Annotated in this window: 47 protein-coding genes and 1 other annotated feature (2 of these 48 cut by a window edge); all 47 genes read right to left on the reverse strand. The window is 41.3% G+C overall.

What is annotated here, in order from left to right:
- Positions 1-628 carry the 5' portion of an ABC transporter ATP-binding protein gene (locus P5Y91_RS00285; RefSeq protein WP_277838679.1) on the reverse strand. It extends 299 nt beyond the left edge of the window, so the window shows 628 of its 927 coding nt (coding positions 1-628); the start codon lies at positions 626-628; the stop codon falls past the left edge of the window.
- A 330-nt stretch (positions 629-958) separates the two neighbouring features.
- Positions 959-1585, reverse strand: a complete 627-nt coding sequence (locus tag P5Y91_RS00290) for a putative bacteriocin export ABC transporter (RefSeq protein WP_277838680.1) — start codon at positions 1583-1585, stop codon at positions 959-961.
- A gap of 1 nt (position 1586) precedes the next feature.
- Positions 1587-3596, reverse strand: coding sequence for a DUF1430 domain-containing protein (locus P5Y91_RS00295; RefSeq protein ID WP_277838681.1), 2010 nt, complete (start codon positions 3594-3596; stop codon positions 1587-1589).
- A gap of 373 nt (positions 3597-3969) precedes the next feature.
- Entirely contained in the window at positions 3970-4959 is a 990-nt protein-coding gene (lplA, locus tag P5Y91_RS00300) for a lipoate--protein ligase (RefSeq protein ID WP_156676477.1), read from the reverse strand.
- A 228-nt stretch (positions 4960-5187) separates the two neighbouring features.
- Positions 5188-6894: a dihydrolipoyl dehydrogenase gene (lpdA, locus tag P5Y91_RS00305; RefSeq protein ID WP_118398358.1), complete on the reverse strand. Its 1707-nt coding sequence runs from the start codon at positions 6892-6894 to the stop codon at positions 5188-5190.
- A gap of 41 nt (positions 6895-6935) precedes the next feature.
- Positions 6936-7979 (reverse strand): dihydrolipoamide acetyltransferase, encoded by a 1044-nt coding sequence (locus P5Y91_RS00310; protein ID WP_049492858.1) that lies wholly within the window; start codon positions 7977-7979, stop codon positions 6936-6938.
- A gap of 220 nt (positions 7980-8199) precedes the next feature.
- Positions 8200-9192 (reverse strand): alpha-ketoacid dehydrogenase subunit beta, encoded by a 993-nt coding sequence (locus P5Y91_RS00315; RefSeq protein ID WP_003011072.1) that lies wholly within the window; start codon positions 9190-9192, stop codon positions 8200-8202.
- Positions 9193-9208: 16 nt separating this feature from the next.
- On the reverse strand, positions 9209-10177 hold the full coding sequence (locus P5Y91_RS00320) for a thiamine pyrophosphate-dependent dehydrogenase E1 component subunit alpha (RefSeq protein WP_003014979.1): 969 nt from the start codon (positions 10175-10177) through the stop codon (positions 9209-9211).
- A gap of 219 nt (positions 10178-10396) precedes the next feature.
- Positions 10397-11563 (reverse strand): ATP-grasp domain-containing protein, encoded by a 1167-nt coding sequence (locus tag P5Y91_RS00325; RefSeq protein WP_049492861.1) that lies wholly within the window; start codon positions 11561-11563, stop codon positions 10397-10399.
- 21 nt (positions 11564-11584) lie between these two features.
- Positions 11585-12325 carry an esterase family protein gene (locus tag P5Y91_RS00330; RefSeq protein ID WP_049492864.1) on the reverse strand — a complete coding sequence of 247 codons (741 nt, stop codon included), beginning with the start codon at positions 12323-12325 and terminating at the stop codon, positions 11585-11587.
- Between the two features lie 39 nt (positions 12326-12364).
- Positions 12365-13192 carry an alpha/beta hydrolase gene (locus P5Y91_RS00335; RefSeq protein ID WP_277838687.1) on the reverse strand — a complete coding sequence of 276 codons (828 nt, stop codon included), beginning with the start codon at positions 13190-13192 and terminating at the stop codon, positions 12365-12367.
- Between the two features lie 93 nt (positions 13193-13285).
- Complete coding sequence (gene trmFO, locus P5Y91_RS00340) at positions 13286-14620, reverse strand: methylenetetrahydrofolate--tRNA-(uracil(54)-C(5))-methyltransferase (FADH(2)-oxidizing) TrmFO (RefSeq protein WP_277838689.1); 1335 nt, start codon at positions 14618-14620, stop codon at positions 13286-13288.
- 158 nt (positions 14621-14778) lie between these two features.
- Positions 14779-15483 (reverse strand): DUF3307 domain-containing protein, encoded by a 705-nt coding sequence (locus tag P5Y91_RS00345; protein ID WP_155199614.1) that lies wholly within the window; start codon positions 15481-15483, stop codon positions 14779-14781.
- A complete protein-coding gene (locus P5Y91_RS00350; RefSeq protein WP_277838690.1) occupies positions 15467-16144 on the reverse strand; it encodes a SatD family protein in 678 nt (225 codons plus the stop codon). Before P5Y91_RS00350 ends, P5Y91_RS00345 begins: the two co-directional genes overlap by 17 nt.
- Before the next feature lie 106 nt (positions 16145-16250).
- Positions 16251-18332: a type I DNA topoisomerase gene (topA, locus tag P5Y91_RS00355; protein ID WP_277838691.1), complete on the reverse strand. Its 2082-nt coding sequence runs from the start codon at positions 18330-18332 to the stop codon at positions 16251-16253.
- A gap of 86 nt (positions 18333-18418) precedes the next feature.
- A complete protein-coding gene (dprA, locus tag P5Y91_RS00360) occupies positions 18419-19267 on the reverse strand; it encodes a DNA-processing protein DprA (protein WP_277838693.1) in 849 nt (282 codons plus the stop codon).
- A gap of 60 nt (positions 19268-19327) precedes the next feature.
- Positions 19328-20257: an ROK family protein gene (locus P5Y91_RS00365; protein WP_277838694.1), complete on the reverse strand. Its 930-nt coding sequence runs from the start codon at positions 20255-20257 to the stop codon at positions 19328-19330.
- A 3-nt stretch (positions 20258-20260) separates the two neighbouring features.
- A complete protein-coding gene (gene rnhB / locus P5Y91_RS00370; RefSeq protein WP_277838695.1) occupies positions 20261-21028 on the reverse strand; it encodes a ribonuclease HII in 768 nt (255 codons plus the stop codon).
- Positions 21015-21866, reverse strand: a complete 852-nt coding sequence (ylqF, locus tag P5Y91_RS00375; RefSeq protein WP_070594826.1) for a ribosome biogenesis GTPase YlqF — start codon at positions 21864-21866, stop codon at positions 21015-21017. The genes rnhB and ylqF overlap by 14 nt, the downstream gene beginning before the upstream one ends.
- A 112-nt stretch (positions 21867-21978) precedes the next feature.
- Positions 21979-23409 carry a zinc-ribbon domain-containing protein gene (locus P5Y91_RS00380; protein WP_070594827.1) on the reverse strand — a complete coding sequence of 477 codons (1431 nt, stop codon included), beginning with the start codon at positions 23407-23409 and terminating at the stop codon, positions 21979-21981.
- An 18-nt stretch (positions 23410-23427) separates the two neighbouring features.
- The gene (locus P5Y91_RS00385; protein WP_070594828.1) at positions 23428-24255 is read right to left on the reverse strand and encodes an ABC transporter permease; all 828 of its coding nucleotides are present in this window, start codon (positions 24253-24255) and stop codon (positions 23428-23430) included.
- Positions 24245-25585 (reverse strand): ATP-binding cassette domain-containing protein, encoded by a 1341-nt coding sequence (locus P5Y91_RS00390; RefSeq protein WP_070594829.1) that lies wholly within the window; start codon positions 25583-25585, stop codon positions 24245-24247. Before P5Y91_RS00390 ends, P5Y91_RS00385 begins: the two co-directional genes overlap by 11 nt.
- 101 nt (positions 25586-25686) lie before the next feature.
- Entirely contained in the window at positions 25687-26025 is a 339-nt protein-coding gene (locus P5Y91_RS00395) for an ATP cone domain-containing protein (RefSeq protein ID WP_070594830.1), read from the reverse strand.
- 71 nt (positions 26026-26096) lie between these two features.
- Complete coding sequence (gene dapA / locus P5Y91_RS00400) at positions 26097-27032, reverse strand: 4-hydroxy-tetrahydrodipicolinate synthase (protein ID WP_049483556.1); 936 nt, start codon at positions 27030-27032, stop codon at positions 26097-26099.
- Between the two features lie 139 nt (positions 27033-27171).
- Positions 27172-28248, reverse strand: coding sequence for an aspartate-semialdehyde dehydrogenase (locus P5Y91_RS00405; protein ID WP_070594831.1), 1077 nt, complete (start codon positions 28246-28248; stop codon positions 27172-27174).
- 144 nt (positions 28249-28392) lie between these two features.
- The gene (locus P5Y91_RS00410; RefSeq protein WP_070594832.1) at positions 28393-28944 is read right to left on the reverse strand and encodes a LemA family protein; all 552 of its coding nucleotides are present in this window, start codon (positions 28942-28944) and stop codon (positions 28393-28395) included.
- Positions 28941-29942, reverse strand: a complete 1002-nt coding sequence (locus P5Y91_RS00415) for a DUF3137 domain-containing protein (RefSeq protein ID WP_277838699.1) — start codon at positions 29940-29942, stop codon at positions 28941-28943. The genes P5Y91_RS00410 and P5Y91_RS00415 overlap by 4 nt, the downstream gene beginning before the upstream one ends.
- A 296-nt stretch (positions 29943-30238) precedes the next feature.
- Positions 30239-30898, reverse strand: coding sequence for a DNA alkylation repair protein (locus P5Y91_RS00420; RefSeq protein ID WP_277838700.1), 660 nt, complete (start codon positions 30896-30898; stop codon positions 30239-30241).
- A gap of 15 nt (positions 30899-30913) precedes the next feature.
- Positions 30914-32488, reverse strand: coding sequence for a cardiolipin synthase (cls, locus tag P5Y91_RS00425; RefSeq protein WP_277838701.1), 1575 nt, complete (start codon positions 32486-32488; stop codon positions 30914-30916).
- A 129-nt stretch (positions 32489-32617) separates the two neighbouring features.
- Positions 32618-33127: a GNAT family N-acetyltransferase gene (locus P5Y91_RS00430; protein WP_277838703.1), complete on the reverse strand. Its 510-nt coding sequence runs from the start codon at positions 33125-33127 to the stop codon at positions 32618-32620.
- A gap of 109 nt (positions 33128-33236) precedes the next feature.
- The gene (locus tag P5Y91_RS00435) at positions 33237-35264 is read right to left on the reverse strand and encodes a glycosyl hydrolase family 28-related protein (RefSeq protein ID WP_277838704.1); all 2028 of its coding nucleotides are present in this window, start codon (positions 35262-35264) and stop codon (positions 33237-33239) included.
- A 190-nt stretch (positions 35265-35454) separates the two neighbouring features.
- Positions 35455-37233 carry an ABC transporter ATP-binding protein gene (locus tag P5Y91_RS00440; RefSeq protein WP_155124870.1) on the reverse strand — a complete coding sequence of 593 codons (1779 nt, stop codon included), beginning with the start codon at positions 37231-37233 and terminating at the stop codon, positions 35455-35457.
- Positions 37234-37246: 13 nt separating this feature from the next.
- Positions 37247-38983, reverse strand: a complete 1737-nt coding sequence (locus tag P5Y91_RS00445; RefSeq protein ID WP_155124869.1) for an ABC transporter ATP-binding protein — start codon at positions 38981-38983, stop codon at positions 37247-37249.
- Between the two features lie 334 nt (positions 38984-39317).
- Positions 39318-39767 (reverse strand): hypothetical protein, encoded by a 450-nt coding sequence (locus P5Y91_RS00450; RefSeq protein ID WP_003007430.1) that lies wholly within the window; start codon positions 39765-39767, stop codon positions 39318-39320.
- A gap of 108 nt (positions 39768-39875) precedes the next feature.
- Positions 39876-40328 (reverse strand): hypothetical protein, encoded by a 453-nt coding sequence (locus P5Y91_RS00455; RefSeq protein WP_003007432.1) that lies wholly within the window; start codon positions 40326-40328, stop codon positions 39876-39878.
- Positions 40329-40478: 150 nt separating this feature from the next.
- Positions 40479-40922, reverse strand: coding sequence for a hypothetical protein (locus tag P5Y91_RS00460; RefSeq protein WP_003007434.1), 444 nt, complete (start codon positions 40920-40922; stop codon positions 40479-40481).
- Positions 40923-41083: 161 nt separating this feature from the next.
- Positions 41084-41452, reverse strand: a complete 369-nt coding sequence (gene rplL, locus P5Y91_RS00465; RefSeq protein WP_003001622.1) for a 50S ribosomal protein L7/L12 — start codon at positions 41450-41452, stop codon at positions 41084-41086.
- 75 nt (positions 41453-41527) lie between these two features.
- Complete coding sequence (gene rplJ / locus P5Y91_RS00470; RefSeq protein WP_003001722.1) at positions 41528-42028, reverse strand: 50S ribosomal protein L10; 501 nt, start codon at positions 42026-42028, stop codon at positions 41528-41530.
- Positions 42029-42066: 38 nt separating this feature from the next.
- Positions 42067-42201: a sequence feature (ribosomal protein L10 leader region), on the reverse strand.
- A 61-nt stretch (positions 42202-42262) separates the two neighbouring features.
- Positions 42263-43060 (reverse strand): formate/nitrite transporter family protein, encoded by a 798-nt coding sequence (locus P5Y91_RS00475; RefSeq protein ID WP_003007437.1) that lies wholly within the window; start codon positions 43058-43060, stop codon positions 42263-42265.
- 159 nt (positions 43061-43219) lie between these two features.
- Complete coding sequence (locus P5Y91_RS00480) at positions 43220-43924, reverse strand: glucosaminidase domain-containing protein (RefSeq protein WP_003007439.1); 705 nt, start codon at positions 43922-43924, stop codon at positions 43220-43222.
- Positions 43925-44073: 149 nt separating this feature from the next.
- Positions 44074-44676, reverse strand: a complete 603-nt coding sequence (gene yihA / locus P5Y91_RS00485; protein ID WP_003007440.1) for a ribosome biogenesis GTP-binding protein YihA/YsxC — start codon at positions 44674-44676, stop codon at positions 44074-44076.
- Positions 44677-44687: 11 nt separating this feature from the next.
- Positions 44688-45920 carry an ATP-dependent Clp protease ATP-binding subunit ClpX gene (gene clpX, locus P5Y91_RS00490; protein ID WP_045759487.1) on the reverse strand — a complete coding sequence of 411 codons (1233 nt, stop codon included), beginning with the start codon at positions 45918-45920 and terminating at the stop codon, positions 44688-44690.
- 208 nt (positions 45921-46128) lie between these two features.
- Positions 46129-46638 (reverse strand): dihydrofolate reductase, encoded by a 510-nt coding sequence (locus P5Y91_RS00495; RefSeq protein ID WP_049507821.1) that lies wholly within the window; start codon positions 46636-46638, stop codon positions 46129-46131.
- Positions 46639-46784: 146 nt separating this feature from the next.
- On the reverse strand, positions 46785-55337 hold the full coding sequence (locus P5Y91_RS00500) for a CshA/CshB family fibrillar adhesin-related protein (protein ID WP_277838706.1): 8553 nt from the start codon (positions 55335-55337) through the stop codon (positions 46785-46787).
- A 203-nt stretch (positions 55338-55540) separates the two neighbouring features.
- Entirely contained in the window at positions 55541-56380 is an 840-nt protein-coding gene (locus tag P5Y91_RS00505) for a thymidylate synthase (RefSeq protein WP_150906156.1), read from the reverse strand.
- 90 nt (positions 56381-56470) lie between these two features.
- The gene (locus tag P5Y91_RS00510; RefSeq protein WP_061590583.1) at positions 56471-57430 is read right to left on the reverse strand and encodes an ROK family glucokinase; all 960 of its coding nucleotides are present in this window, start codon (positions 57428-57430) and stop codon (positions 56471-56473) included.
- 86 nt (positions 57431-57516) lie between these two features.
- On the reverse strand, positions 57517-57671 hold the final stretch of the coding sequence (locus P5Y91_RS00515) for a hypothetical protein (RefSeq protein ID WP_024055631.1). Its footprint extends 364 nt past the window's final position; 155 of the gene's 519 nt are visible here — the last part of the coding sequence; its start codon lies off the right edge, out of view; the stop codon is at positions 57517-57519.

Below are 57671 nucleotides of genomic sequence, written 5' to 3' on the forward strand. Positions count from 1 at the left end.
TCCCTTGATTGATAATTGTAACTGTATCCACTAACTTACTTAATTCTTCCAATGAATGACTCGAAATTACAATCCCAACTCCTTTTTTAGACAATTCAATGAGCAAATCTCTAAACTCTTTTATTCCTATGGGATCTAATCCATTGAATGGTTCATCTAATAATAAGATAGTTGGCTGATGGATTAAGGCTTGAGCAAGTCCCAAACGTTGTTTCATACCTAACGAAAAACTGGATACTTTACAATCCACACTATTGTCTAAACCTACTAAATGCAGATAGTTTAAAAGATCTTCTTTTGATAAGTTTACTTCATTATAAAGACTAGAAATAAGCATTAAATTCTGTCTAGCTGTTAAAGATTCATAAAATGTAGGATATTCAATAATCGTACCAATAGTATTCAAATAGTCCTTTGATTTCCCTTCAATTAGTTTCCCATTGATTTTAATTTCACCAGATTCTTTTTTTACTAAACCTAAAATCGTCTTGAATATTGTAGTTTTCCCAGAACCATTTTGTCCAATGAGTCCCATTATTTCCCCACTCTGCAACTCAAATGACAAATCCTCAATGACTTTCTTTTTGTTATACGATTTATTTAGACCAATAATTTGTAATAGTGCCATTTCGTCTTCCTTTCTTTATTTTGAATCACTCAGCACTTCTGCTGTCATTGGTTCGGTATTCCGTACACTCCTTTGTTTTTACAATGACTGTTGTTGATGAAGAGAAAGTTACTTTACGAGAGATGGAAGAAATTATTTGGCTTTCTTTTTGTGTCTCTGTATAGCCAGATAAACAAAGAAAAGTCAGAAATACAATGAATAGATAAACTTTTTCATGTTTTTTCGCCTTAAAAATTTTGTTTGACCGAATCTTTCTTCATCAGCCTATACCTCATGAATAGCTAGCTATAAAAGATGATATAGAAGATCCTACCATTCTTCAGCCATGGATTAGTTGAGCTTTACCACTTCGTCAGCTTTCTCCCAAATCACTGGATTATGGGTTGCAATAATGATTATACGCTCTTGATTCTTTAACATTAAGAGCAAGTCCATGACCTCTTGTGAGGTTTCTGGATCCAGTGCTGCAGTTAGTTCATCTGCCAAAATTAAAGGTGGATCTTTTAAAATAACTTTAGCTAATGCGACACGTTGCGCCTCTCCCCCCGATAATTCATAAATCTTTTGATCCAAAGCAAGGTAAGCCAATCCTACTTTTTTGAGCACTTCTTCTTCTTGCTGCTTCTTCTCTTTTTTCGTTAATTTTTGCCCAATCAATCCCAAATCTAAATTTGTAGCGATAGTCTCGTTTTCAAGCAGGCCAAAGTTTTGAAAGAGATAACCTAATTCATGCTTAAAGAAGTGATGCTGTTTGATTTGTTTCAGTTCTTGCCCTTGATAGCTTATACTCCCTTTTTCATAAGGTTCTATCTTCGCCAAGATATTAAGCAAGGTTGTTTTACCACACCCACTATTTCCGATCAGAGCATAGACCTTACCTTCTGTAAATTGCAAGCTCAAATCTTGAAAGACCGTTCGTTGGCCAAATGATTTGGTTAAATGTTCTACGCTAATCATATTAGGCTCCTTTCAGTACAGTGGCTAACAAGTGGTCTTCTTTATGAGACCGGTACAGGAGAATGAACCAAGCATTAGTAATAAATAGCAAGAGAGTGACAAGAGCAATCCACCATTCCGAAGTGAGAATGAATACCAAGAGGCTTCCTAATAGCAAGAGGCTACTTTCTGAGAGCAAAATCATTTGGTGAATGTTTACAAATCCCAGACCTGCAATCTTCTTCAAGAAGATTTGTTTTCTAAACTCTTCAAAATATAGGAAATTCATAGTGTTAAAAAGAAGAACAGAGGTTGCTATACCAAAGACTCCTCCTGCAATCGCCATGAGATTTTCTATTTGTATGTTTTGGGCCATTTGCTGGTAAACGTCCACTGCATAGTCGTACTGACTAACACTTTTTTCAAGATTATACTTAGCGACTAGCTTCTTACTATTCTGAAGCCCATTAAAATAAAGGTAGGAATTTAGTTGGGTGAAATATGGATTCTCATAGCCTCCAAAACTTTCAGGTTGTATAACCACTAAAACAGGATCTGTAAAGAATTGCTTATAGCTGATTGGTGTGTTGTTGTAGATAAAGCGTTTTTGATGATTCGGAATATACGTTACCTGCGCCTTCATTGATAAGGTGATATTTCCTTGATCATCTCGAGGAGATAGATAATCTTCATATCGTTTGATCATCTCCTCTTCTCGACCTTTTAATTTTTCCGGAAGTAAGAGACCAAATTCTCCTGCTTGTAAGTGATTTAAGTGATCTTTTTCTTCAGGAGAAACTGGAACACCTTGGATTTCGAGGTAATTTGGAGTTACATAGAGAGTTCGTGCAAGAGGATCGTAATCTGTGATGGAAAACTCTTTACCTGTACTAGGATCCGTCATAACTCCTTTTGAACTAAAAGATACGAGATTATGATAAGCTAAAAGACCACCATTTTCGATGCCAGACTCGATGAGCTTAGACCATTTTGCACTGTTCTCAATTTGCGTCTCTTTGTTTGTTTTCTGTGAAAAATCCTCCCGACTTGTACTAATTTGGACCCAATTCGACTGTTTTAACCAAGCCTCACTTCCCTCTTGGTGAGTTTGCCAGACTGATCCATAAATACTGATTCGATGAATCGCAAGTCCAATTAATGCCACAGCGAGAAATTGACAAATAAAGAGGAAAACCAAAATGCGCTTTAATGGAACCTTTCCTTTTAAAAGGGGGACTAAATGAATCGTTTGAATACTATATGCAAAGAGGAAGGATAAGACAGCAGATAAAATCAGTAAAATCCCATTGTAAATAATACTACTTGAAATGATGATGGAATAGGAAAAAGGTGTCAATTGAAGACAATAAATCAGAAACGCACCCATTGTACTTGCCCCTATACATCCCAAAAGCAACTCTATACTATCAGCTTTTAAAGAATGTCCGAAAAGTTGCAAGCGTCTCATTCCTGAGATATATCGAATCCCAGCGCTTCTCATTTCAAGTGTTTTTTGTATAATCGTCAAAGCGCTAAAACTAATGATAAAAATGACTAAGGCAAGTGATTGTGAACCTGAACCAAAAAAGGCAATAAAGGTCTGCAGAGGATTTGGTTTCTCAATAAAAGTTTGTGAGAAACCAAGAGTATGAAGCGTTTGATCCAGCTTTTCAGTTTCCAATTCACCTGTTAATACATAATAATTCGTTAGCAGGCTTTCTTTGGCAGCCAGTTCTTTCTTCTCTCTTTTAATCCCAAGAGGAAGTTTTCCCTCTCCGTAGATATCATAGGTGAAAACAACCTGCCCCTTAGAGTCTGTTCTTTGTATCTGACTGGCAATTATACTATGATTTTCCTTTGCCAAGCGGTCTAAACTGGAAGATAACTCTTCATATGTGACGCTCTTTTCTTGTCTCTGCACACCTACTACCGGAAGACTGCTGTGGACAACCGTATTTGGAGAAATAAAGGCAATCCAAATCAAAAAGCTAGAGATGAAAAGGTTTGATAAAATAATAAAGACACGTTTCATATCATCACACTTTCTAAAGCAGAAAAGGAAAGTAATACCTAGCTAGTCAATCAATTTCGTTGTTTAAGAATTACTGAATTTTACAAATTACAGTTACATTCTTTGTAAGCGAATACACTTTTCCACCTTTACTATACTACAAAATCCTTAGTAAAACAATAATTTTTATGTGAAACTAGTTTCAAAAAAAGAGGCTGGGACAAAAGTCCTAGCCTCTCAATTGTCTTTGTATTGTCGAGCAAGACGCAGTGGTTGACTGGGCTCTACTACGCTGAATTCATCAGCTTTTACAGCCCTACTCAACTGTGCGGAGGTGGGACTACGAAATCGAATTCTAACGAATTACCGATTTCTGTCCCACTCTCTTATGACTTTATTCCACCACTGCTTCAGCAATTTCTTCTGCAGTGATTCCTGCGAAGTAACGACCTAGGTTAATGGTTTGTAGGGCTTTAAGAACGTCTTCGCGTTCGTATTTGACACCACGAAGGACATCTTCTACTGCCGCTACGTCTTCGATACCAAAGAAGTCACCGTAAATCTTGATATCTTGAATTTTTGATTCAATGACGTTTGCGAAGATTTCCACCTTACCGCTAGGGAATTTAGTGCCACGACGGACATTGTATTCAGGAGACTTTCCATAGTTCCAATCCCAGGTACCAAACTTGGTTTCCTTGATACGATTGATTTCAGCCAATTCTTCATCCGAGAAGACATATTCTGTCATCTCAGGGTATTCTTTCTTCATGTAGTCCAAAAGTAGATCCCGGAACTCTTCAACCGTGATTTTTTCTGGCAACTCATCGATAATATTAGTTACTCGAGCACGGACTGATTTAACCCCTTTTGATTCAAACTTATCTTTAGACACTTTAAGTGCATTAGCTAGGACTGACAAATCCACGTCAAAGAGAAGACAACCATGGTGCATGATCCGTCCATTGATATAGGCTTGGGCATTGCCACAGAATTTCTTACCGTCGATTTCCAAGTCGTTACGGCCTGTAAATTCAGCTTTAACACCAAGTTCAGCTAAAGTATTGATAACTGGAGTAGAGAAGCTCTTGAAGTCAAAGGCCTTGTTTTCATCTTCTTTTGAAATGATGGTATAGTTTAGGTTGTTCAAATCATGATAAACAGCTCCACCACCACTGATTCGACGGACTACTTCAATTCCATTTTCACGAACATAGTCACGGTTAATTTCCTCGATGGTATTTTGGTGACGACCTACAATGATAGATGGTTTGTTAATCCAAAGAAGGAAGATTTGATCCTCGTCCAAAAGGTGTTTAAAAGCATATTCCTCTAAAGCAATATTAAAAGCAGTGTCATTTGAATAATTAATAATGTATTTCATAGTAATTCCAAAAAATTCGTTTTATAAATCCTACTCATAGCAGAATGAGCATTAGACAAAATAGTTAAATTTCACTTAATTTTCTGAAGTAGTAAAAAGAAATGTAACGAGTTATCGTTACATTTCTCGGAAAAATTGAGACAAGTGGCTCAATTTTTAGGCATGGAACTCTATGAGAGGTCGCTGCCGTCCGTACTACTTAAAGAAAATTTAGTTGAAAGAATAATATTATTTCTTCTTAGGTGAGTGAACTGCCAATCCAAGTACGTCCGCAAAGGCTTCGTACATCACTTCTGAGAAGGTTGGGTGCCCATGGATGGTCTTGAGCATTTCTTCTACAGTGATTTCCATCTCAATGATAGTTGAAGCTTCGTTGATCAATTCAGCTGCTGCTGGACCAATGATGTGAACCCCAAGAACTTCACCATATTTCTTGTCTGCAATGACCTTAACAAAACCTTGAGCCGCATCTGATGCAATGGCACGTCCGTTTGCGGCAAAATTGAATTTACCGATTTGGACATCATATTTCTCACGAGCTTGTTCTTCTGTCAAACCAACAGCCGCAACTTCTGGAAGTGTGTAGATAGCTGCAGGAGTTAAGTTCAATTTGGCAACAGCGTGATTTCCTTTAAGGGCGTTTTCAGCCGCTACTTCACCCATACGGAAGGCAGCGTGAGCCAACATCTTCGTACCGTTGATATCACCTGGTGCATAGATACCTGGAACAGAAGTTTCCATGTATTCATTGACCTTGATACGACCACGATCCAATTCAAACTCGACTTCACCGATTCCTTCAAGATCTGGAACACGACCGATTGAAAGAAGGGCTTTATTGGCGATGATATCGTCTTTTCCTTCAACCTTGATACGAAGTTTGCCATCTTCTTCAATGATTTCTTGGAGTTTCGTATCGGTCAAGATTGTCATACCTTTACGTTCAAGGATTAAACGAAGGTTCTTAGATACTTCAGCATCCATAGCTGGAACGATACGGTCCATCATTTCGATAACTGTAACTTTTGAACCGAAGGTCATGAAGGCTTGACCAAGCTCGATACCGACAACCCCACCACCAATGATTACGAGACTTTCAGGTACTTCATTCATTTCAAGAATATCATCACTGGTCATGACAAGGGATGATTCCATACCTGGAACGTTAATCTTGCTGACTTTTGAACCACCAGCAAGGATGATCTTCTTCGTTTCAAGCAATTCAGAACCATTGACCAAGACATTCTTATCTTTCGTAATGGTACCGATCCCCTTGTGAACATCCACTCCGTAGCTGCGAAGAAGACCCGCAACACCACCGACGAGGGTATTTACGACCTTGTTCTTGGTTTCAAGAACCTTATCCATATCTACTGAGAAACTTGGATTTTCAATGATAATACCACGGTTGGCCGCATGTCCGATATTTTCGATAATTTCAGCGTTGTGGAGGTAAGTCTTAGTTGGGATACATCCGCGGTTCAAGCACGTTCCACCAAGTTCAGATTTCTCAACAAGAGCAACCTTACCACCTAATTGAGCTGCTTTAATAGCAGATACGTAACCAGCAGGACCACCACCAATCACTACGATATCATAAGCGTCATCGCTCTTATTGTCATCGTTTGAAGCACTTGCTGCAGCTGGTGCTGGGCTTGCTTCTGGTGCTACTGCTCCAGCTGTAGGGATATTTTCCCCTTCTTCACCAAGATAACCGATTACTTCTGTTACAGGAACAGTTTCTCCATCCCCTTTCAGGATAGCGATCAAGTAACCGTCTTCTTCCGCTTCCAACTCCATGCTGACTTTGTCTGTCATGATTTCAAGGAGAACTTCTCCTTCTTTTACAAATTCGCCGACTTTCTTATTCCACTGAACGATTTGTCCTTCGGTCATATCTACGCCGGCTTTTGGCATAATTACTTCTAAGGCCATTTTATTTCCCTCTTTTTCTTGTTTCTATTCTCTCTCGTTGATTAGACCAACATTGAAATCGGGTCTTCAATCAAGGCTTTCAAGTCTTTCATGAATTTGGCACCAGCCATTCCATCGACAACGCGGTGGTCAATGGTCAAGCCCAAGCTCATGATTGGACGAATGACAATTTCACCATTCACAACAACTGGTTTTTCAACCGTTGCGCTAACTCCAAGGATAGCAGAGTTTGGTTGGTTGATAATCGGTCCAAATGATTGAACGCCAAACATCCCCAAGTTACTGATGGTGAAGGTTGAGTTTTGCAATTCACTTGGAGCAAGTTTACCATCCAAGGTACGTCCGATAACATCCTTGAAGGATACAACTAACTCTGACAAGGTCATCTTTTCAGCATTGTAGACAACTGGAGTCATGAGTCCATTGTCCATCCCAACTGCCATTGCCAAATTGACATAGTTGTGAGTGATGATGGTTTTGCCATCTTCCGTCAATGACGCATTGATGTATGGGTGTTTCATCAAGGTCTTAACCACTGCTAGAGAAAGCAAATCTGTTACAGTGACTTTTTTGCCAGTTGCTTCCATGATTGGATCCAATACTTTCTTACGAAGGGCCAACATTTGAGACATATCAACGTCATAGTTCAAAGTAAAGGTTGGTGCTGTCAAGTAAGATTCCACCATCCGTTGAGCGATCACCTTGCGCATTGGTGTCATCGGAATCCGCTCGATCTCACCATAAGGTGTCACATTATCTGGAGCTTCCTCCACCTTCTCGATTTCAGCAGGTGACTTAATGGTCTCATTCTCAATATTTTCAGGAAGGAAAGCAAGAACGTCCTTCTTCATGATCTTACCACGATGACCAGTTCCTTGAATCTCTTGCCAAGCAATATTGTGTTCTAAAGCAATTCGTTTTGCAAGTGGTGAAATGCGAACCACATTTGTGTCTTTATAGGTTTCCACGTCTTCTTTGTGGACACGACCGTTTGCGCCTGAACCAGAAACATCATAGAGGTTGATCCCAAGATCATCCGCTAATTTTCTAGCCGCAGGAGTCGCTCTTAGCTTATCATCAGCCATGACCTCTCCTATTCTATTTATGATGCAAAGGGCGTTTAAAAGCGACCGAAAAATAGGAAATCAACGCAGACTTCGATGAAGTCAAGGAGATTTATCTTTTTTCCGAGCTTTTAGCCCGTGATCTAATCTAAGATATTAAGGACGCAGAGAACTTTGTACCTAAAAAGATACAAAGTTTCCTCGTCTAATTTAAATGACATTACATAATTTATGTTATGTATTATTCTTTGTTATATGTTTTACGAATGGCATCTTTGATGCTTTCAACTGTTGGAATCATTGCATTTTCAAGGTTTTGTGCGTAAGGCATTGGCACATCTTCCCCCGCACAACGGCGGATTGGTGCATCCAAGTAATCAAATGCTTCTGATTCAGAAATGATAGCTGAAATTTCACCGATATAGCCACTTGTTTTATGAGCATCATTGACAAGGACTACTTTTCCTGTCTTCTTGACAGAATTAATGATGATCTCTTTATCGAGTGGGACCAAGGTCCGTGGGTCTACTACTTCTACTGAGATGCCTTCTTCTGCCAATTCTTCAGCTGCTTGCATCACGCGACGAAGCATTTTCCCGTAGGTTACGACAGTGACGTCAGTTCCTTCGCGTTTGATTTCTCCGACACCAAGTGGAATCGTGTAGTCTGGATCAACTGGCACTTCCCCTTTTTGGTTGAATTCTGATTTGTATTCAAGAATGATAACGGGGTTGTTATCACGGATAGATGACTTGAGCAGTCCCTTCATATCCGCTGGCGTACCAGGAGCAACAACTTTCAAACCAGGAATATGAGTAAACCATGATTCCAATGATTGTGAGTGTTGAGCCGCAGAACCTACTCCGTTCCCAGCAGCACAGCGAATGGTCATCGGCACTTGACCTTTACCACCAAACATGTAACGAGTTTTAGCGGCTTGGTTGACGATAGCATCCATGGCAATAACAGAGAAATCCATGAAGGTCATATCAACGATTGGACGTAGCCCTGTCATAGCAGCACCAGCTGCTGCACCTGAAATTGCAGCCTCAGAAATAGGACAGTCACGTACACGTTCTGGTCCAAATTCTTCAAGCATCCCTACAGATGTACCAAAGTCTCCACCGAAAACTCCGACATCTTCCCCCATCAACAATACATTTTCGTCGCGACGCATTTCCTCAGACATAGCAAGGATAATGGTATCGCGGAAAGACATTAATTTAGTTTCCATAATTCTCTACTCCCCCTTAGTCTGCGTAAATATCTTCGAAAGCTGATTCGAGTGGAGGGAATGGGCTTTCTTCCGCAAATTTCACTGAAGCTTCAACTGCTTCTTTCACTTCTTCTTGGATCTGATCCAATTCTTCTGCGCTCGCAATCTCATTTTCAAGGAGATACTTGCGAAGGTTTTCGATTGGATCTTTCTTCTTCCACTCTTCTACTTCTTCACGGGTCCGGTATTTACCAGGGTCAGAAGATGAGTGACCAAGCCAACGATAGGTGACACTTTCAATCAAGACAGGTCCTTTACCAGAGCGGACGTGTTCAACAGCTTTTTGGAATCCTTCATAGACATCGATAACGTTATTTCCATCAGGAATAAACATTCCAGGAATGCCGTAAGCAGCACTACGTTCGTGGATATGCTGGATATTGGTCATTTTCTTGATGTCAGCAGAGATTCCATAACCGTTATTGATACAGTAGAAAATTACCGGAAGATTCCAAATAGAAGCCATATTCACCGCTTCGTGGAAAACACCTTCGTTGGTTGCTCCGTCCCCAAAGAAGCAGACGACAATCTTACCAGTCTTTTTCATTTGTTGAGTAAGGGCAGCCCCTACAGCAATCCCCATACCACCACCAACGATCCCGTTGGCACCAAGGTTACCAGCATCCAGGTCAGCGATATGCATAGAGCCTCCCTTCCCTTTACAAGTACCAGTATACTTGCCTAGGATTTCAGCCATCATGCCATTCAGGTCGATACCTTTAGCGATCGCTTGACCGTGACCACGGTGGTTAGATGTCAGCAAATCGTCATCATTTAAAGCCAGCATCGCTCCAACGTTTGCTGCTTCTTCCCCAACAGAAAAGTGCGTCATTCCTGGCACTTTCCCTTTTTTTACTAACTGTGCAATTTTTAAGTCCATGCGACGGATTTCTTCCATTTTACGGAACATTTCCAATAAGAGACTTTTATCTAATGTTGCCATTATTTCGCCTTTCTTAGCATTTATTCATTCTCTTTAATTCTAGCCAAAAATGAAAGCACTGTCAAAAATAATGCTCAAATGATTTCACAAACTTTATACCTTGGAGGGAGGTTTTATAAGCTTTTTCAACTTCAAACAAAACATTTCACAAACTTTTCTTTCATGGGATTGCATTAAATTATAAAAAACCGATAGGATCCTATCCTACCGGTCGTTATCTTATGATTGGCGTTGACCAAAGTCATGAATCATTTGTTCCATTACTTCACGACTAGGTGTTGTAAGCATATAGAGGAAATCTCCCTGAAGTTCCGCAAAGGCCGCTGGCATGTCTTTTTTCACACGGAATTGATCATGGTATTTAGCCAAAACTTCATCCTCTGAAAGGACATAGGCTGCATTGGCACGGCGAGAAGTCGCCAAGCAATAAAGGGGCTCAAACTCAGAAGCTGGGAAAGGCTCTCCTGCTACGATGGCAGCATAACCACGGTACAAATCAATGGAGTGAGCATAATTGTAGACATCGATCGTAAAGCCACCTGCTGGACGATTATTGTACTCGATTGCAATATAGTCATCCCCATCGCGGAAGAACTCGATATGGAAGAAACGTTCTTTCATGCCAAAGGCTTTGACAATCGCTTCCCCGTATTGACGCAATTTTGGATCCATCTCTTTGAGGACATAATAAGAGTTATCCATCTTGTAGAGCATCAAATCGAGTGGCGTATAAGCATAGTCAAAAGTCGTTGAGAAGACAATATTGCCATCACGATCGACCAGACCATCAAAGGTACAAATCTCGCTAGAAGTGACGAATTTCTCAAAGAAGTACTCCGTATGTCCATCCCAATCTGCTTTAAAATGGTCGACATCTTCTGGTGTTTCAAGTTTAAAGGTCGCTGCTGCACCTACTCCATTATCAGGCTTGGCAATCAATGGCAACCCAATCTTCTTCACGGCCTTATCAATGTCTTTTTCTGTTTTAACCACGGCACCAGGAACGACTGGGACTCCAGCCTTCTTGAAGAGTTTCTTCATTTCGGATTTGAACTTAGTTTTCTTCAGATCTTTTGGCTTAGCTCCGAAGACATTGAATTGCTCCCGAAGCGCCGCATCCAATTCCAACCAGTACTCATTATGGGACTCAATACGATCAATTGGTCCGTGTTTATAGAACAGAAAGGCTACCGCACGCTTCACTTCGTCCAGATTTTCCAAATTTTCAACTCGGAAATACTCTGTCAAACTATTGCGCAAAGGCTCATCTAACTGTTCGTACGGCTCTTGACCAATTCCCAAGACTGTGATTCCCTTGTTAGCTAGTTCAATGGTAAATTGTTGGAAATTTTGTGGATAATAAGGTGAAATAACAAGATAATTCATAGAGGTCTCCTCCCTTTTTACTTATAGATGCATTTGGCCTAGGAAATAAGGCATTTGTTTGCGCCACCATTCCCAATCGTGGGCTACATCATGTCCCCATTCAGCGAACCATGCAGGAATATTTTTGTGATCAAAGGCTTCTTTCAGTTTGTAGAAAGATGGAAGCCCATCTTGTTCCCAAGCCCCTAAACCAGTACAAACAACGATTTCCGCCTGACGGTAACGATCGATAAACCAGCCATCATTTTGGTTCCAAATATAATCAGATGGCGAGTTTTGATAAATGGCTTCATCGCCTCCAAAATCACCAACAAAGAAACGAGCGTCATAGACACCACTCAAGGCAATCACTTTATTAAAGACATCTGGATGTTGCAAGAAGAAATTAAGGGCGTGGTAAGCCCCCATAGAGCAACCCGTTGTCATCATCGGATCAAACCAGCCTGTTTTGTGTTTGATAAAAGGAATGGCTTCTTCAATCACATAGCGTTCATAAGCACGGTGCATTTCGGCACGATCATGAGGATTTTTCCAATCACAAAGCCAGCTTTCACTATCGACACTCGAAAGGGTGAAGAATTGAACCCGACCTTCTTCGATAAACTGAGCACAAGCATCAATCATACCAAAGTCATAGTACTCGTTATGGCTCCCACCTGATGAAGCAAAGACCACAACAGGAATACCAGCGTGTCCATAGCGGTTCAAATACATTTCACGGTTGAGTTGGCCACTCCAGTGGCTTAAATGTTCAATATTCATAAGTTTCCTCTTTCTCTATATTGATTTGTTCTGAGTCCATTAATCCCAATTTTCGGTCAAAAAGCGAAGGCACTCAGGTAAATGTTCGGCCCAAGCTTCTTCATGGTGAATAGCGCCGGATTGAATCCGAATGTCGATATTCTCTAAAGCCACCCCTTGTTGAATGACGTCGTGATAATAACGAAGGGATGAATCAATATAGGCTTGCTTGATATTTCCCGCCATCAGCGTTTTATCTGTATCATCCGCCTCTTCAGTACCTACATAGATGTAGATCCGTTGATCTGCATATAATTTTTTGCGTTCGATATAATGATTGAAGGCATCTTGGTGTAGCCAGTTAGCAGATGAAAAGACACCTAAACAACCAATTTGATCTTGGTACTCTAAGCCCAAGAATTGGGTAATATTCCCACCCAAGGAAGATCCAATCATGGCCGTATGTTCTCGATCAGCAAGAGTCCGGTATTCTTGGTCGATAAAAGGTTTCACCACCTCCATGACAAATTCGCCGTACTCAACTCCCTTGCCACCAAATTGCATGCCAGGAATATTGGATTCCTTGTACTTCCAGGCAGAGTATTCATTCATGCGTTGGAAACCATCATTATCGATCGCAACAACAATCATGCGACTAATATCTGGATTCCGCTTAATGGCTGGAATAACTTTCCAGGAATGACCCGCATAAGCTTCCTTGCTGTACAAAACGTTTTGCCCATCGTGGAAATAAACCACAGGGTAACGTCTATCTGTATCCGTTTCATAATTCTTAGGTAATAAGACTCGCACACGACGGAGTTTTCCGGTATAAGGCACTTTCAACTCGTGTGTCTTCATATCTAAATAAAAATAGGATTTGTTCATTGTCAGAAAACTCTCTATATTCTAAATTTTATTCATTATACCATTTTTAGAAGAAAAAGTCTGGATTTTCTCCAAACTTTTTTCTTTCTTGGGTTATTTTTCCATAAACTGAGCCAAATCTTGTAAAGAACGTTCGGCAATTTTCTCATAACGTTCCTTTTTATCCCGAATACGTGGGCCTTCTAGCTCCTTGATAATCCCGAAGTTGACATTCATGGGTTGGAAATGCTTGCTGTCAGCATGGGTGATATAGTGAGCCAGGCTTCCGATAGCTGTCGTTTCAGGGAAAATCGCTGCTTCTTCTCCTTTGAAAAGGCGAGCTGCATTGATTCCAGCTACCAAACCTGAGGCAGCTGATTCAACATAGCCTTCTACACCTGTCATTTGACCTGCAAAGAAGAGATTAGCTTGTTTCTTAGAACGGTAGGTTTGTTCAAGCAGATTTGGAGAATCCATGTAGGAATTGCGGTGCATGACACCATATCTCACAAATTCCGCGTTTTCCAAACCTGGGATCATTTGGAAGACCCGTTTTTGTTCGCCCCATTTAAGGTGAGTTTGGAAACCAACAATATTGTAGAGGCTGGCAGCCGCATTGTCTTGGCGCAACTGAACGACTGCGTAAGGTGTCTTAAACTCCCCATCACGTGGCCCTTTGTAATCATCTGGATACTCGAGCCCAACTGGCTTCATAGGGCCATAGAGCATGGTTTTGATGCCTCGTTTGGCCATGATTTCAATGGGCATACAACCTTCAAAATACTTTTCTTTTTCAAAAGAGTTGAGCGGGGCTTCTTCTGCATTGACCAAGGCCTCGTGGAAATCCATAAATTCTTGTTTGGTCATGGGGCAGTTGAGATAGGCTGCTTCTCCCTTGTCATAGCGTGACTTGAGATAGACCTTGTTCATATCAACGGTATTGACATCGATAATCGGAGCTGCTGCATCATAGAAATAGAAACCGTCGCCACCATTGAGAGCATGGATCTTTTCTGCCAAGGCATCACTGGTTAGAGGGCCTGTTGCGACCACTGTGATGGCATCTGTCGGCAATTCCGTAATTTCATCGCGAATCACTTCAATGAGCGGATGTTGGGACACCTTCTCCGTCACCCGGCTAGCAAACCCTTCCCGGTCCACTGCCAGCGCTCCACCAGCCGGCACGCGAGTCGCTTCCGCTGCTTCAAGGATGACAGAACCCAGACGGCGCATTTCTTCTTTGAGGAGCCCGACAGCATTGGTGAGAGAATCCCCACGAAGAGAGTTGGAACACACTAACTCAGCAAAGTTGTCTGTTTTATGTTGCGGAGTGGATTTGACCCCACGCATTTCGTAAAGCTTGACCGGAATACCCTGTTGGGCAATCTGGTAAGCTGCTTCCGAGCCAGCAAGACCCGCACCGATAACATTGATATAAGATTGAGACATGACACTAATACCTCTTTGGGTATCAAAACACCCTTCTGGACTGTTTGACACCCACAAATCTTTCTAATTTTCTACTTGGTTCATTATACCAAAAAGCCAAGTAAAAAGACAGGGAGGCTAATCTTTCCTGTCCAGACTTAAGTCTATAATTTGTTTCCTTATAAACACAACCAGGCTGCTAAGAGGGCAGAGAGGATACTGAATAAGGACCCAATCAAATAATACTCCGCAAAGGCAGGATTCTCCGAAATTTTATTATAGCGGGCGATAGATTTGGCTGTAAATACTAGGCCGATCGAAGCAAATTGCCCATAGAGGAGACAGACACCGATCACCAAACGCTCTAAAAAGCCAATCATGGAACCAGCCCCAGTGATCGTATCCATTTTCTTCTTGCTGGTGGGTTGATACTTGGCAAACAGAATTTTAAAGGCGATATTGCTTGGTTTCCCAACTAGGAGGACATAAAAGATTAGATTTAAAATGTCCAAGGGTAGATAGGTCGTGCCATTCTTCGCTCCCATAAGGACCAGACAAGTTAGGATACCAATATGCAAGACTTGATCCAATGCAAAAATCCAGGCTTTTGGTAATTTCAATCCCTTCTGCACGATCGGTTTCAAGAAATCTATTCCAGCATGTGTCAGTAAAATGACCAAGCAAATCCACCACAAGGCTAGATGAAAGAGCGAAACAATGAACAAAGGCAAAGCCACATATAGAATGTGAAGCCCGAGCACCTTCTTATCCTGATCCTTGCGATCCGCCATCTTTTGACTTTGAAAATAATAATCCGATAACAAATGACAAATCAACAAGAGGATCAAGTATGGATTCATTACGATACTAGACAATCCGCTCATGGGCCTCTCCTTTCTCTAAGTTTTGAATACAAGCTAGTGCTGCTGCTCGCCCCCGTAAATAAACACGAATACTGCTACTCTTTAATCGCTTGGACAGTGCACTAGGGTTGAGCTCTAGCGCTTGGGCCAATTCCTGTTGGCTAAAGCTTTCACTATAGACAGATCTCTTTAGCAGATTGAGCAGAATCTCTTCCTGACTCTCTCGCCAACCCGAACGTATGGCTTCTCCGGAAGCGATGAGCGCATTCACCACTAAGTCCTGGCTGTCATTACCGCTCAAAAAATAGATCTGGGTGTTACCATAATCATTTTTCTGATGGACCAGATTAATAGCTGCGCGTGCATTCCAATAGGCTGGTCCATCTGCACCGATACTTTGCAGGGGATCGATATCCGTTACAATCTCCCCGAGGCCAATGCCGAAACGAAGTTGAGTCGGTTTTAGTTCTGAACGCAAGGTATCGATAATTTGAAAAACGGGAGCCTCTACTTTCAAAAGGGCCTGAAACTCATCGCCCAAAGTTAAGGTAAAAGCCGATGCTAGGCAGTCTTTAAAAAGCTCATTGATCTTTTGAAGCGTTTTTTCTAACTGTTTTTGCAGGTCAAAACGTTCTTGTACGATTTTGGAATCAATCACATCTGCAATCAAAGCAAGATACATAAGCCCACCTCCTTGTGTCTATTATAACGAAAAAAACAAAAAATGTCTATTATAACAGACATTTATAAAAATTGCCGTTATAATAGACATTGAATCGTTTGAAAGCTTATTTCACTTTTTCTTCTTCGTAGTCGCCATTGCTACATACGACTTGTTTGCCGCCACCACGAACTTTTTTCTCAACTAAGTAGTGGCCACATTTTGGACAATCCCGACCGATCGGCTTATCCCAAGAGGTAAATTCACACTCTGGGTAGCGATTGCATCCATAGAAGATACGGTTGCGCTTGGTTTTGCGTTCGATGATTTGTCCCTGATGACAGTCAGGACACTCCACGCCGATTTCTTTGACAATGGCCTGGGTATGACGACAATCTGGGAAATTGCTACAAGCATAGAACTTTCCAAAACGTCCTAATTTAATCACCATCGGGCTTCCACAAACTTCACAATCAAAACCAGCTGGTTCGTCTTTAATTTGGATTTTTTCCATCTCTTCTTCAGCCTTTGCGACCTCTTTAGAAAATGGTTTGTAGAAAGCATCGATGACCTTTTGCCACTCTTCCTTTCCAAGTTCGACATCATCGAGTTTCCCTTCCATCTCCGCTGTGAAGGTCACGTTGACAATATCTGGGAAGAATTCAACGATCAGTTTATTGACGATCTCCCCTAATTCTGTTGGTTCAAAGCGTTTGGCTACCAGCTTCACATAATAACGTTTTTGAATGGTCTCAATCGTCGGTGCATAGGTTGAAGGACGGCCAACACCGTTCTCTTCCAAGGTCTTAATCAAAGTCGCTTCAGAATATCGAGCAGGTGGTTGGGTAAAGTGTTGCTCAGGCTTGCTATTGACTTGCTTAACAATATCGCCTTCTACCATATCCGGCAACATCTTGTTCTTATCTGAGTCGTTATAAATAGCCAAATAACCATCAAACTTCACCTGGCTCCCATTTGCCGTATACTGAACCCCATTTTGACCTAAACGGACATTCATGGTATCAAAGACAGCTGCTGTCATTTGACTAGCTACAAAGCGGTTCCAAATCAATGTGTAGAGTTTTAATTGATCTTTGTCCAAGTATTTAGCAATGCTTTCAGGTGTATTGAAGACGCTGGATGGACGGATCGCCTCGTGGGCATCTTGGGCACCAGAAGCATTCTTCACACGGCTTCCATGCTTGGAATATTTCTCACCAAAGCGATCCACGATAAAGTTAGCCGCCTCATTTTGCGCAACTGGACTGATCCGTGTAGAATCAGTACGCATATAGGTAATCAAACCTTGAACACCAGAACCAATATTGATTCCTTCATACAACTGCTGGGCGACCATCATGGTCTTACGTGTACGGAAGTTGATCTTATTGGCAGCATCCATCTGCATGGAAGAGGTGGTGTATGGAAGTGGCGCATTCCGACGACGTTCTTTCTTTTCAACTTTTTCAACGGTAAAATCTTTGCCATCTAAGTGTTCAAGAACAGCTTTCACCTCTTCATTGGTGTTGAGCTTCATCTTCTTGCCATCAATCCCATAGAAGCTAGCTTGGAATTGCTTGGTCCCTTTTTTAAAGACACCATCAATGGTCCAGTATTCTTCCGGCTTGAAATCATTAATCTCATTTTCACGATCAATGATTAACTTGAGGGCAACTGATTGCACGCGCCCTGCAGAAAGTCCTTTTTTAACCTTTTTCCAAAGAATAGGCGAAATGGAATACCCTACAATCCGGTCCAAGACCCGACGTGCTTGTTGGGCATCGACCAAGTCCATATCGATTTGGCGCGGTTCTTTAAAGGCATTTTTAACAGCATCCTTGGTGATTTCGTTAAAGACCACACGGTTTTTTTCTTTGGCATCCAAGTTCAAAATATGCGCTAAATGCCAAGAAATAGCTTCTCCCTCGCGGTCCGGGTCACTTGCGAGAAAGACTTGTTTGGCTTTTTTAGCTTCTTTTTTCAAATCATTGATCAAGGGACCTTTTCCGCGAATATTGATATACTCCGGTTCATAGTTATTGTCGAAGTCGATCGACATCGTAGATTTTTTCAGGTCCCGAATGTGGCCAACACTGGCCATGACTTTGTAGTTACGACCAAGGTATTTCTCGATTGTTTTGGCCTTCGCAGGAGACTCCACAATCACCAAATTTTTCTTGGTTGTACTGCTTTTCTTTTTTGTTACCACGTTTTATCCCTCTGTATTGTATAAATCTCATTGAGTTTAATACATTTTAAGAAAGATGTCAACTAGGAACTTCTCCTATAGGAAAATCACAATTTGTATTTCAATTCATCAAGAATGTCCTGGCCTGAGGTGACAAGTTTTGCGCCTTCTTGAATCAGGTGATGGCAGCCTGCAGATTTACCATCTAAAATATTTCCTGGAATAGCAAAAACGTCTCGGCCTTCTTCCATAGCACGCTCACAAGTAATCAAACTCCCTGAACGGAGTCGAGCCTCTGCTACAATCACTGCCTGACAGAGACCTGCAATGATGCGATTTCTCTCAGGAAAATGAAACTTAAGAGGGGCCTGCCCTGGTCCATACTCACTCAAGATCAGATGGTGTTCCCCCATATGTGCCTGCAGTCTTTGATTGCTCTTAGGATAAGAGACATCCAGTCCTGTTCCAATCACTCCGATGGTCTTGCCACCATTTCGTATACTGGCATAATGAGCTGTCGCATCAATTCCCTTAGCAAGTCCACTAACGATAACCAACTCATTCCCAAGTTCCTTAATAATCTTCTCTACAGAACGAACCCCTTCTCGCGTGGTCTCGCGAGCTCCAACAACTGCAATCTTCGGTCTGGTTAACAATTCCAAATCTCCCTGGTAAAAAAGGAGTACAGGAGGATTGTAAATCTGTAGCAATTCCTCAGGGTATTCAGGATCAAAAATGGATAGAGATGGGAACCGTTCAAACTCCTCGTGTAAATGGTCTTCATCTAGTTGTCGGTATTTGTCTACAAAATGAAGGATACTGCGACAGCGAGCGATCCTCGCTATCTCTTCTAAGCTTGGTAAGACTTGCTCTTTCCTACAGTAGTCCAAGATTCTCAAGACTTGCTCATTTGATAAACCGGCTTCTTTTAATTTAAAGATTTCAAATTTCTCCATGGTCACCTTCTACTTCCTCTCACTTATTTATTCGAAAAAGAAAAGAAAAAAGCTCTATTTCTAGAACTTTTTTTGATGTGTCGAAGAATAAAAGTAAGTTGCAGCACCAATCAAGTTGCTTTCATTGTGGAAGCGAGCCGCTTGTATGGGCAAGGCCTCAAATTGTTTATGCCCTTTTTGAGAGAGTAGGTCATGGTATTGTCGACTGATCTCATCGATCAATAGTGGTTGACTACTAATGCCCCCGCCAATCGTCACTTTTTCAATCAGGAGCAAAGATTGAAGATTAAAAATCAGAATAGCAATATCGTGGCAATAAGCCTGAAACAAGGATGTCAGCTCATCGTTGCCCCCTTGATCAAGAGCCTTGAAAACAGCTATACCATCTGCCTTTTCTAGGTTTAAGATGTGACTAGCCTTCTCAACAAATTGAACAGCTGAACCGGTGTTTTCCAAAAGATTGGAAATGCCTTGCAAAAAGAGTTCACGATGAAAGCGGCGATTTTCTGGTGTTCTTTCTGCCTTATCAATAGACCGAATGTATTCTGTCAGTTGCCATCCTCTCAATAGGTCACCATTAGAAAGAAGAGCGAGACCTACTCCTGTCCCCAAGACCAAGGTCGCACCACATGGACAATCTTTTAGATTACCAAGCCTTGCTTCTGCTAGACCAGCGGCTTCTCCATCATTGACAACAGTGACGGGTACTTGAAATGTTTGTTCGAGTCTACTTGCTAGAGGAATGCCGCGCAAATATGGAATGAGACCACCTCGAAAGACAAAGCCAAGGCTCTTTTGGATCTCACCGGGGCATGAAATGGCGATTCCCTCGATTTCTTCCCTTACGGGTGTAACGATTTCTTCTAATCCTTGCCAAAACTCCTCAATCGTAGGTGGTGTTGGGATCTTGTCTGTATGAACCAATTGATAGTCTGCGTCCATCAGACCGTACTTTATAAAGGTACCACCGATGTCGATAGTGAATAGCATAACCTAATCCTCACACATTGATTTGACGGGTTCAAACGAACGCCGATGGATAGGGGTCACTCCCAGCTGGTCGAGGCCAGCCAGATGCTTAGCTGTCCCATAGCCAGCGTTCTGTGCAAAATCATAACCCGGATATTTTCGATCAAACTCTTCCATCATCTGATCCCGAGTCACCTTGGCTACGATGGATGCTGCAGCAATGGATAAGGAGTTGGCATCCCCTTTGATGATACTAGTTTGGGAAATAGGAAGATCTAACCTCATGGCATCAATCAAAAGATGCTGGGGTTGAGGCTCTAGCTGACCAATGGCTTCCCTCATGGCTAGCTTCGTAGCTTCATAGATATTAACCTGGTCAATCACTTGATTATCCTTGATGCCGATTCCGATCGCAATGGCGTTTTGGAGCACAGCCTCATAGATTTCCTTGTGTTTTGATTTTGGAATCTTTTTACTATCGTTGAGTCCTGGAATTTTACAAGCTTTCGGCAAGATCACGGCAGCTGCAACAACTGGTCCCGCTAATGGACCACGTCCCACTTCATCCACTCCTGCAATGAGCTGAATCCCTTGAGTATAAAGTTCTTTTTCATAGGCTAGCATTTTTTCCAAACGCAAATCTTCGTCCACTTGTTTTTGGAGTTCGCGTTTTCGTTTGCTGATAGCCGCTTGAACGCCTGCTCGACCATCAAGGATCAACTCTTCAAATAAGGGATGATCTAGCTCGTCAATCATTGCCAAACGCTCTTTAACTTCTTTAATCGTTGACATCTATTTCACCTACGCGATCCAGCGTATACCGTCCCAATTTCCCATCGCGAACATCTTTGACAAAGAGTTGGTAAAAACGGTCGTAATCCTCTCGAAAGCCTAATTTCTGGGTCATCTCCATAATGATTTCAGGAGCTTCTTGTTCCAGATCCATTTGTTTAAAACGTTCTTGCAAAACAGCTGGATAATGCTCTTTAAAATAGTTAAGGCCAAAAATGGTCACTTCATCCATTGGAAGCAACTGATCCTTGATGGCGCCTGTTAAAGCAAGTTTTAAGGCCACTTCTTCATCTTCAAACTTGGGCCAGAGAATCCCTGGGGTATCCAAGATTTCAAGGTCTTTATTGGTTTTCAACCATTGTTGCCCCTTGGTCACCCCTGGTTTATTTCCAACAACAGCAATCTTTTTCCCCGCTAAGCGGTTCATCAGAGTTGATTTCCCGGCATTAGGAATCCCGATAATCATGGTCCGAAGGGTTTCAATCTGAATACCTCGTTCCTTCTGACGGGCAATTTTATCGGCCATCAAAGACTTAGCAGCATCTGTGACCTTCTTAACCGTAGATTGCTCTTTGGAGTTGATAGCCAAGGTTTTGATGCCTTGAGACTCAAAATAGTCCTGCCATTCTTTTGTTGCCACAGGATCTGCCAAGTCTACCTTGTTCAAAATCATTAATTTAGGCTTATCACCAACAATTTTGGTTAACATAGGATTTTGGCTTGATAGGGGCAAACGAGCATCTACCAGAACCGTCACAAAATCCACGAATTTTAAATTTTCTTGTACTTGTCTTCTAGCTTTGGACATGTGTCCAGGAAACCATTGAATAGTTGCCATGTTCTCCATTCCTTTCCAGTTCAATCTCTTCTATTATACCATGTTTTCTTGAATTCTCAGCCTTAAACGAGAATACAAAAAATGAAGCTACCTAGGTAACTTCATTTTTCTTCTATTCTGTCCAATTTATCAACGATTTCAATTGATTGTCCATTGTATAAGTATAGGTGTCGATATTTCTAGTAAAGTAGTTCTTCAAGTCATTCTCATCAGACATGCTTTGGAAATCGTACTTCTTAGCATTTTTCTCAAAGGTTTGAATGGTTTTTCCAGGTTTTTTATGAACGTTGGCTTTTCCATGGTTTTCGACCTGTTCAATAACCGCTATCTTGGAAATGACAAAATAACTTGTTTTTGATTTACCATAAGATGTATCGGTAATAGAGTATACATAGACCAATTGAGGGATTTTGGAATCAAATGTACCTCCCCAATCAACTCCATCTTTGATTGCCGCAAAAGCCATCCCTTCAAATTTTGGAAGGTCTTTATAATTGCGGTCAGCTGCATAAGCCTTTGCTGCATCCTCTACATTCTTAGAGATGGCTTCTTGTGTATCCTTATCCACTTTTGACAAGGAAGTCACATAAGCCCCTTCCTCAAAATCAGCCAAGGTGACCTTGTATTTCTTACTGTCTTTTCCTTTCTCAACAGTTTTACCTTGTTCTTTCAATGCATTTTTACCACTTTCATTGAGACGAATCTCAATTTCATCTCCAACTGCAATAGGATCATTACTTGATACTTCTTTACCGTTCAGATAATAATCAAATGGGAAGCCATAGTTAGCGGTTGCTTTTGCAATAATTTCTAGATCTTTTCCTTCAAATTGAGATGGTTTTGATAAACTTCCATTTGGAGAAATGCCCTTGATCTTTGGATAAAACCCTTTAAAGGGATCAATACCTACAAGCGGGATAAGATCCGCCTCCTTAGTTACAGATGTACCAGTAAAGTGAAGGCCAGGTATCATGTCTTCAAGATCATTTTTATCGTAAAGTAATTTGACCGTAATTTTATCATGATTATTTAGGTTCTTGCGATCTTTTACATCGATCAGTTCATCCCCTTTATAAACACTAAATTCTACTTTTGAAACTAGCTGATCGATATTGTAGTTTGAACTCTCAGTATTCAAGCCTTCCGCTTCTAACTTCTTCTTGATATCCCGGTCTAATTTTTCCTTGTTCAAACTAGGCGACTTCTCAACAATAGATCCTTCACCATCAGTTCCTTTAATTTCCAGATTCACATAATCTTCTAAATTAATGGTGTCACTGCTACCACGATTTAATAAGAAATAACTTGCAAGAGAAATTACAGTAAGAAGGGCAAAAATCCCTAGTAAAATTCCTATCATGTTTCTTTTGTTTTTTTTAGGTGCTGGGGATTGAGTTGGACTTGGCCCTAATTGCACTGTCTTTGGTTGAAACGCAACAGCTTTTGGTTCAGCTTGGGTAGCTACTTGAACTTTAGCTCCACACTTAGAACAAAATGCATCACCGGCATTAATAGGTGCCTGGCAATTGGTACAGTTTTTCATAAATCATCTCCTTATTGTTTATCGAGCGTCCTTACGGACAGAAGTCAATACGAGGGAAGTTGCGACTATAAATAGAGCGGCAAAAGCAAGCAAGGCTCCCCAATTTCCAAGAATCGCAAGTAGATCATAAGCATAGGTTCCTACCCCATCTTTTTGATAAACTTGCCAGTCAGTATGACCTTGAGACGGGACCATATTGTTCATGTTTGCAATCCGAAAGAAGGCAGTTGTTCCCCATCTCGTAATGGTCGCGTGTGAGATCCACACTAAAAATGGAATTTTTTCATCCAAGGATTGGAGAAAATTTGAAAACAGCAATTGAACCATCAATACTAGCGGCATGGCTGTCATCGCTTGAGATGATTTTTTTACAAAAGCTGAAATCAATAAGGCCAACATATCCGAAGTAAAGATGACTAAAAACAATGTGATCCCCAAAAGGAATATCTGGCTACCGTTTCCTTGGATACGTGGATAGCGCACAACAATGGTTCCAATCATTAAGATCGCTTCCGCAAAACAGAGAACCAACTCTGTCAGCACGCGCGCCGTCACATAGGAAGGCAAGGACAAGCCTTTAATTTGGTACTCAAACTTGATGACTTTACGCTCGTTACAAATACTGGTCACTGAATTAAAGAGACCAATCCAGAGTGCTGCAGAAATAAACATAATGGAAGAAGTTCTCGTAATATGGTATTTATCAAAAACTTCATTGGCATTAAAAGCGATCGAAATGATGAAAGGAAGAAGAATCGCTTCTAACACAAAAAACAGAGATTTTTTATTGAGAAGGAGTCGAAGGAATTTTCTAAAATAAATCGAGACTTGCTTCTTATCCAGCATGGCCACCTCTCCTTTCATTTTCAAACCATTGAACATATTGGTCAACAAGAGCTGCATTTTCAGCACCTGAAATTTTATGGACGATTTCTTCCAAACTCTGAGCAGCAAAAACTTTCAGCGCATTGTCTACGGAGCCAAAGTAACACAGTCTCCCACAGCCTTCCGAGCTCTTTCCGACCACCATGACCTTGTCAAAGAGATGACGAATACGATCGGGCGTATGCGTGATGACACATAAGATCTTTCCTTCATCTGTAATCTCTCTCAATGTGGTCATGACCTCCATGACCATGCTCCCATCAACACCGGAATCCGGTTCATCCATAAAGAGGATTTCAGGGCGCGTGATGTATTCCATGGCAATCGTGAGTTTTTTCTTTTGTCCGCCAGATAGAGAAGAACACTTGGATCCTTTGACAGATTCTAAATCCAGCTTTTTCAGAACAGATAGCACTTCTTCTTTACGAAGTTCAGGATTGTCTGCTAATTCAGATGGACCGTAGAGCTTTGCTGCATCTTCTAGATTCTTATAGACCGTGTCTTCCATTCGGTAATGCTCGTCAGGGGATTGAGGAGCCAGGGTGATGACCCCTTGTTTCTTCCCATCGTTTAACAAATCAACCCCATTAAAATAAGCACTGGTATTTGAATGAACAAGTCCTGTCACTGCTTCCATAAAGGTAGATTTTCCAGCACCTGATCCACCCAGAATTAAGATCATTTCCTTGGGTTTAAATTCCACCTGAATATCCTTGAGGATGGTTTTACGGTTTAAGAGAGTTCCGACTGTTACATCTTGAATAGCAATCGTTAGTGATGAATGAGAAAAGTTCTGACGATCCCTCGGTGAAACGGATGGGTCTGCAGTTGCTGCCTGAAGATCTTGGTAAATAATCTGATCTCCTAATTGGACAACCAACTGATTCGATAAGACTGCACAATCAATCCTAGCAAGCGAGGATAGATCCATCGGAAAAGCATCTTTTGCAATGGTCTTCCATTCTAGAGATTTCATTTCAACAATGATGAATTTTGAGCGAAAAACATGGCCGTCGGCGTCACAAAGATGGATAATGGAACGATGATTTAATATAACACGTTGATTTTTCGGATAGGTGACACCATCCACCTCGATCATCCCAGACAAACATTCAAGAAACCATTGACCGTTTAAAAAATGGAAAACAGCTTTAGAAGGGGACTGAAAATCATCAGCCAGATGCAAATCTGCCTGACTTCCTTGAGAAATACCATCAACGCTCAATCCATCAAAAAGTGGAATAGCTGTAAAATCCTGATTGAGATAGGTATAGATGGTTGGGTTTTGCATACATGTAAACCTTTCGAAATAAACTAATTGGCTAGACAGTCAAAACCACCCTATAAGGGTGGTTCAAAACGATAGCTCTACCTAGCGAGCACTACTCTAGCTTAGCGAATTTGCTCAAAATGCAAATGCACGGCGATGTGATCACCATAGCCGCTCCGTTCCAAATCACGTTGCAAGCGATAAGAAATGTAGTGTTCTGCAATGGTAATATAACCAGCACCAAGTAAGCGGTGCTCAACCATTGACTGGATCATGCTGATCGTCGCACGTTCCACTTTAGCTTCTTCCAAATCCATGGCAACTTTCTTGGTCACTTGCGCCAAGTTTTGGCGAAGATCATCCGTCAAGACATAAACTGTTTGTGCTGCCTTCAAAACAGCTTGATAGATTTTATCTGGGTCAAATTCTACAACTTCACCACTACGTTTAATGACTTCCATCTTATTCTCCTTGATTATCAATATACTTCTATTATCTTAATAAATAGGGGATTTGTCAAGAATCTAAGACATCAATAATCCGGGCGAAGAACTCCCGTAATGATCTCTTTAGTAGCATGGTAATCCCCATCTACTACAACCTTGATAATGCGCTTCGCTTCTTCTGCCGGTGCTGGCACCAATGGCAAACGGGTTGGCCCTGCTTCAAAGCCCATATAGTTTAAGACAGCTTTGACAGGAGCTGGACTCGGATATGAGAAGAGAGCGTTGACTTTAGGGATAAATTGACGTTGGATGGCTGCAGCCTTTTTAATATCATTGTGTTCAATGGCTTGGAACATCTCATGCATTTCATCTCCATTTGTATGAGAAGCCACTGAGATCACTCCATCTGCCCCAAGGTTCATCGCGTGGAAAGCATCCCCATCTTCCCCTGTATAGACGAGAAATTCTTCTGGCTTGTGTTCAATCAAATAGGCCATATTAGCCAGGGTTGTACACTCTTTGACCCCAATGATATTTGGGTGTTCTGCCAAACGAAGCATGGTTTCAGGCGTCATTTCCACAACCACGCGTCCAGGAATATTGTAGATAATAATCGGAAGATTAGATGCATCCGCAATCGCTTTAAAGTGTTGATACATTCCTTCTTGGGATGGTTTATTGTAGTAAGGGACGATAGCCAATCCTGCTGCAAAGCCACCAAAAGCATCCACTTCTTTAACGAACTCAATCGAGTCGCGGGTTTCATTGGTTCCGACACCAGCGATCAAAGGGACCCGTCCATTGACAATCTTTTGAACAGCCGCAAAGAGTTGTAATTCCTCATCGTGGGTCAGAGTTGGACTTTCTGCAGTCGTTCCAGCTAAGAGAATCCCATCTGTATGATGTGCCAAGAGGTGCTCGATCAAGGCAGGAAGAGCGTCAAAATTAATGGTTCCATCTTCATGGAAGGGAGTGATAAATGCAGTGATGATTTTACAATCTTTTAAATCATTATAAGACATAGAAAAACCTTTCTCTATATAAGAAAGAGGCTGGGGCATGCTTGCCTTTGCCTCATGATCTGTTCATAAAACAAGTTGATTCGCTAAAAAGATGAGAAAGAAATCAAACTCTTCGAGTTACTGATTTCTGTTTCGCTCTCTACTTCAACTCAAATTTCAATTCAGCTGTTGGACGTACGAGTCCACGTTCGTGAAGGGTTTCTGCGATTTGGACTGAGTTCCAAGCAGCTCCTTTAAGGAGGTTATCTGAAACAACCCACATGTGGATTCCTTTTTCAGCATCCAAGTCTTTACGAATCCGCCCAACGAAAGTATCGCGTGAACCGACCGCATTAACGGCTTGTGGGTAGATTTGGTGAGCAACATCGTCTTCAAGGACTGCACCTGGGAATTCTGCAATAGCAGCTTTCACTTCGTCAATTGGTGCCACTTCTTTTGTTTCAATGTAGACTGACTCTGAGTGAGCTGACAAGACTGGAATCCGCACACAAGTTGCTGAAACGGCAATGCTATCATTTTCCATGATTTTCTTAGTCTCGTTCGTCATCTTCATTTCTTCATAAGTATAGTCATTTTCTGTGAAGACGTCGATTTGTGGAAGAGCGTTGAAGGCGATTGGATAGTGTTTCTTATCTCCACCTGAAGGTAAGATTTCTGCTTTAACATCACGTGGATTAACTCCATCATTTAAGACTTCTTTCAACTCACGTTGGGTTTCAAGAATAGCTCCCATACCAGCACCTGAAACAGCTTGGTAAGTAGATACGATGATACGGTCCAAGCCCCATTTTTGACGGACTGGTTCAAGAGCTACCATCATTTGAATGGTTGAACAGTTTGGACAAGAGATGATTCCGTTATGAGCATCAAGAGCATGTGCATTCACTTCAGGAACAACCAATGGGACATCCGGATTTTGACGGAAATAAGAAGTGTTATCAACCACTACTGCGCCTGCTTTTACCGCATAAGGTGCATATTTGGCAGATGTTGAACCACCAGCTGAGAAGAGAGCAATATCAACCCCTTCAAAAGCATCTTCAGTCGTTTCTTCGATGGTCACGTCTTGCCCTTTAAATTGCAAGACTTTTCCTGCAGAACGTGCAGACGCAAGGTAGCGAATCTTATCGATTGGAAGAGTAGATTCTTCCAACATTATGATCATTTGAGCACCAACGGCACCTGTAGCACCGACAACAGCAACTGTGTATCCCATAGTAAATCCTCTTTCAAAATTTTCTAAAAATTGAGTATTTGTACTATTATACAATTTTTTGGCATAAATGAAAAGTACCAACAGTAGGAAAAAATCCTGATTCTAAGACCAGGATTTTTAATGGTTATTTATCATAAAAGATCTTTAATTCAGGTCATAGTTCAAATCACTTAAATCTTTCTTACCTTGTGTTTCTTCAGCAAGAAATGGAACTTGATGGATCCCCTTTACACCTGCTACGATAGACGCTGGAAAGGAAACAATTTCTTGATTGATGTGGCTGACATTACTGTTAACAATTCGCTTCGCTGCAGCAAGATCTTCATTTTCGTCAGCAATTTCCTTTTGTAAGGTCAAGAATTGGTTAGAAGACAAGAGCTCTGGATAGTTTTCACCGACTGCACGAATTTGTGCCAAGACATCATTTTGATTGGTAATAACTTGGTTGGATTCTTGGATAGATGCTCCTTGACGTAAAGCAACTAAATCAGTGAAAATCTGTTGTTCATGTTTGGCATAGGCTTTGGCTACTTTTAGCATTTCCGAAATGGTATCATAGCGTTTTACAAGGACGATATCAACGGTTCTCTTTGATTCTTCAATGGTCACTAGATAGCGATTGAGACGATTTCCTACACTAATAAACCAAATAGCCAATAGGGCAACAAATATGATTAAGCCGATAATGAGATTCATGATGCTTCTCCTTCAAAAATTGCTGTTATTTCTTTAATTAAAGCTAGTTCTCTGCATAATTTATGATATTCAGATACCAAAGATAGTTGATCAATATCTTCCGGTTTTTGGGGCGTCGGAAAGATATAGCGATCGGTATACAAAGAAATAAATAGTTTCTTGTCTTTCAAAAATACACACATGGCATTTTGAGAAATTTGTCGATCAAACCATTCTAACATCTTAGGGGTGAGAAATTTTCGGGCAGACAGTTCATCCGTGCAGTAAATATTGTAATTCTCGTTATTGCGAATATCCTCTGTTTCAATCTGCACCTCATTTCCTCTGGCTCCTGGATAATCCCCATTTATCTCTCTATTAAAAAGAAATGATTTCTTCGTCGGAACGACACGAAGATGACCTGAGAAATGAATTGGTAGGTTTAAAAAGAATACTTGTCCGCAGAAATCTGTGACTTCCACATGTTCCGTTCTCGTATGTCCATTGGATGTCCGTTGACGAGTCTCAGTATGATGAGCATAGAGATTTGACACTGTCAGCTCTTTGTCATCATGAAATGATAGCTGTTTGAAACATAGAAAATCAGTCGACCGAGGACATAAATGCGTGAGAGCTTCAGAGGGGATGGAACCATCCTCTTTTATCGAAGCCTGAGGAAAAACTTCCTTTAATACAGGCGACAGGATATCATCTAGATAGATCTCATCGTTCGATCGAATTCGATCCCCAAACAAGGCTTTTCGTTTTTTATATTGTGGCCAATAATACAAACCAACAACTAAAAGGATCAAAGGAATAGCTGCAAAACGCAATAAAACGAGAGACAATATGGCACAAATAATACCAAAAGATCGGAAAACATTCCATTGTAGATTGTTCTTCATCTGTTCTCGGATTAATCCGATTGCATCCTGAAATTGTTTGGAGTTTTCAAGCTCCTCAATTTTTTGCGAATGGTCTGTAGATACAGGACCATTAGAATGATAGATATCTCCCAAAATCCTCCAATCCTTTCAGACGCAATAAACTTTACTATATTATAACACCAATATTTTTACATGGCAACTGTATTATAATAGTTTTAAAAATAATTTAGTGTCTTTCAAGGTATTAAAAAATCCTGATCCGAAGATCAGGATTCGAGGCACCTTTCGGTGAGAACAGCCGGTTCACACAACTGTTCAAGGTCCGCTCCTGCGTTACAATTGAATGTAGACCTCCTCAGCGCAAAAGGCTCCTAAGAGCCAATCGACTCATCGCATGAATCTAGTTTACCATGAACATCCACAAACTGTCAAGAAGGTAGGTACTTGCTTCCTTCTCGAATGCTCAAAGGAGATAACTGCTCTTGATAGCGGTCGATAAAGGCCCCTACCCAATCTGGATTAACCTTGGAATAATTGCGTAAACTCCATCCGATTGCCTTATTTATAAAGAACTCGCTTTGACCTAGATTATTGAGGATCACTTTTTCTAACAAATCCGTATCTGTTTTTTCTTTCCTCATAAGCTGGTGATCAATGGCAATCCGCCTCAACCAAAAGTCCTGATCCTTACTCCAATCCAGCATAACCTGCTTGGTTTGTGGATAGTGAAAAGTAATCTCTCCGATGATACAGTCCAATTGATCAATACTATCCCACCATGATTTGGTTTGAGCCAATTTCTTTAGCTTTGGAAAATCTTCAGGTCTAAGCTCTTTCTTCTTTTTATTCAGATAATCCATAGCAATGTATTGAAACTCACGGTAGGGTTGCTGCCAACACTCTTCTACAAAAGTCCAATCAATTGGATCCTTTATAAAAGGCTTAAAATACTCTCTTTCGATCTTTTTGAGAATTGGTTTTTGAACGCCAAGAAAGCTGAATTTATTTTTCATATAGGCTTCCATGGGTGGTACTTTAGCTGGATCAGCTTGGTCTTCTAACTGTTTCAAAAGAATTTTTGCATCCATATGAACACTCCTATATTACATCAAAGGTCCAATCAGAGAAAAGAGATAGCCACCTAGACGATGAGCCATAGGTATTTTAGACAGACTTTCCAGAGTGACTTCCTCTGAGAGTGCCTGGGTTTTCTCAAAATCTTGTTCAATGTTAAACACTTCCAGATTTTTATAGAGATAGACCCCATCTTCAAAATTTTGATAGTGGCTCCGGTAATCAGTGTTAATGGTACCTACCACAGCTTGTTTGGCGTCAGAAACATAAACTTTAGCATGGATAAAGCCTGGGGTATAACGGAAAATACGGACGCCAGCATCCAAGAGCACTTTAAAATAGGTAGTCGCAATATCAAAGGCATACTGCTTATCTGGAATCCCTGGCATAATGATACGAACATCTACACCTCGTCTAGCAGCAAAGGTCATAGATTGAACCAATTCATCATCCAAAATCAGATAAGGTGTCATGATATAGACATAATCGGTAGATGTATTCAGAAGATGTAAATAAACATTTTCTGCAACCTTGTGGTAGGTAAAAGGTGAATTGGCATAAGGGAGAACCAAACCCTGACTCTTGCTTTTTTGAGGTTTTTCTTGTAGATAGTGCTCCATATCTGTCTTGTCTTCTACTCCAGTCACCGTCCACATGGTCAAAAAGAGAGCTTTTAGCGTTTGAACTGCTGAACCATCTAGGCGAAGGGCTGTATCCTTCCAATGACCAAAGCGTTCTCGTTTATTGACATACTCATCAGCGATATTTATACCACCAGTATAAGCAACTTGACCATCAATCACAGTAATCTTCCGATGGTCTCGGTAATTGTAATAGGTTGATAGGATGGGCTTGACTGGTGAGAAGGCTTGAGCTTTAATACCCATCTTGTGTAGTCGCTCAATATAATCGTAGGACAAGGTGGTTATCTCAATCATCCCATCAAACATGACACGAACGTCCAGACCTTCCTTGGCCTTTTCCTCCAAAATGGCTAAAATCTCGCCCCACATGATCCCTTCGTCAATAATGAAATATTCCATGAAGATATAACGTTCCGCCTTTTTCAAATCCTCCAACAAGGCTGGAAGCATGTCATCTCCAAGTGGAAAATAGGTAACCTCTGTGTTTCTGTAGATAGGAAACTGGGCTGGACTATGCTCCAAAAAATAAGCTAATTTCTGTAATTGACGATCACTTTGGGATAAATAATCAGCAACTCCTGGATCGGTGCTTAGATAGTCGGATGCCTGCACTGTAGCATCCTCAAGCTGCTTCTTCAAGCGTCTTACACCCAAATCAGCTAACGAAAAATAGAGCAGAGCCGTCCCAAAAATTGGAAAGAGGGCAATGATAATTATCCAGGACAGTTTGGAACGAGAATCCATGGAACAATTGAGCAAGTAAAAGAAGGTAAAGACACTCAACAAGTGTTCCCATAAGATAATGGATGGGAAATGCTCTTGTAGGCTGAGATATGAAAAGACAAGAAAGGCCAATTCCAGTAAGAAGAACAGGAGAATGGGAACCTTTCGGTTAAGTAGAATTTTGGCCCATCTGGAGGGCTTTTGAGGTAGCAGTCTAGCACTTTGTTCTTGGGTCATATAGGATCCTTTCATGTAGGGGAGACCATCACAACTTTCTGGTCTCTTTCAATAATTTTATTAGTATCATTTTAGCATAAGCAAAAGGCAGGGATAATTAGCTATTGCGATTTACAAATGTCGTGATTTCTACTGAATTTTCCTAACAGTACCGTCTATGGTCTTTTGCATCCAGACGATATCATGCCATTTGTTAAACTTATAGCCAATCTTTGGGAAATGAGCCACTTGGACATAGCCCCGCTTTTCATGCATGGAAATGCTCGCTTCGTTCGGAACTGCGATACAAGCCAGAAAGCGTAAGTAGCCTCGTGCTTGCAACTCCTCTTCTAAGGCCGTATAAAGGGCTGATCCAATCCCTTGTCCACGCGCCTCTTTGGCTACATAAATAGACAATTCAGTGGTCCAATCATAGGCGGCGCGTGCATAATAGGTCGAGGCATAGGCATACCCCACAACTTTCCCATCCACTTCTGCGACCAAATAAGGGAATTGAGTCAACGTTTTTGTGATGCGGCTTTCAAACTCCTGGACAGTCGGCACATCAACCTCAAAGGTAATGGCTGTCTCTGTTACATAAGGTTGGTAAATCGCTCGGATAGCTACTGCATCGCTAAGCTGAACGGGTCGAATCATCATGGTGGCCTCCTCATTAGATTATACCTAGTATACCGATAAGCCTTCTCACTGTCAATGAAGGACCAGCAAGCAAAAAATCCTGGAATTATATCCAGGATTTCCATCCTTCTTAAACCGTTTGACGTAACCCCATCATCCGGTAAAGGAATAAAGCACTCGGAGCCTTTAAAAAGCTCTTTTGCTTGGAATTTGTTGGTTTTAGAACATAGTTAGGTTTGACTGTTTTAGTGATTGTCTTTGCTTGTTTAAGATTCAGACCGGTTTGTTTTTTAGACGGTTGAACTTTCGATGGTTGAAGGGAAGCTTTCACTGCGCTTACTTGAAGGGGTTTTTCTTTCACTTTCAAGGCTTGTCCAGCTGATTTTGAAGTAGAGGCAGATAATCCTGCTTGAGCTGGATGAGAGAGTTGACTCATGGTTTGATTGTTACTGACTTCGACATGGTTTAGGATACCTCCATTTGGATTGAGGTGATCAGTCACACCTGTATCAAATGGCGCTACAAATACATTGTCCTCAATGGTGACATTTTTAATATCTCCATAGCGCGTTTCAACATCAATCGATCCACGATGCTTGTTGTAGATATCGCTCTTCGTCCCTGTACGCTCCAAGAGATTGTGGTGAACCCGAATTCCTTCTTCATTCAGATCAAAGTTATGACCCTTAAAGACAGTCGTCAAGCGAATTCCGGCATCCCCGATATTGTCTTTAATCCGATTGTAGGCAATCTCATGGCCTTTTCCACCAAAGATCCCAACACCACCAGCACGCCAACCAAGTTCAATCGTATTGTGCAAGAATTTATTGTTTTCTGCTACTGCTGATTCTGTTCCATCCGCAATACTTGACCAGCTGGCTAGTCCGTCATCTCCATTTCCACGAATACTAGAATTGCGGACAATCGAATTCTTAGTCCCTTGGGCAAAGTTGACTCCGTCAGCCAGGTTGTTTCGCAAACGGACATTTTCTACTACTAGACCATCTGTGTACTTCATATCATTTTTGCTAGCATAATCGCCAATCCACATGCCGACTTCAAAATGTTCAGCCCAAATATCGTGAATATGAGAATTCTTCCCTGGCGTTCCAGAAATGGCCTTGTACTGAGCGTTTTCACCATAGCGTGAACGAAGGTTGGAGGACAGATAGACATCGCTAAATTCAACATGGTTGTCTTGGTGAAGGAAGTCAAATCCACCGCCACCAGCTTGGTCACTAGTAAAATGCAGTTGGGTATGCCAGATACCAGCCCCTGAAATCTTCATATCGGAAGCATCGATACCGACTTTTCGATTGAGATTAAATCGCCCAGCTGGGATATAGACATTCTTTCCGGTTTGTTTAGCTTCATAAATCGCATCATAGAGGGCCTGGCTGTCATCAGTATCGTCGTTTGGCGTAGCTCCTTTAGAAACAATATTGATAGCGTTATCCCCTTGAGCAATCAGGTCTGGAGCTTGCTCAAATTCCACAAAGTCAAGACCATAATGGACGTCGTCTGACCTGTTTTTCACCAGTGAAACCACATCTCCTTTTTGAAGCTGAAGTCCTGGAAGGAGGCTGTGTACTTCATCAAATTGGAACCGAGCGCGTGTATCCGCCTGAGCACTATCATAAACACCTTTGTCATTCAAATACTGCCAGTTAGACGTAGATGAAAGATCCAATTGTTGAACACTGTGACCATTCACCTGAACATCGAGTTGTCCACTGGCTCCATCTGGTACCGTGTAGCGTACGGTTAAAGCATTGGCTGGTTCATTTACCTTAAAGGAGACACCATCTCCTTTTTCTTTTAAAGCGACATAAGTCTGATCAGAAGCTTCAATAGCTGTTGAGTGACTGTCTTGAGACTGCTCTACCTCTGCCTTTCCAAGGAGGTTCCCTTTGTCTGCCTCATAACGGGTGTAAGGCATAGATGCTCCATATTGGCTGGTATCTACTTGAGAGCTTGCGGGATCAGAAGTTGTCGCTTCTTGCCCTTGTGTTTGGACTTGTGCCTGCTCTCCAACTTGATCAGCTGCCACAGATTGTCCAGTTAAAAAACAAGCCCCCATGATCGCAATCACGACAGAAAAGACTCCAAGCTTAGACTTACGAATGCCAAAAATGATATCTTTGTTTAAATGATTCATGACACATTTCTCCTTATATTTTTTACAACGATTCTATCCTAATAAAAATTATCATGACAAACAAGGTGAATTGTGTGAATATTCTGTATCAATTTGTTGCAGAAATGTTAACCTTTTTATGTAGTAATAAAAGTGAGTAAGAAAAAAGAGGCTGAGAATGCTTTCTCAAACCTCTTTTGATGACACGAGCTTATTCCGCTTTTTTATTTGAAAATTGGCTATTGTAGAGCTCATAGTAGAATCCTTTATCTGCTAACAAGGATTGGTGATTTCCTTGCTCGATGATTTGGCCATCTTTGAGGACAAGGATTTTATCTGCTTCTTGAATGGTAGACAGGCGGTGAGCAATGACAAAGCTAGTCCGCCCTTTCATCAAATTCTTCATGGCTTTTTGAATCAAGAGTTCTAAACGCGTATCGACAGAAGACGTCGCTTCATCCAAAATCAAGATTTTAGGATCCGCTAGGAGCGCACGCGCAATGGTTAGGAGCTGCTTTTGCCCTAGAGAAATATTGCTAGACTCCTGGTTCATTTCCATATTGTAACCACCAGGGAGTGTCCGGATAAAGTGATCGACATTGGCTGCCTTGGCAGCTTCCACAATTTCTTCATCCGTTGCCTCGAGATTACCAAAGCGAAGGTTTTCTTTGATGGTTCCTTCATATAACCAAGCATCCTGAAGCACCATTCCGAATTGTTTGCGGTAATCTTGGCGAGATAGATGACGAATATCATGACCATCCACCGTAATCGATCCTGCAGTCACATCGTAAAAGCGCATCAGCAGATTAATCAGGGTTGTTTTCCCAGCTCCAGTCGGTCCGACAATGGCCACCATTTCACCTGGTTTGACTTCTAGGTTGAAATCACGAATCAAGGGTTTGTCCGCTACATATTGGAAATCAACGTTTTTAAAGCTAACTTGACCTGTCAAATCTCCAGAGAGGGTTTCTGTCACATCTGACACTTCATCTGGCTCATCCATAACTTGGAAAATCCGGTCTAGAGACGACTTAGCACTTTGTAGCTGTCCTGCCAATTGGGTCAAGTTTTGAATCGGTTGGTTGATTTGCCAAACATATTGAACGAAGGCCTGCATGTTCCCGACAGTCAAACGACCTGCTAACACTTGTAAGCCACCAAACAAAGCGATAATGAGATAGGTCAAATCTGAAATCCCATTTAATATCGGCATCATTAAGCCAGAAATGAAATTAGCCTTGAATCCTACTTTTTGAAGATGATGGGTAATATCATGAAACTCTTCCTGAGAAGATTTTTCCCGGACGTAGAGCTTAAGGACATTAAAGCCTGTTAAATTTTCTTGCACAAAGCCGTTCATTGCCCCCAAAACATCTGCCTGCTCTTTAAAGTAAGGCTGCGATTTTTTCATGATAAATCGAGCACTGAAATAAGTGATCGGAATGGACAAAATGACCACTAGCCCCAGCTGCATGTTTAAGTACAAGACCATGCTGATGACAAAGAGCAAGGTAAAGATAGCATTAACGATTTGTAAGAAGGACTGTTGCAAGGCATTCGAGACAGTTTCGACATCGCTAGTAAAACGTCCGAGCAAATCTCCGAACTGATGCCGGTCAAAAAAAGAAACGGGAATGTGATTGATTTTATGGGACAAATCATTTCGCATGTCCTGAACGGTCTTTTGAACAGCATTAGTCATGAAATAGTTGGAATAATAAGATCCCAACTCATAGAGGACCCCACGGAATAGATAGAGCGTCATAATGATCGCGATATAGGAGGTGTTAAGACCAGCTCCCGCAAGGCCTTTTGCCATATCCATGAGATTTTTTGTCAACTCAGTAATCGCAAGCCCCAAAACAAAGGGTTCGACAACACTCATGACGACACTCAGGATTTTTAAGAAAATGGACAAGCAAACTTCCAAGCGATAGGCTCTCAAATAAGTCCATAGTCTACTAAAACTGTTTTGTTCTTGTTTCATCTGCTTCTCCTTTCTATTCTTCTGTTAATGATGGACTATCGAGCTGCGAATTAGCAATTTCGCGATAGATCTCATTGCTTTCCATCAATTCATCGTGGGTTCCTCGACCAACGATTTCCCCTTGGTCCAAGACAATAATTTGATCCGCATCCATAATGGTTCCCACACGTTGCGCTACGATCAAGACGGTCGCATCTCCTGTAACTTCTTTGAGACGCTTCCGCAAAGTGGCATCCGTCTTGTAGTCCAAGGCAGAGAAGGAATCATCAAAAATAAAGACATCTGGATCTTTGACAACAGCACGTGCGATGGACAAGCGTTGTTTTTGACCACCTGAAAGATTGCTACCACCTTCTGCTAAATGCGTGTCGAAGCGTTCCTCACGGCTGTCGATAAATTCCTTGGCTTGGGAAATTTCAGCCGCTTGTTCTAGCTCTTGTACAGAGGCATCTTCTTTCCCATAACGAAGGTTTTCAGCAATGGTTCCTGTGAAGAGCAAGGCTTTTTGCGGAATAAAACCAATCTTTTGGCGAAGGGCTTTCAGATTGTAATCTCGTACATCCACACCATCCACCAAAATCTTTCCAAGTGTTACATCATAGAATCGAGGAATCAACTGCACAAGTGAAGATTTCCCAGATCCAGTCGACCCGATAAAGGCAATCGTTTCACCAGGTTTGGCCTGAAAAGAAATGTTGTGGAGAACCGGACTCTCTGTCTCACCTGGATAGGCAAAGGTGACATTGTCAAATTCCAAATAGCCACGAGATGCTGTCTCTGTTACACCATTCTCATTTGGATCAATCGAAATGGGCATGTCCATGATTTCCTTGAGCCGACGGCTAGAAACCGCAGTCCGAGGATATATGGTAAAGAGATTGGCTAAAAAGAGGAAAGATAAAAGCGCGTGGAAGCTATACTCAATAAAGGCAACCAAGTCCCCAATTTTCAAACTACCGTCATGAAGAGGATCCAAAGCAAACCAGACAATCGCCACAATCATAGCAATGATGATCTGCACAAATAGGGGTTCTGTCAAACCAGTTAGTTTGAACAATTTATTCGAGTTCTCTGCGTAGACTTCATTTTCAGCCGCAAATTTATCCTCTTGGAATTCTTCGCGGGCAAAGGCACGAATCACACGAAGTCCAGTCAAATTTTCACGTGCAAATTGATTCAGATGGTCCAGGGTCTTTTGTTGCTTCTCAGAAAGTGGACGTGTCTTGACTGCTACATACCAGACGACGACAGCAAGGAATGGTACAGATACCGCTACAATCCACGCTAAAGAAGGACTGGTTGTCAGAATCAAGAGAACACTGGAAACCATCATCAAGGGTGTGATGACCCCCATCTTTAACATAGAATCCGCAAACTGCATCAAAACAAAGGCATCTGAAGTCAAACGAGTGACCAATGACGATACCCCAATTTGCTCATACTCGCGATGCGAGTACTCCTGTAACTTAGCATAGAGGTCATTGCGCATATCGCGGACCATGGTGGTCGTTAGTTGACCAACCGCGTAAGACAAGATAATCCGTCCCACAATCCCAAGCAAAATAATCGCAAACATGACCCAGCCCCAGAAATACAATCGATCCACATCACGCGGGTTAATCCCCTCATCAATCATGCGAGCTAGAATCGTTGGCAAGCCCAAATTGACAATAACAAACAGGACCGCTGAAAATAGATTCAGGGCTAGCCACTTGGGATACTTTTTCAAGTAAGACCAAATATAAAGCATAGATGATTCTCCTTTTCCATAAATAATAACCTTGATCACACAGAAAAGAGGGAGCGAGACGAAATCATTTTCAAAGAAAATCATTCCTGCCCCAGTCCCATCTGTAGTCTCATTCATTATACCAAACTAGTCATAAAAGTAAAGCAAAAGAGAGTGGGACAGAAATCGGTAATTCGTTAGAATTCGATTTCGTCGTCCCACCTCCGCACAGTTGAGTAGGGCTGTAAAAGCTGATGAAATCAGCGTAGTAGAGCCCACTCAACCACTGCGTCTTGCTCGACAATCCAAAAATAATTGAGAGGCTAAGACTTTTGTCCCAGCCTCTTCAGTCGCTTTATTTTGTGCGTTTGAGTTTAGCATTTTTAAGAATCATAAGATCCCCTTGGTTGCTATTACTTAACTTAGAAAGATCAAATGTCAAATAGTCACCATCGACCTTATATGTAATCTTTTCTCCACTACCATCATTTGACGAGATTGTTTTCTCTTTTTGATTGATTTTGACATCATAAGATCGCTCATTCTTTTGACCAGCGACTTCACCCGCGATGCTGAGGGTTCCTTTAGAATCTTTGATCTTAATAGAAACTTCAAAATTAATAACGTCTCCAATAGACTCTAATTGACTACCTGATAAGCCCTGCTCTTCAAGAATTTTCTTGAGTTCAGTTTTTGTTGGTTTGTAGACATAAGTCCCATTATCACTTTTGGCACCACATGCCACCAAGAGGACTGCTGCAAAAACTGCAACGAAAGCTAAAAGAATACGTTTAATATTTTTCATAATCAATCTCCTAATGTATTTTATAATGAGATTTTACCACTATTTTCATACCGATTCAAGATGTTTTAAAGAAGAAAAAGAGCAGATCCCCTCTGCCCTTCTCTTGTATTATTTTGTACGTTTGAATTTAGCGTTTTTGAACATTTCCAAAGCGGCCTCATGACCTGAACTCTTTTCACCAGATAAATCAAAAGTGAACACATCGCCTGAAACTTTGTATTTAACCTTCTCACCTTCACCTGTTTTAGATTGAAGAGTTTTCTTTTGTTGGTCAACTTTCATATCAAATGATTGGTCAGTCTTTTGTCCCATCATTTCACCTTTAATTTTAAGGCTACCTGTTTTATCTTTAATGGTCACTGAAACTTCCAATTTAACATTGTCGATCAATGCATCTACACTTGAACTTGGAGCACCTTGTTCTTCAAGGATTTCCTTCACTTCAGTTTTTGATGGTTTGTAGACATAAGTCCCGTTATCACTTTTGGCACCGCATGCAACCAAGAGGACTGCTGCAAAAACAGCTACTACAGCCAAAAGAATACGTTTAAAGTTTTTCATAACTTCTCCTTTTTAGTTAGATTAACCCTATTATATCAACAATTCAGGCACACGGCAATGAAATATTACAATTGTAATACTCTTGTAATATATTTATCAACTAATATTAAAACGATTAAAAAGGCAGCATCCGTACCTACCTTCGCAAAATTATTTAACTTTTTTAAACTTAGCCATTTTTATATAGTTTACAAAAATATCAGAACCACTCGAGTTTGATTCTTTCACATCCATAAAGGTTAGCATATGATTAGAAATTTTATACGACATCTTTGTCCCACTGTCATCATTCTTCATTACAAATATTTTGTGTTTTTGGTCAACCTTAAAATCATAGGATTGATTGGTATTTTGAACATTTGATTTTATTTGAACCTTCATAACGCCTTCTTTGTCCTTAATGATAATCGAAACCCTAAATTTATAATCATCTGTAATGATATAAGCAAGTTGACTTGGTAGCATCTCCCTCACTTCTTCTGTTGAGGGTTCGAATGCATAAGTCCCATTATCACTTTTTGGACCACAGGCTACCAAGAGGACTGCTGCAAAAACAGCAACTAAAACCAAAAGAATCTGTTTATAATTTTTCATACCTTCTCCTTAGTTCATCGAATATCCCTATTATAACAACAATCTTGTCGTATCTCAATGAAATATTTGATGATACAGGGCTTGTAAAAATCATAAAAGAAAGAATGCACAAAAAAAAACCGAGGCCTAAACCTCGGTTTTGATTTTGATTGGAAACTCTATTATTTAAGAGTAACTGAAGCTCCAGCTTCTTCCAATTTACCTTTGATTTCTTCAGCTTCAGCAGCTGCAACACCTTCTTTGATGACACCAGGTGCACCATCAACAAGTTCTTTAGCTTCTTTAAGACCAAGACCAGTGATTTCACGTACAACTTTGATAACGCCGACTTTCTTGTCGCCTGCAGATGTCAATTCGATATCGAATGAATCTTTAGCAGCACCTGCGTCAGCAGCACCAGCTGCAGCAACAGCTACAGGAGCAGCTGCAGTTACACCAAATTCTTCTTCGATAGCTTTTACAAGGTCGTTCAATTCAAGGATTGAAGCTTCTTTAATTTCAGCAATAATGTTTTCAATGTTCAATGCCATTGTTATTTCCTCCAAATAAGTTTTAATTTTATGTTTTTATTTTTTTGTAGCTAGGCTACGCTGCGTAGCTTAAGATTAAGCTGCGTCTTCTTTGTTGTCTGCAACCGCTTTGACTGCAAGAGCAACGTTGCGCACTGGCGCTTGAAGTACAGAAAGGAGCATAGAAAGAAGTCCTTCGCGGTTTGGAAGAGTTGCAAGTGCAAGAATCTCTTCTTTAGATGCGACAGCGCCTTCGATTGCACCACCTTTAATTTCAAGTGCTTCAGCGTCTTTTGCAAAATCGTTCAAGATTTTCGCAGGTGCGATAACATCTTCGTTAGAAAATGCTACTGCAGAAGGTCCAACGAATACAGATGCAAGATCTTCAAGACCAGCTTTTTCAGCTGCACGACGCAAGATTGAGTTTTTGATAACTTTAAACTCAACTTCGCTTCCGCGAAGGTTGCGACGGAGAACTGTATCTTGCTCAACTGTCAAACCGCGAGAATCTACAACGACGATTGATGCAGCAGCTTTCATTTTTTCAGCTACCACGTCAACAAGTTCCGCTTTTTTAGCAATAATTGCTTCACTCATTAGTGTGTTCACCTCCGTAATTATTTTGCTTGGGGAATTTTTCCAAAAGAAAAACGCGCCCAAACCTAGACACGAAAGTACAATACGCTTCTTTTAATTGATACGTTTTGTCCTCGGTAGGATCTTTATGAGTCGAGCTCCCCTACTGTCTTAGGCAGTTTTTTCAAACCGTAGATTAGTTTATCATATATAAAAAAAGAATGCAAGTACTTTTGCAAACTTTTTTTATATTTTTTAATCGTTATAAAGACTCTTGATATTATTCAACCAAGCATAGGCTAGTCCCATTAGAACTCCTCCTCCTACCCAGTTGGCAAAGAAAGTCACGCAATAATGTCGTAAAATATTTAAAAACTCAAAATGCGGTAATTGGCTAGATACTGAATTAAAGCTTAATAATGAGAAGGAAGCAAAGTTTGCTGCCAAGTGTTCATTGGTCATAAAGACAAACATATAGATAGCTGAGAGGGCTAAGAGAACCTTGGCTGTTTCATCTTTGAAATATAGATAAGAAAGAATAGCAATATTTACGAAGATATTGGCAATAACTCCTTCAAAGAAAACCACTTGATTGCCTCGTTGGAGTTTATTTTCTGCTACCGTGGCTAGGAAACCTTTTGGATCGATATGTGCAAAGGCAGTTGTTTGATTGAAAAGAAAAGCGACGATTAAAGCACCAATTAAATTAAAGAAGGTACAATAAAGAAGAATTTCCAGCGCTTTCTTCCAATGAATTTTCTTTAGATAGGTACCCGCCGTCAAATACATCATATTTGAGGTGGTTAATTCCGCATTTAAGAATAGGAGATAAACCAAGCCCCAGGCAAAGATGAATGGAAATAGAAAACGACCAGATCCAGGTACAAAGGTATTTAATAAGTCTGCGGCAACTGCTCCGACCGCCGTACTTAAAGTAAGAAATCCTCCAGCAAAAATAGAACGGACTGCATAGCGCGTTTTAGATTTCTGATAGAGATCCTCTTTCTTATTACACGCCGCTCCTACTTTTTGAATGAAATTAGATTCAGACATAATATTCTCCTTATATAATGTTTGTGAATAAAATCATTATATCATAGAGAGAAAAGTTTGAAAAGGTTTTCAGGAAGAATTCTTGAATTTATAATATATACGTTTTAAATCATATACTGAGAAATAATAAAAAAACAGGCATTTGCCTGCTTTTCTTTTTTAATAGTTTAAACGGTTCGCCCAAGCGATATCCAAATTCAAGATTTCTTGTGAAGTGAACTGTTGACGATATGGATTGTATACCGAACCAGTGATACCACCCTGAACATTTGGTGAATCATATTGAGTCAAATTATAGGTTTCAATGATATGATTGAGCTTTGCGTAGTAGCTAGTATCTGTCGCATAAACACCTGTCAAAGCTGCTGTTGCGTCTTGATAACTTGATGTGTTACTCTTCCAAGCACCTGCAAAATGTCCTTGTTTCAAAACTGCTACATAGTCTTGCAATGATTCATAGTAAGATGGGTATGAACGGAAAGCATCATTAATCGTATACGCATTTCCAGCACCATCATCTTCCCAAGTTTGCATCACTGCAGATTGCCCAGCATAACTTCCTTTAATCCCAAAAAGGTTGTAGTGTGGATAGGAAGACAAACCAGACTGCCCTGATCCACTTTCCAAGATCGCTTGTGCAATCATAACTGAAGCATAAAGATCATTCTCTTGACCAAGCTGACGAGCTGACTCACCAATTTGTGAGATGAAAGCTTCAGTTGGGTCTGAGTATGCTTGGTAAGTTCCATCATTAGCACCAACTGATGTTACGTGCTCGCTCATAGCAGCAGCAAATGTCCCCACTGCTAATACAGAAACGAACAAACCAAATAATTTCGTTTTATTCCGTATTTTCTTTTTCATAATACAATTTATCTCCAATTAATTTTTTATCATCTTTTATCTTTATAGAGATTATACCATATAAATAGAAGAAAACAAAGCCACTTATATTACACTTCTATTACAATTGCGAGATAAATCCAAAACAAAAATGACATTTTCATGTCATTTCAATTTATTTCGTAAAACGCATTTTCCAAAATAGCATCCCATGACTTCTCTAGTCCTTCCTTGGTTACCGAAGAAAAGACAATGAAAGTGTCTGATGGATCAAAATCTAGTTTTTTCTTAATGATGGATTCATGTTTATTCCATTTTCCACGTGGAATCTTATCTGCCTTGGTCGCTACTAAGATCACAGGGATCTCATAATATTTTAAGAATTCATACATCTGAACATCATCAGCAGAAGGTTCATGACGAAAATCGACTAGGCTAACGACTGCTTTTAAGTTCTCACGACTGGTGAGGTATTCTTCAATCATCCGTCCCCACTTCTCGCGCTCTTTTTTAGAGACACGTGCATAGCCATAACCAGGTACATCTACCAAACGGAGTTTATCATCGATATTGAAGAAATTTAGCAATTGGGTTTTTCCTGGTTTACCAGATGTTCTGGCCAGGTTCTTTCGATTTAAGAGAGTATTAATAAAAGAAGACTTGCCGACATTTGATCGACCGGCAAGTGCAACTTCTGGAATCTCATCTTGAGGATAATGACTCTTATTTGCAGCGCTTAAGAGGATATCCGCATTATGTGTGTTAATTTCCATATTTTATCTTTCTAGGCTGTTTCAAGAACTGGTTTTTCTGTTCCGTCAACAGCTTCTTTTGTGATTCGGACAAGTTTTACATCTTCTTGACTTGGAATTTCAAACATGACATCCATCATGGTTTCTTCAATAATCGAACGAAGACCACGAGCTCCAGTCTTTCTTTCAATAGCTTTATTCGCAATCTCTTGAAGGGCTTCATCGTCAAATTCCAATTCAACATTATCATAAGAGAGCAAGGTTTGGTATTGTTTTACCAAGGCATTGCGTGGCTCTTTTAGAATACGGACAAGGTCGTCAACAGTCAATTGCTCAAGAGCCGCAAAGACTGGAAGACGTCCAATCAATTCTGGGATAATTCCAAATTTTTGAATATCTTCTGCTACAATTTCTTGCATGTAAGAGCTGGATTCATCGATGGCTTTATTGTTCTTACCGAAACCGATGACTTTTTCACCGAGACGTTGCTTAACAATTTCTTCGATTCCGTCAAAGGCTCCTCCTACGATGAAGAGAATATTCTTGGTATCCACTTGGATCATCTCTTGTTGAGGGTGTTTGCGTCCCCCTTGTGGTGGAACACTAGCGACGGTCCCTTCGATGATCTTCAAGAGAGCTTGTTGCACTCCTTCACCAGAGACGTCACGTGTGATAGAGACATTTTCACTTTTCTTAGCGATCTTATCAATTTCATCGACGTAGATGATGCCTCGTTCTGCACGCTCGATGTTGAAATCAGCTGCTTGAAGAAGTTTTAAGAGAATATTTTCAACATCTTCACCCACATAACCGGCTTCTGTCAAGGCTGTTGCATCAGCAATAGCAAATGGGACATTCAAGCTACGTGCTAAGGTTTGGGCCAAGAAAGTCTTACCTGAACCAGTAGGTCCAATCATGAGGATGTTTGATTTTTGCAATTCAACATCTGTCTCGTCTTCGCGCGTATCGTGGAAGTTAATGCGTTTGTAGTGGTTGTATACCGCTACAGCAAGGGCACGTTTAGCACGATCTTGACCGATGACATAGTGGTTCAAGATATTGAGCAATTCGATTGGTTTTGGAACTTCACTAAGGTCAGCAAGGACTTCTTCAGCAAGCTCCTCCCGGATGATTTCTTGAGCTAACTCTACACATTCATTACAGATAAACGCATTGTTTCCTGCAATGATTTTTTGGACTTCATCTTGACTCTTTCCGCAAAATGAGCAATAAACCATCATATCATTGTTTTGATTCGTTGGCATGTATTTCCTCTTTCTGTCATTTTCTGTTTCTATTTAGTTTAAAATAAGGTCATGTAAAAGGCGTGAATGGAATTCACAAGATTGGTAAAAGCATTTAGTAAGAATAAAATAGCGAGGCCAAACCGTTTTTTACGAAAGGTTTGTAAGGCGCAAATCAAACAGATGACACATAGGACAGCTGTAAAAAAACCAAAGACACTTCGCTCCATTAGTCTAAATCCTTTCTCTTATAATAGTTGACCGTAAAATCATATGGATTTTTCTCATCTTTCAGATGGGGAACTTGACGGACCTTTTCATAACGTTTCTCATCAAATTTTGGTGCCAATGTATCGCCATCAAGCGTTGCATGAATCATGGTCTGGATCAACTCTTCTAACTGATCAGAGAAAAGCCTTAAAATCTGACTGCCTCCAATAATGTAAAGATTCTTCTCTTGGTTCTGATACCACTCTAAGACTTCTTCTTTGCTATGCATGACGAGTACAGCATCATTTTCAGAATCATAAGCCTGATCTTGCGTTAAGATAATGCTAGTCCGACCTGGTAGAACCCGTTTTTTCATACCATCAAAGGTCACTCTTCCCATAAGAATCGCTTGCCCCATGGTCGTTTCTTTGAAATGCTGAAGCTCAGCTGGCAAATGCCAAGGCATGACTTGGTCCTTCCCAATAATGCCATTTTCAGTTTGAGCCCAGATACCAATTATCTTTTTCATTCTCTCATCCTTTACACTGATACTTCTATTTTATCAAATTTTCTTATAAAAGACTGATTTCAACTATCTAGTTTGGAGGATATTTTTTTAAATACAAACAGAAAAAACCGCGAGAATTTCGCGGTTTTTCTTAGCCACAAGTTAGCTTAGTCTTCTTTTTTGCGTTTTGCAAATCCGAATAATGAGAGACCTGCTAAAGCGCTAAAGATTGCAAGACCAGCAGTAGAAGATTCTTTTGTTCCTGTGTTTGGAAGTTGTGCAGTAGGATTTTGTGGATCAATATACTTCACTTCTTCTTTCGTTTCTGGAACGACAGGAATCGTTGGTTCTTCTGGTTTTGGTTGTGGAGTAGGTTGTGGTTGTGGTTCTGGTGTTGGTTGCGGTTGTGGAGTAGGTTGTGGCTGTGGCTCTGGTGTCGGAGTTGGATCCGGCATTGGAGTTGGTGTCACAGTCTTCTTGTAGATATGTTGAGTGTTTCCATCTTTATCTACAACAGTCTTCACGAAGTCATAACCTGGGATATCCTTCTTCGGTTGCTCCCCATCTTCTGTTGGGTTACCTGGGATTGGATCCCCATTTTCGTCTACATATGAAGTTGTAACTTTTTCATAGACGTGTTCAGTATCACCATTAGGCAATTTCTTCGTTTCCACAAAGCGGTAACCTGGAATTTCAGCTTTTGGTTCTTCGCCATCAACTGCAGGATATCCTGGGATTTCCTTACCTTCTTTATCAACAAACTTAGTGATTGGAAGGACAGTTGGTGTGTAAGTTGCAGAAGCTTTGGTTCCGTTCACATCTTCGCGAACCACTGTTACAGCTGGTGCAGTTCCAGTGAATTCAGGTTCTGGTGTGAAGGTTACGGTTCCGTCTGCTGCTACAGTGTATGTACCAACACCTGGAATTGTCTTCGTAGTTGAACCATCTTCAAATGTTGCTGGAACTTTGTCATTCATTGGTACACGGCTATCACCTTCTGTGAAGGTTGGTTTGCCTGTTTGGGTTTGACCCTTCTTACCAATTGAAGTAACTGATTCTGCAGTTGGTGTAACTGGTGTTACTGTTGGTGTGTAAGTAGCGGTTATTGGTGTACCGTTCTTATCAACACGTTTCACGGTTACGCCTGTACCTGTTCCTGTGAATGATTTTTCTGGTACAAAGGTTACGGTTCCGTCTGGAGAAACGGTGTAAGTTCCTTCTCCTGGAATAACTTTAGTAGTTGATCCATCTTCAAAGGTTGCAGGCACATCATCATCCATTGGTACACTTGGGTTACCAGGCGTGAAGCTTGGTTTACCTGTTTGGGTTTGACCTTGGATATCTGTAGATGTTGCAGGATCAGCTGTTGGTGTAACAGGCGTTACGGTTGGTGTGTAAGTTGCGGAAGCTTTTGTTCCGTTCTTATCTTCACGAACCACTGTCACTGCTGGTGCAGTTCCAACAAATGATTTCTCTGGTACAAATGTCACTGTTCCGTCTGGGGCTACTGTGTAAGTACCAACACCTTCAACTGTCTTCGTAGTTGAACCATCGTCAAATGTTGCTGGAACATCGTCGTTCATTGGTACACGGCTGTCGCCTTCAGTAAATACAGGTTTACCTGTTTGAGTTGCACCTTGCACATCAGTAGATACTGCTGGACTTGCAGTTGGTGTAACAGGCGTTACGGTTGGTGTGTAAGTTGCGGAAGCTTTTGTTCCGTTCTTATCTTCACGAACCACAGTTACAGCTGGTGCAGTTCCGACGAATGATTTTTCAGGTACAAATGTCACTGTTCCGTCTGGGGCTACAGTATAAGTACCAACACCTTCAACTGTCTTCGTAGTTGAACCATCGTCAAATGTTGCTGGAACATCATCGTTCATTGGTACACGGCTGTCACCTTCAGTAAATACAGGTTTACCAGTTTGAGTTGCACCTTGCACATCAGTAGATACTGCTGAAGTTGCAGTTGGTGTAACAGGTGTTACAGTTGGTGTGTAAGTTGCAGTAACTGGAGTACCGTTCTTATCAACACGTTTCACTGTTACGCCTGTACCTGTTCCTGTGAATGATTTTTCTGGTACGAAGGTTACGGTTCCGTCCGGAGCAACTGTGTAAGTTCCTTCTCCTGGAATAACTTTTGTTGTTGAACCATCTTCAAAGGTAGCTGGTACATCATCATCCATTGGGATTGCAGGGTTACCAGGTGTGAAGCTTGGTGTACCTGTTTGTGTTTTACCTTGGATATCTGTCGATGTTGCAGGATCAGCAGTTGGTACAACTGGAGTGATCTTCGGTGTGTAAGTTGTCTCAGCAACTGTTCCGTTTGTATCTTTACCTTGAACCTTAACTGGAACAACATCACCTGAGTAAGATTTATCCGTTGGTGTGAAGGTCACAACACCTGTTTCTTTATCAACAGTGAAGGTACCGATCACATCACCTGCTGGTGATTTAGCAACTACAGATTCTGCTGGCTGACCATTTTCGTCTAGAAGAGTAATGGTATCCTTGTCGATTGGTGCAACTGGGTCACCTTCAGTGAAGGTTACAGTTCCAGTTTGAACCACACCTTGAGGAGCTTCTGATTCAGCTGGACTTGCTGTTGGTGTTACCGGTGTCACAGTTGGTGTGTACTTAGCAGTAACTGGAGTACCGTTCTTATCGACACGTTTCACCGTTACGCCTGTACCTTCTCCTGTGAATGATTTTTCTGGAACAAAGGTTACGGTTCCGTCTGGAGCAACAGTGTAAGTTCCTTCACCAGGAATAGTCTTGGTTGTTGAGCCATCTTCAAATGTTGCAGGTGTATCATCATCCATTGGAACATTTGGATTACCTGGTGTGAAGGTTGGTGTACCTGTTTGCGTTTGACCTTGTTTGTCAGTAGATGTTGTATCTTCTGCAGTTGGTGTAACTGGTGTTACGGTTGGTGTATAAGTCGCAGAAGCTTTTGTTCCGTTCTTATCTTCACGAACCACTGTTACGGCTGGTGCAGTTCCAACGAATGATTTTTCTGGTACAAAGGTTACTGTACCGTCTGCTGCTACCGTGTATGTACCAACACCATCTACAGTCTTCGTAGTTGATCCATCATCGAAGGTTGCTGGAACATCATCGTTCATAGGTACACGGCTGTCACCTTCGGTGAATTTAGGTTTACCAGTTTGAGTTGCACCTTGGATATCTGTTGATTCAGCTGGTGTTGCTGTTGGTGTTACTGGTGTCACAGTTGGTGTGTACTTAGCTGTGATTTCAGTACCGTTCTTATCCACGCGTTTCACTGTTACGCCTGTAGCAGTTCCAGTGAATGATTTTTCTGGTACGAAGGTTACGGTTCCATCTGGAGCAACAGTATATGTTCCTTCACCATCTACTGTCTTAGTGGTTGAGCCATCTTCGAAGGTAGCTGGAGTATCTTCATCGATTGGAACATTTGGATTGCCTTCCGTGAAGGTTGGTTTACCAGATTGTGTTTGACCTTGAATATCTGTCGATGTAGCATCTTCAGAAGTTGGAACAACCGGAGTAATCTTCGGTGTATAAGTTGTTTCAACTGTAGTTCCATTTGCATCAGCTGCTTGAACCTTAACTGGGACAACATCCCCTGAATAAGATTTATCTGTTGGTGTGAAAGTAACTACACCTGTATCTTTATCAACTGTGTATGTACCGATCACATCACCTGCTGGTGATTTCGCTTCTACTGATGCTGCTGGTTGACCATTTTCATCAAGAAGAGTAATCGAATCCTTGTTAATTGGAGCTACTTCATCACCTTCAGTGAAGGTTACAGTGCCAGTTTGAACAAGACCTTGAGGTCCAGTAGATTCAGCTGGTGTTGCAGTTGGAGTTACTGGAGTTACAGTTGGTGTGTATGTTGCAGAAGCTTTAGTTCCGTTCTTATCTTCACGAACAACTGTTACGGCTGGTGCTTTACCTGTGAATGATTTTTCAGGAACAAAGGTTACAGTTCCGTCTGCTGCTACTGTGTAAGTACCAACGCCATCAACTGTCTTAGTTGTTGAACCATCATCGAAGGTTGCTGGAACATCATCGTTCATTGGCACACGGCTGTTGCCTTCAGTAAATACAGGCTTACCTGTTTGGGTTTGACCTTGCTTACCTGTTGTTTCAACTGGTGTCGCTGTCGGTGTGACAGGAGTTACAGTTGGTGTATAAGTTGCAGAAGCTTTGGTTCCGTTCTTATCTTCACGAACAACCGTTACGGCAGGTGCTTTACCTGTGAATGATTTTTCAGGAACAAAGGTTACAGTTCCGTCTGTTGCTACTGTGTAAGTACCAACGCCATCAACTGTCTTGGTAGTTGAGCCATCGTCAAATGTTGCTGGAACATCATCGTTCATTGGCACGCGGCTGTCGCCTTCAGTAAATACAGGCTTACCAGTTTGTGTAGCACCTTGGATATCAGTTGTTTCAGCTGGTGTCGCAGTAGGTGTTACTGGAGTTACAGTTGGTGTGTACGTTGCAGAAGCTTTAGTTCCATTCTTATCTTCACGAACAACAGTTACGGCTAGTGCTTTACCTGTGAATGATTTCTCAGGGACAAAGGTTACAGTTCCGTCTGCTGCTACTGTGTAAGTACCAACGCCTTCTACTGTCTTGGTAGTTGAACCATCGTCAAATGTTGCTGGAACATCTTCATTGATTTCTACTGTTTTCTCAACGCCATCAACTGTTACGGTTCCACCCTTGAATTCAGGTTTACCTTTTTGAGTTGCACCTTGAATGTCAGTTGTTTCTGCTGGAGTTGCAGTTGGAGTCACAGGTAATACAGTTGGTGTGTATGTTGCAGAAGCTTTGCTTCCGTTCTTATCTTCGCGGACAACGGTCACGGCTGGTGCAGTTCCGACAAATGATTTCTCAGGAACAAATGTCACAGTTCCATCTGATGCTACTGTGTAAGTACCAACACCTTCAACGGTCTTAGTTGTTGAGCCGTCGTCGAATTTTGCTGGAACGTCTTCATTGATTTCAACAGTCTTCTCAACATCATCAACAGTCACTGTTCCACCCTTGAATTCAGGTTTACCAGTTTGTGTAGTACCTTGGATATCTTCTGTTTCAGCTGGTGTAGCTGTTGGTGTTACTGGAACGATTTCAGGTGTGTAGGTTGTATCCACCTTGATACCGTTTGAGCTTTCAGCTTGAACTTTGGCTGGTGTGACTGCGCCAGTGTATGACTTGTCTGATGGAGTAAAGGTTACTTGACCAGTTGTAGGATCGATTGAGTAAGTACCGATTTCAGTCGTACCATCAGCAGCATAAGCTGGCGTACTTGTCACTTCATTGCCATCATTATCCAAAAGCGTATAGCTATTTTCTTTAATCGTAATAGCTTTATCTTCACCATTTACTTGAACAGTTTTTCCTGCAAAGGTTGGTGTACCTGTTTGAGTAGCACCTTGGATATCTTTTGAAGTTGCAGGGCTTGCTGTTGGAACAGCTGCTACAACCGTTGGTGTGTAAGTTGCATCAGATGTGATGGTTGCTGTCTTACCGTCTGCATTGGTAATCGTCGCAGTCGCTTGAACGGTCACACCAGTTGCAGTTCCCACAAAGTCTTTTTCAGGTGTGAAGGTCACTGCGCCTGTAGTAGGATCGATTGTATATGTTCCTTCACCTGCTACTGTCACAGTTGTTTCATCAGTCGGTTGACCAGTTGCCGGATCCACCAATTTCTTGCTAGTGATTTGGGCAGTCTTGTCGCTACTCAAATCAAAGGTTGGTGTTTGGGTTTGAGGAACATTTTGTACATCCGCAGAAACCTTATCTGTAGGAGTCACTGTGATTGGAGTAACAGTTGGTGTGTATTTAGCTGTAGCAGTCTTGATGTACTCCTCTTGAACCTTACCATTTTTATTGCGTCCAACTGGCGCTGATAATGTAACTTCCACACCTTTGGCAGTACCAGTAAAGCTTGGTTCTGGAGTGAAGGTTACTTCACCAGTTGTAGGATTGATAGTGTAAGTTCCTTCTCCTGCTACTGTTACAGATGTCGCATCAATAGTACGACCAGTTGCTGGGTCTACCAACTTAGCAGGATATTCTGCACTTGGGGTGATGGAAATCTTGTCACCTTTTGCGTTAGACGCAGTTGTGTTAAAGGTTGGTGTTTCTTTTTGAGTCGCACCTTGAATATCTTTAGAAGTCTTGTCAACTCCTTCAATGTCAATCGGTGTTACAGTTGGAACATATTGACCATCCATAGTATTTAATTGGCCATTCACATTAGGTTCGCTGTCTGGGAATTTTGTTGACCAACCAGTATCATAGCCATTATTATCTGAACGACGGATAGAAATACCATCAGCTGTTCCTAGGAAGTTGTCCTCAGGAATAAACTCAACATCTACATCTTTACCTTTAGCAGTAATCTTGTACTTACCTTGTCCTTGAACGACGTAGTAACCGTCCGCATCAAGAGTTGCACGGTTACCATCTTTATCAACGATGTATGGTGCTACAGTTTCGTCGATGACAGCCTTAGAATCGCGTTCATACTTGTGCTCTCCACGTGCTGTAAAGGCAACAGTTGCTGATTGTTTCGTACCTTGAGGGCCACTTGTTTCCTTAAATTCTCCTTTTGGTGGGTGGGTGATTTGAGTCTTGAAGTCTTCTACTTCACCTGAGAAGGCCATGCCAGTTGGGCTTTCGATTTCGTTCGCTTTCTTAGCAATACGAACACGAGCACCTAACTCTTTAACGCTTGGGTCGACGTAAGTCTTGCTGTTTGCAAAGGTCAACTCAACAGTGCCATCTTGTGTGATTGTAGCGAGATTTGAGCGTTCATCCTCATCAAATTTACCATTTTGGTTAAAGTCTACCCAACCATAGATATGTGCTTCTGAAGCTCCATCTGTATGGGCTTGAACTGCCAGTTTGTAGTTCCCTGGGCGTGTACGGTCCATCTTGATCATCTCATTGGTTGTGCCTTTGAGATCATCTGGAAGCAATTGGTTGATTCCTTCATCGGCCGTAGTTGCCTTATCATCACCGAACCAGTCAAGAACAGTATTCTCATCCATATCCGGGCTCACGTTACCAAGATACGGTTGATTTACTTTAGCACCCGTTACACCATCTACAGTTGCAATAGTATGTACTGCCTTACCATATGACTCAGGCGCATCCCCTTCATCAAGTGGGAAGAATCCAAGCATAGCAGACTGTTTACCACCTGAAGCGATATAAAGTCCAACTTCAGAAGCCCCACGTGTCATCACGAGTGGAACTGTTCTAGTTCCTTCAGAAATGTTTGGTCCAAAGATACCGGTTCCTAGACCACCCGTAACTTTGTCAGGATTTCCAAAGTATTTCCAAGCTACTGGTTTCTTTTCTGGTCCAACTTCAGTAGATCTACGAAGTTGGTTTAAGTTGGTATTATTAAATTTAGGATTAGGTCCAAAAAGATTTTCAGTATCTTGTGGTTCATAAGTTACAGAAGTTTTGGGTCTGGTAAACTTTTTCCATTCTCCAATATGCTGCCAACCTTCTCCATTGGTAGTAAACATAACTAATTCACCTGGGTTAGCAGACTCCCCATCAGCCATAACAATAGCTGGCTTAACTGTCTTGCCACGGAAGGTTGCAGAGATTTCAAACTGAACTCCAATATTTCCACCATTCAAAGCTGAACTTATGGTAGTCTTCTTGGTTTTCGTATCAATATTCTCAAATCTGATTTCAGTCCAATTATTTTGGGCATCAGCGACGATTTTGGCTTCTTCACCATTGTTAAAAGCTTGCTTAGCAGCATTTGAAGTGACTCCACTTACATAACCATTTTTTGCATTTGGATCATAGGTTGCTTTTTCAGCTTCTGTAGCCCCTTGATTTTCCATCCGTTTCTTATAGATTTCAGTCGCTTGGAAAGGTTTCAAGGATTTGACTTTTACAGTAACTACATAACCAGGCATGATTTCCTTGGTATAGGTAGACCCAACTTGAAGAGCCAATTTTTCTTCTAAGTTCTCAGTTGGTTTAACTTCACTTTTAGGAACTAATACTGTAGTAGTTCCTGTCCAGTTAGCTACATCTCCAAAGTCCAACCAAGTAATCTGGCTAGCCATAGATTTGGCATCAAGATCTGTTGTAAAGCCAGGCTTTTCAACTTTTGGAGTAGAAGTTGCATCTTCTACATCATCCCCAATCAAGCTTTCGTCATTAGGGTCACCAATCGCACGGCGAGTACGGCGACGGCCTCTTGTTTCCTCTGTTGAAGGTGTATTAGTAGTTGCTGGTGCTTCGACACCTGTCGCAATTTCCTCTTTTTTATCTGCAGTTGTTGAAGCTGCTTCTGCGGCCTTGTTTTCTGGTGCAACAACTTCCAATCTTGGTGTTTCGGAAGTAGCTACTGCAGTTGATGTTGCTGATGCTGCTGTACTTGTGCTACTTGCTTCGCTAGTTAAAGCTGCGGTTGAAGTTACAGCTGGGGCTGCTTCATAAGTTGTTGCAGCTGTGCTAGTTGTTTCAGCTGTTGATGTTGCTGAAGTAGCTGTTGACGTCGCTGGCGCTTCTGACACTGTTGCAACTGCTGCTACACTATCACTGCTTGTATCTGTCTTTTCTTCAGCGGCTGCACTTGCGGCTGTCCCAACCATGACAAGTGTTCCCAAAAGTACTGAGCAAACACCCACATTCAATTTACGAATTGAGAATCTGCTAATACGATCATTAAATAAGTCTTTCCCCATCTAATGGACCTCCATATTTATCTATAAATTAACATTCTTTTTTAAATTGTTTAGTTTTTCCAAACCTTATCTATTTTAACAAAACCCGAACGATATTCAAAATGTTTTGACTCAAAAATGAGTAAAAATTTTTAGCTAGAATTATTTTATATCTAAAAGGATTTCACTCATAGATAAGGGCATCAAAAAACCTTGATTTATCACTAAATCGCAAGATCAAACTTCAACTGTGGCTTCACCGGATCATAATCGACCAACTCAAAATCTTCTGGTTTGATGTCAAAGAAATTGGTCCCGTCTGGAACATTCAAGACCAAGCGCGGTTGGCAATCAGAGGGCTCGCGACGGAGCAATTCTTCAGCTTGTTCAAATTGGTTGTCATAGATGTGAAGGTTATTAATGAAGTAAAAGAACTTCCCAACCTTCCAGCCAAAGTGCTTAGCAATCATCATCTGAAGAGCTACATATTGCATGGCATTGATATGGTGAGCCACCAACATATCATTCGAACGCTGGGTCAGGGTCGCATCTAGATAGATTTCCCCATCAACCCGCCGTACGTCAAACATAGTCTGAAAAGCACAGGGTAAGAGTCCGTCTGTCTCCTCAAAGGCATCATAATCCCAGAGCGAGATGATATTGCGGCGATTCCAAGGATTGGCCTCTAATTGCTTGAGGATCTTATTCGTAATGTCATGCTTTTTGACGACAGCTCCGTAGCGTTGTCCAATCGTCCGGCTGTCTCCCACTTCCCAATCATTCCAGTAGTGGACATTGTACTTGTCTTCTAAAAGATCTAAGCTATTCGACTGATCCTGGTAGATCCAGAGCATTTCTTTGATAGCTGATTTAATCGCGATGGGACGAAGGGTGGTAATGGGAAACTCACCTTTTGCGAGGTCGAATTCCATAAAGGCTCCCGTGATGTACTTGGAGTTGGCCGTTCTACCATCCTTGTACTTGGGACGCGCCTGCTCTGACCAGACTCCTTCTTCCATGATTTTTCGAATGTTTTCTTTAAAAATTGTATCTGCTTTTGTCATATACTCTCCTTGAATCCAGTTTTGTCTTCATTATATCACAGGAGACAGAAAAAAAGGAGATCCCAGCACGAGCCAGATCTCCATTTCATCTTATTGTAATACAAGGGATGCAGCACCGATTACACCAGCATCATTTCCCAAAGTAGCAAGTGCCAATTGAGTCGATTCACGCACTTGTGGGAATGAGTTTTCTTCAAAGACTTTGCGCACACCATCCAAGAGGAAGTCTCCAGCAGCGGAAACCCCACCACCGATAACGATCTTAGATGGGTTCAAGGTTGAACCGATGTTAGCAGCAGCAAGTCCAAGGTAACGTGAGAAGTTCTTGTAGACGATCAAAGCAAGAGCATCGCCTTCTTTTGCTAGATCAAAGACAGTCTTAGCTGTTACTTCTTCACCATTGTCGATCAAGACTTTCAATTGAGCGTCCCCTTCGTACTCATCTGCGTAGCGACGAGTCAAGTTAACGATCCCAGTTGCTGAGGCAACCGTTTCAAGACAGCCTTTTTTACCACAGGTACATTGGATTGGATCATCAAAGTCAACTGTGATGTGACCAAGTTCCCCAGCAGCTCCACGCACACCGTGCAAGAGACGACCTTCAGCGACGATCCCACCGCCGACGCCAGTACCAAGGGTCATGAAGACGACATCCGGTTGGTTTTCACCAGCCCCTTTCCAACGTTCACCCAAGGCAGCAACGTTGGCATCATTATCAATAAAGAATGGAATATGAAGGGCAGTTTCGATCTTTTCTTTGACTGGTTGAAGCGTCTTCCAGTTCAAGTTGTAGGCACCGATAACTGTACCTTTTTCACGATCAACGACACCAGGTGAACCCATTCCAATTCCTTGGAACTCAGAAGCATCCAGCCCAAGCATTTTCAAGCGATGCGCGATAGATTCGATCATATCATCTACGATATGGCTACCTTCATCCAAGATATTTGTTTTAATAGACCATTTTTCTTGAACTTCCCCATCCAAAGTAAGGATGGCAAACTTAATTGAAGTTCCTCCAAGGTCAATCCCAATAATTTTTTTAGACATCTGTAACTCCTTTCAAACTTGTAAACACTTACAGATCTATTATATCAGACTTTTTATCAAACGCAAAGGTTTGCACGTAACTTTTCTTAACTTTTTAACAAGAGACTAAAGGATTGAAATCCTAAAATGAGGAAAATCAAGCCAATAATATTTAATAGAAAGACGCTTATCGAGAGCGGACTAACGATTAAGAATAAGCCGATGAAGAGCTGTAGCAAGGCAAAGAAAATATAACGCTTGG

Origin of the sequence: Streptococcus taoyuanensis, assembly GCF_029589235.1 — a bacterium.
Lineage (GTDB): Bacteria > Bacillota > Bacilli > Lactobacillales > Streptococcaceae > Streptococcus > Streptococcus taoyuanensis.

What these genes read in the sequence shown, in the direction of transcription:
- P5Y91_RS00290 (WP_277838680.1), bottom strand. Translation starts at nt 1,585, where the DNA reads ATGATTAGCGTAGAACATTTAACCAAATCATTTGGCCAACGAACGGTC.
- P5Y91_RS00295 (WP_277838681.1), bottom strand. Translation starts at nt 3,596, where the DNA reads ATGAAACGTGTCTTTATTATTTTATCAAACCTTTTCATCTCTAGCTTT.
- lplA (WP_156676477.1), bottom strand. Translation starts at nt 4,959, where the DNA reads ATGAAATACATTATTAATTATTCAAATGACACTGCTTTTAATATTGCT.
- lpdA (WP_118398358.1), bottom strand. Translation starts at nt 6,894, where the DNA reads ATGGCCTTAGAAGTAATTATGCCAAAAGCCGGCGTAGATATGACCGAA.
- P5Y91_RS00310 (WP_049492858.1), bottom strand. Translation starts at nt 7,979, where the DNA reads ATGGCTGATGATAAGCTAAGAGCGACTCCTGCGGCTAGAAAATTAGCG.
- P5Y91_RS00315 (WP_003011072.1), bottom strand. Translation starts at nt 9,192, where the DNA reads ATGGAAACTAAATTAATGTCTTTCCGCGATACCATTATCCTTGCTATG.
- P5Y91_RS00320 (WP_003014979.1), bottom strand. Translation starts at nt 10,177, where the DNA reads ATGGCAACATTAGATAAAAGTCTCTTATTGGAAATGTTCCGTAAAATG.
- P5Y91_RS00325 (WP_049492861.1), bottom strand. Translation starts at nt 11,563, where the DNA reads ATGAATTATCTTGTTATTTCACCTTATTATCCACAAAATTTCCAACAA.
- P5Y91_RS00330 (WP_049492864.1), bottom strand. Translation starts at nt 12,325, where the DNA reads ATGAATATTGAACATTTAAGCCACTGGAGTGGCCAACTCAACCGTGAA.
- P5Y91_RS00335 (WP_277838687.1), bottom strand. Translation starts at nt 13,192, where the DNA reads ATGAACAAATCCTATTTTTATTTAGATATGAAGACACACGAGTTGAAA.
- trmFO (WP_277838689.1), bottom strand. Translation starts at nt 14,620, where the DNA reads ATGTCTCAATCTTATATCAATGTTATCGGTGCGGGTCTTGCTGGCTCG.
- P5Y91_RS00345 (WP_155199614.1), bottom strand. Translation starts at nt 15,483, where the DNA reads ATGAGCGGATTGTCTAGTATCGTAATGAATCCATACTTGATCCTCTTG.
- P5Y91_RS00350 (WP_277838690.1), bottom strand. Translation starts at nt 16,144, where the DNA reads ATGTATCTTGCTTTGATTGCAGATGTGATTGATTCCAAAATCGTACAA.
- dprA (WP_277838693.1), bottom strand. Translation starts at nt 19,267, where the DNA reads ATGGAGAAATTTGAAATCTTTAAATTAAAAGAAGCCGGTTTATCAAAT.
- P5Y91_RS00365 (WP_277838694.1), bottom strand. Translation starts at nt 20,257, where the DNA reads ATGCTATTCACTATCGACATCGGTGGTACCTTTATAAAGTACGGTCTG.
- rnhB (WP_277838695.1), bottom strand. Translation starts at nt 21,028, where the DNA reads ATGTCAACGATTAAAGAAGTTAAAGAGCGTTTGGCAATGATTGACGAG.
- ylqF (WP_070594826.1), bottom strand. Translation starts at nt 21,866, where the DNA reads ATGGCAACTATTCAATGGTTTCCTGGACACATGTCCAAAGCTAGAAGA.
- P5Y91_RS00380 (WP_070594827.1), bottom strand. Translation starts at nt 23,409, where the DNA reads ATGAAAAACTGTACCAATTGCCAGGCACCTATTAATGCCGGTGATGCA.
- P5Y91_RS00385 (WP_070594828.1), bottom strand. Translation starts at nt 24,255, where the DNA reads ATGCTGGATAAGAAGCAAGTCTCGATTTATTTTAGAAAATTCCTTCGA.
- P5Y91_RS00390 (WP_070594829.1), bottom strand. Translation starts at nt 25,585, where the DNA reads ATGCAAAACCCAACCATCTATACCTATCTCAATCAGGATTTTACAGCT.
- P5Y91_RS00395 (WP_070594830.1), bottom strand. Translation starts at nt 26,025, where the DNA reads ATGGAAGTCATTAAACGTAGTGGTGAAGTTGTAGAATTTGACCCAGAT.
- dapA (WP_049483556.1), bottom strand. Translation starts at nt 27,032, where the DNA reads ATGTCTTATAATGATTTAAAAGATTGTAAAATCATCACTGCATTTATC.
- P5Y91_RS00405 (WP_070594831.1), bottom strand. Translation starts at nt 28,248, where the DNA reads ATGGGATACACAGTTGCTGTTGTCGGTGCTACAGGTGCCGTTGGTGCT.
- P5Y91_RS00410 (WP_070594832.1), bottom strand. Translation starts at nt 28,944, where the DNA reads ATGAATCTCATTATCGGCTTAATCATATTTGTTGCCCTATTGGCTATT.
- P5Y91_RS00420 (WP_277838700.1), bottom strand. Translation starts at nt 30,898, where the DNA reads ATGGATGCAAAAATTCTTTTGAAACAGTTAGAAGACCAAGCTGATCCA.
- cls (WP_277838701.1), bottom strand. Translation starts at nt 32,488, where the DNA reads ATGACCCAAGAACAAAGTGCTAGACTGCTACCTCAAAAGCCCTCCAGA.
- P5Y91_RS00430 (WP_277838703.1), bottom strand. Translation starts at nt 33,127, where the DNA reads ATGATGATTCGACCCGTTCAGCTTAGCGATGCAGTAGCTATCCGAGCG.
- P5Y91_RS00435 (WP_277838704.1), bottom strand. Translation starts at nt 35,264, where the DNA reads ATGAATCATTTAAACAAAGATATCATTTTTGGCATTCGTAAGTCTAAG.
- P5Y91_RS00440 (WP_155124870.1), bottom strand. Translation starts at nt 37,233, where the DNA reads ATGAAACAAGAACAAAACAGTTTTAGTAGACTATGGACTTATTTGAGA.
- P5Y91_RS00445 (WP_155124869.1), bottom strand. Translation starts at nt 38,983, where the DNA reads ATGCTTTATATTTGGTCTTACTTGAAAAAGTATCCCAAGTGGCTAGCC.
- P5Y91_RS00450 (WP_003007430.1), bottom strand. Translation starts at nt 39,767, where the DNA reads ATGAAAAATATTAAACGTATTCTTTTAGCTTTCGTTGCAGTTTTTGCA.
- P5Y91_RS00455 (WP_003007432.1), bottom strand. Translation starts at nt 40,328, where the DNA reads ATGAAAAACTTTAAACGTATTCTTTTGGCTGTAGTAGCTGTTTTTGCA.
- P5Y91_RS00460 (WP_003007434.1), bottom strand. Translation starts at nt 40,922, where the DNA reads ATGAAAAATTATAAACAGATTCTTTTGGTTTTAGTTGCTGTTTTTGCA.
- rplL (WP_003001622.1), bottom strand. Translation starts at nt 41,452, where the DNA reads ATGGCATTGAACATTGAAAACATTATTGCTGAAATTAAAGAAGCTTCA.
- rplJ (WP_003001722.1), bottom strand. Translation starts at nt 42,028, where the DNA reads ATGAGTGAAGCAATTATTGCTAAAAAAGCGGAACTTGTTGACGTGGTA.
- P5Y91_RS00475 (WP_003007437.1), bottom strand. Translation starts at nt 43,060, where the DNA reads ATGTCTGAATCTAATTTCATTCAAAAAGTAGGAGCGGCGTGTAATAAG.
- P5Y91_RS00480 (WP_003007439.1), bottom strand. Translation starts at nt 43,924, where the DNA reads ATGAAAAAGAAAATACGGAATAAAACGAAATTATTTGGTTTGTTCGTT.
- yihA (WP_003007440.1), bottom strand. Translation starts at nt 44,676, where the DNA reads ATGGAAATTAACACACATAATGCGGATATCCTCTTAAGCGCTGCAAAT.
- clpX (WP_045759487.1), bottom strand. Translation starts at nt 45,920, where the DNA reads ATGCCAACGAATCAAAACAATGATATGATGGTTTATTGCTCATTTTGC.
- P5Y91_RS00495 (WP_049507821.1), bottom strand. Translation starts at nt 46,638, where the DNA reads ATGAAAAAGATAATTGGTATCTGGGCTCAAACTGAAAATGGCATTATT.
- P5Y91_RS00500 (WP_277838706.1), bottom strand. Translation starts at nt 55,337, where the DNA reads ATGGGGAAAGACTTATTTAATGATCGTATTAGCAGATTCTCAATTCGT.
- P5Y91_RS00505 (WP_150906156.1), bottom strand. Translation starts at nt 56,380, where the DNA reads ATGACAAAAGCAGATACAATTTTTAAAGAAAACATTCGAAAAATCATG.
- P5Y91_RS00510 (WP_061590583.1), bottom strand. Translation starts at nt 57,430, where the DNA reads ATGTCTAAAAAAATTATTGGGATTGACCTTGGAGGAACTTCAATTAAG.